Origin of the sequence: Novosphingobium rhizosphaerae (assembly GCF_050920675.1) — a bacterium.
Lineage (GTDB): Bacteria > Pseudomonadota > Alphaproteobacteria > Sphingomonadales > Sphingomonadaceae > Novosphingobium > Novosphingobium rhizosphaerae.
Map to the genome: position 1 here is coordinate 2,344,433 of NZ_CP137861.1, position 56,152 is coordinate 2,400,584.

Annotated in this window: 51 protein-coding genes (2 of these 51 cut by a window edge); 30 read left to right on the plus strand and 21 right to left on the minus strand. The window is 66.9% G+C overall.

Features of this window, described 5'->3' with window-relative positions:
* Together R9J51_RS10705 and R9J51_RS10710 are read right to left on the minus strand one after the other, a co-directional pair.
* Positions 1–444: the beginning of a cryptochrome/photolyase family protein gene (locus R9J51_RS10705; protein WP_179504455.1), read on the minus strand. 1,128 nt of this gene lie to the left of the window's left edge; the window shows 444 of its 1,572 coding nt (coding positions 1–444); it begins with the start codon at positions 442–444; its stop codon lies beyond the left edge, outside the window.
* A gap of 5 nt (positions 445–449) precedes the next feature.
* Entirely contained in the window at positions 450–2,642 is a 2,193-nt protein-coding gene (locus R9J51_RS10710) for a primosomal protein N' (RefSeq protein WP_179504456.1), read from the minus strand.
* A 196-nt stretch (positions 2,643–2,838) separates the two neighbouring features.
* On the opposite strand from R9J51_RS10710, the gene fsa reads away from it, so the two are divergent.
* From fsa to cysS, 3 genes are all read left to right on the plus strand, one after another.
* The gene (fsa, locus tag R9J51_RS10715; protein WP_168554462.1) at positions 2,839–3,492 is read left to right on the plus strand and encodes a fructose-6-phosphate aldolase; all 654 of its coding nucleotides are present in this window, start codon (positions 2,839–2,841) and stop codon (positions 3,490–3,492) included.
* A 61-nt stretch (positions 3,493–3,553) separates the two neighbouring features.
* Complete coding sequence (gene cobT / locus R9J51_RS10720; RefSeq protein WP_179504457.1) at positions 3,554–5,371, plus strand: cobaltochelatase subunit CobT; 1,818 nt, start codon at positions 3,554–3,556, stop codon at positions 5,369–5,371.
* A gap of 205 nt (positions 5,372–5,576) precedes the next feature.
* Entirely contained in the window at positions 5,577–7,049 is a 1,473-nt protein-coding gene (gene cysS, locus R9J51_RS10725) for a cysteine--tRNA ligase (protein WP_179504458.1), read from the plus strand.
* 119 nt (positions 7,050–7,168) lie between these two features.
* On the opposite strand, the gene R9J51_RS10730 is transcribed toward cysS, so the two are convergent.
* Together R9J51_RS10730 and R9J51_RS10735 are read right to left on the minus strand one after the other, a co-directional pair.
* Positions 7,169–7,885 carry a TonB-dependent receptor gene (locus tag R9J51_RS10730; protein WP_179504459.1) on the minus strand — a complete coding sequence of 239 codons (717 nt, stop codon included), beginning with the start codon at positions 7,883–7,885 and terminating at the stop codon, positions 7,169–7,171.
* Positions 7,886–7,962: 77 nt separating this feature from the next.
* Complete coding sequence (locus R9J51_RS10735) at positions 7,963–8,334, minus strand: hypothetical protein (protein WP_248290261.1); 372 nt, start codon at positions 8,332–8,334, stop codon at positions 7,963–7,965.
* Positions 8,335–8,601: 267 nt separating this feature from the next.
* Between R9J51_RS10735 and R9J51_RS10740 the strand changes: the two genes are divergently transcribed.
* Together R9J51_RS10740 and R9J51_RS10745 are read left to right on the plus strand one after the other, a co-directional pair.
* Positions 8,602–9,324: a S24 family peptidase gene (locus tag R9J51_RS10740; RefSeq protein WP_168555457.1), complete on the plus strand. Its 723-nt coding sequence runs from the start codon at positions 8,602–8,604 to the stop codon at positions 9,322–9,324.
* Positions 9,325–9,377: 53 nt separating this feature from the next.
* The gene (locus tag R9J51_RS10745; RefSeq protein ID WP_432787384.1) at positions 9,378–10,052 is read left to right on the plus strand and encodes an MBL fold metallo-hydrolase; all 675 of its coding nucleotides are present in this window, start codon (positions 9,378–9,380) and stop codon (positions 10,050–10,052) included.
* 28 nt (positions 10,053–10,080) lie between these two features.
* On the opposite strand, the gene R9J51_RS10750 is transcribed toward R9J51_RS10745, so the two are convergent.
* Complete coding sequence (locus R9J51_RS10750; protein ID WP_348981761.1) at positions 10,081–10,482, minus strand: MAPEG family protein; 402 nt, start codon at positions 10,480–10,482, stop codon at positions 10,081–10,083.
* 264 nt (positions 10,483–10,746) lie between these two features.
* Here R9J51_RS10750 and rpmF point away from each other — a divergent pair, with 264 nt between their 5' ends.
* The 6 genes from rpmF to R9J51_RS10780 all read left to right on the plus strand — a co-directional run bounded on the left by rpmF (position 10,747) and on the right by R9J51_RS10780 (position 14,835).
* Entirely contained in the window at positions 10,747–10,926 is a 180-nt protein-coding gene (gene rpmF / locus R9J51_RS10755) for a 50S ribosomal protein L32 (RefSeq protein WP_168554466.1), read from the plus strand.
* A 28-nt stretch (positions 10,927–10,954) separates the two neighbouring features.
* Positions 10,955–12,037: a phosphate acyltransferase PlsX gene (gene plsX, locus R9J51_RS10760; RefSeq protein WP_168554467.1), complete on the plus strand. Its 1,083-nt coding sequence runs from the start codon at positions 10,955–10,957 to the stop codon at positions 12,035–12,037.
* Positions 12,034–13,011, plus strand: a complete 978-nt coding sequence (locus R9J51_RS10765) for a beta-ketoacyl-ACP synthase 3 (protein ID WP_169474021.1) — start codon at positions 12,034–12,036, stop codon at positions 13,009–13,011. Before plsX ends, R9J51_RS10765 begins: the two co-directional genes overlap by 4 nt.
* Positions 13,012–13,215: 204 nt before the next feature.
* Positions 13,216–13,515 carry an integration host factor subunit alpha gene (locus tag R9J51_RS10770; RefSeq protein ID WP_168554469.1) on the plus strand — a complete coding sequence of 100 codons (300 nt, stop codon included), beginning with the start codon at positions 13,216–13,218 and terminating at the stop codon, positions 13,513–13,515.
* Positions 13,516–13,527: 12 nt separating this feature from the next.
* Positions 13,528–14,016 (plus strand): MerR family transcriptional regulator, encoded by a 489-nt coding sequence (locus R9J51_RS10775; RefSeq protein WP_168554470.1) that lies wholly within the window; start codon positions 13,528–13,530, stop codon positions 14,014–14,016.
* A 261-nt stretch (positions 14,017–14,277) separates the two neighbouring features.
* Positions 14,278–14,835, plus strand: coding sequence for a fasciclin domain-containing protein (locus R9J51_RS10780; protein ID WP_168554471.1), 558 nt, complete (start codon positions 14,278–14,280; stop codon positions 14,833–14,835).
* A 59-nt stretch (positions 14,836–14,894) separates the two neighbouring features.
* Here R9J51_RS10780 and R9J51_RS10785 read toward each other — a convergent pair whose 3' ends face one another.
* The 5 genes from R9J51_RS10785 to R9J51_RS10805 form a co-directional block, all read right to left on the minus strand.
* Positions 14,895–15,140: a hypothetical protein gene (locus R9J51_RS10785; protein WP_168554472.1), complete on the minus strand. Its 246-nt coding sequence runs from the start codon at positions 15,138–15,140 to the stop codon at positions 14,895–14,897.
* The gene (locus tag R9J51_RS10790) at positions 15,137–16,582 is read right to left on the minus strand and encodes a radical SAM protein (RefSeq protein ID WP_179504460.1); all 1,446 of its coding nucleotides are present in this window, start codon (positions 16,580–16,582) and stop codon (positions 15,137–15,139) included. The genes R9J51_RS10785 and R9J51_RS10790 overlap by 4 nt, the downstream gene beginning before the upstream one ends.
* Positions 16,482–17,267, minus strand: coding sequence for a prolipoprotein diacylglyceryl transferase family protein (locus tag R9J51_RS10795; RefSeq protein ID WP_168554474.1), 786 nt, complete (start codon positions 17,265–17,267; stop codon positions 16,482–16,484). Before R9J51_RS10795 ends, R9J51_RS10790 begins: the two co-directional genes overlap by 101 nt.
* A gap of 28 nt (positions 17,268–17,295) precedes the next feature.
* Positions 17,296–18,906: a lysine--tRNA ligase gene (locus tag R9J51_RS10800; RefSeq protein ID WP_179504461.1), complete on the minus strand. Its 1,611-nt coding sequence runs from the start codon at positions 18,904–18,906 to the stop codon at positions 17,296–17,298.
* Between the two features lie 149 nt (positions 18,907–19,055).
* Positions 19,056–19,934: a flagellin gene (locus tag R9J51_RS10805; RefSeq protein ID WP_168554476.1), complete on the minus strand. Its 879-nt coding sequence runs from the start codon at positions 19,932–19,934 to the stop codon at positions 19,056–19,058.
* A 151-nt stretch (positions 19,935–20,085) separates the two neighbouring features.
* Here R9J51_RS10805 and R9J51_RS10810 point away from each other — a divergent pair, with 151 nt between their 5' ends.
* Together R9J51_RS10810 and R9J51_RS10815 are read left to right on the plus strand one after the other, a co-directional pair.
* Positions 20,086–22,866 carry an ATP-dependent DNA helicase gene (locus tag R9J51_RS10810; RefSeq protein ID WP_179504462.1) on the plus strand — a complete coding sequence of 927 codons (2,781 nt, stop codon included), beginning with the start codon at positions 20,086–20,088 and terminating at the stop codon, positions 22,864–22,866.
* Positions 22,863–23,408, plus strand: a complete 546-nt coding sequence (locus R9J51_RS10815; protein ID WP_179504463.1) for a histidine phosphatase family protein — start codon at positions 22,863–22,865, stop codon at positions 23,406–23,408. The genes R9J51_RS10810 and R9J51_RS10815 overlap by 4 nt, the downstream gene beginning before the upstream one ends.
* A gap of 648 nt (positions 23,409–24,056) precedes the next feature.
* On the opposite strand, the gene R9J51_RS10820 is transcribed toward R9J51_RS10815, so the two are convergent.
* Both R9J51_RS10820 and R9J51_RS10825 read right to left on the minus strand, forming a co-directional pair.
* The gene (locus tag R9J51_RS10820; RefSeq protein WP_179504464.1) at positions 24,057–25,919 is read right to left on the minus strand and encodes a DUF885 domain-containing protein; all 1,863 of its coding nucleotides are present in this window, start codon (positions 25,917–25,919) and stop codon (positions 24,057–24,059) included.
* Complete coding sequence (locus R9J51_RS10825) at positions 25,919–26,584, minus strand: prolyl hydroxylase family protein (protein ID WP_179504465.1); 666 nt, start codon at positions 26,582–26,584, stop codon at positions 25,919–25,921. Before R9J51_RS10825 ends, R9J51_RS10820 begins: the two co-directional genes overlap by 1 nt.
* A gap of 314 nt (positions 26,585–26,898) precedes the next feature.
* On the opposite strand from R9J51_RS10825, the gene R9J51_RS10830 reads away from it, so the two are divergent.
* Complete coding sequence (locus tag R9J51_RS10830; RefSeq protein ID WP_168554483.1) at positions 26,899–27,258, plus strand: winged helix DNA-binding protein; 360 nt, start codon at positions 26,899–26,901, stop codon at positions 27,256–27,258.
* Positions 27,259–27,352: 94 nt separating this feature from the next.
* Here the strand turns inward: R9J51_RS10830 and R9J51_RS10835 are convergent, their stop codons facing one another.
* Positions 27,353–28,294 (minus strand): RcnB family protein, encoded by a 942-nt coding sequence (locus R9J51_RS10835; protein WP_169474030.1) that lies wholly within the window; start codon positions 28,292–28,294, stop codon positions 27,353–27,355.
* Between the two features lie 164 nt (positions 28,295–28,458).
* On the opposite strand from R9J51_RS10835, the gene R9J51_RS10840 reads away from it, so the two are divergent.
* Positions 28,459–29,040, plus strand: coding sequence for a flavin-binding protein (locus R9J51_RS10840; protein WP_179504466.1), 582 nt, complete (start codon positions 28,459–28,461; stop codon positions 29,038–29,040).
* Between the two features lie 86 nt (positions 29,041–29,126).
* On the opposite strand, the gene ettA is transcribed toward R9J51_RS10840, so the two are convergent.
* From ettA to R9J51_RS10855, 3 genes are all read right to left on the minus strand, one after another.
* Positions 29,127–30,806 carry an energy-dependent translational throttle protein EttA gene (gene ettA / locus R9J51_RS10845; RefSeq protein WP_168554486.1) on the minus strand — a complete coding sequence of 560 codons (1,680 nt, stop codon included), beginning with the start codon at positions 30,804–30,806 and terminating at the stop codon, positions 29,127–29,129.
* A 111-nt stretch (positions 30,807–30,917) separates the two neighbouring features.
* Entirely contained in the window at positions 30,918–32,540 is a 1,623-nt protein-coding gene (locus R9J51_RS10850) for a chemotaxis protein CheW (RefSeq protein ID WP_179504467.1), read from the minus strand.
* A complete protein-coding gene (locus tag R9J51_RS10855; RefSeq protein WP_179504468.1) occupies positions 32,527–34,257 on the minus strand; it encodes a PAS domain-containing methyl-accepting chemotaxis protein in 1,731 nt (576 codons plus the stop codon). The genes R9J51_RS10850 and R9J51_RS10855 overlap by 14 nt, the downstream gene beginning before the upstream one ends.
* A 209-nt stretch (positions 34,258–34,466) precedes the next feature.
* Here R9J51_RS10855 and R9J51_RS10860 point away from each other — a divergent pair, with 209 nt between their 5' ends.
* Both R9J51_RS10860 and R9J51_RS10865 read left to right on the plus strand, forming a co-directional pair.
* Positions 34,467–35,768, plus strand: a complete 1,302-nt coding sequence (locus R9J51_RS10860) for a PLP-dependent transferase (protein WP_179504469.1) — start codon at positions 34,467–34,469, stop codon at positions 35,766–35,768.
* Positions 35,769–35,851: 83 nt separating this feature from the next.
* Complete coding sequence (locus R9J51_RS10865; RefSeq protein WP_179504470.1) at positions 35,852–37,207, plus strand: M28 family peptidase; 1,356 nt, start codon at positions 35,852–35,854, stop codon at positions 37,205–37,207.
* A gap of 32 nt (positions 37,208–37,239) precedes the next feature.
* Here the strand turns inward: R9J51_RS10865 and R9J51_RS10870 are convergent, their stop codons facing one another.
* Complete coding sequence (locus R9J51_RS10870) at positions 37,240–38,322, minus strand: sensor histidine kinase (protein WP_168554491.1); 1,083 nt, start codon at positions 38,320–38,322, stop codon at positions 37,240–37,242.
* Positions 38,323–38,533: 211 nt separating this feature from the next.
* On the opposite strand from R9J51_RS10870, the gene R9J51_RS10875 reads away from it, so the two are divergent.
* From R9J51_RS10875 to trxB, 3 genes are all read left to right on the plus strand, one after another.
* Positions 38,534–39,730: a PAS domain-containing protein gene (locus tag R9J51_RS10875; RefSeq protein ID WP_168554492.1), complete on the plus strand. Its 1,197-nt coding sequence runs from the start codon at positions 38,534–38,536 to the stop codon at positions 39,728–39,730.
* Entirely contained in the window at positions 39,730–40,119 is a 390-nt protein-coding gene (locus tag R9J51_RS10880; protein ID WP_168554493.1) for a response regulator, read from the plus strand. Before R9J51_RS10875 ends, R9J51_RS10880 begins: the two co-directional genes overlap by 1 nt.
* A 121-nt stretch (positions 40,120–40,240) precedes the next feature.
* A complete protein-coding gene (gene trxB, locus R9J51_RS10885) occupies positions 40,241–41,212 on the plus strand; it encodes a thioredoxin-disulfide reductase (protein ID WP_169474034.1) in 972 nt (323 codons plus the stop codon).
* Here trxB and R9J51_RS10890 read toward each other — a convergent pair.
* Genes R9J51_RS10890 through R9J51_RS10905 form a run of 4 tightly spaced genes read right to left on the minus strand, consistent with a single transcriptional unit; the run spans position 41,209 to position 43,990 of the window.
* The gene (locus R9J51_RS10890; RefSeq protein ID WP_179504471.1) at positions 41,209–41,988 is read right to left on the minus strand and encodes a hydrolase 1, exosortase A system-associated; all 780 of its coding nucleotides are present in this window, start codon (positions 41,986–41,988) and stop codon (positions 41,209–41,211) included. The genes trxB and R9J51_RS10890 overlap by 4 nt on opposite strands.
* Positions 41,985–42,674, minus strand: a complete 690-nt coding sequence (locus tag R9J51_RS10895; RefSeq protein WP_179504472.1) for a hypothetical protein — start codon at positions 42,672–42,674, stop codon at positions 41,985–41,987. The genes R9J51_RS10890 and R9J51_RS10895 overlap by 4 nt, the downstream gene beginning before the upstream one ends.
* A complete protein-coding gene (locus tag R9J51_RS10900; protein ID WP_179504473.1) occupies positions 42,667–42,942 on the minus strand; it encodes an acyl carrier protein in 276 nt (91 codons plus the stop codon). Before R9J51_RS10900 ends, R9J51_RS10895 begins: the two co-directional genes overlap by 8 nt.
* 10 nt (positions 42,943–42,952) lie before the next feature.
* Positions 42,953–43,990 carry a GNAT family N-acetyltransferase gene (locus R9J51_RS10905; RefSeq protein WP_179504474.1) on the minus strand — a complete coding sequence of 346 codons (1,038 nt, stop codon included), beginning with the start codon at positions 43,988–43,990 and terminating at the stop codon, positions 42,953–42,955.
* A gap of 41 nt (positions 43,991–44,031) precedes the next feature.
* On the opposite strand from R9J51_RS10905, the gene R9J51_RS10910 reads away from it, so the two are divergent.
* From R9J51_RS10910 to R9J51_RS10955, 10 genes are all read left to right on the plus strand, one after another.
* On the plus strand, positions 44,032–45,576 hold the full coding sequence (locus R9J51_RS10910; protein WP_179504475.1) for an acyl-CoA ligase (AMP-forming), exosortase A system-associated: 1,545 nt from the start codon (positions 44,032–44,034) through the stop codon (positions 45,574–45,576).
* 10 nt (positions 45,577–45,586) lie between these two features.
* Positions 45,587–46,834, plus strand: a complete 1,248-nt coding sequence (locus R9J51_RS10915) for a pyridoxal-dependent decarboxylase, exosortase A system-associated (protein ID WP_179504476.1) — start codon at positions 45,587–45,589, stop codon at positions 46,832–46,834.
* A gap of 295 nt (positions 46,835–47,129) precedes the next feature.
* The gene (locus R9J51_RS10920) at positions 47,130–47,744 is read left to right on the plus strand and encodes an XrtA/PEP-CTERM system exopolysaccharide export protein (protein WP_179506429.1); all 615 of its coding nucleotides are present in this window, start codon (positions 47,130–47,132) and stop codon (positions 47,742–47,744) included.
* 58 nt (positions 47,745–47,802) lie between these two features.
* Positions 47,803–49,320, plus strand: a complete 1,518-nt coding sequence (locus R9J51_RS10925) for an XrtA system polysaccharide chain length determinant (RefSeq protein ID WP_179504477.1) — start codon at positions 47,803–47,805, stop codon at positions 49,318–49,320.
* 11 nt (positions 49,321–49,331) lie between these two features.
* On the plus strand, positions 49,332–50,465 hold the full coding sequence (locus R9J51_RS10930; protein WP_179504478.1) for an AAA family ATPase: 1,134 nt from the start codon (positions 49,332–49,334) through the stop codon (positions 50,463–50,465).
* Positions 50,462–52,159, plus strand: coding sequence for a preprotein translocase subunit YajC (locus R9J51_RS10935; protein ID WP_179504479.1), 1,698 nt, complete (start codon positions 50,462–50,464; stop codon positions 52,157–52,159). The genes R9J51_RS10930 and R9J51_RS10935 overlap by 4 nt, the downstream gene beginning before the upstream one ends.
* Before the next feature lie 22 nt (positions 52,160–52,181).
* Positions 52,182–53,450 (plus strand): XrtA/PEP-CTERM system-associated ATPase, encoded by a 1,269-nt coding sequence (locus R9J51_RS10940; protein WP_179504480.1) that lies wholly within the window; start codon positions 52,182–52,184, stop codon positions 53,448–53,450.
* Between the two features lie 14 nt (positions 53,451–53,464).
* A complete protein-coding gene (locus R9J51_RS10945) occupies positions 53,465–54,349 on the plus strand; it encodes an XrtA system polysaccharide deacetylase (protein WP_179504481.1) in 885 nt (294 codons plus the stop codon).
* A complete protein-coding gene (locus R9J51_RS10950) occupies positions 54,346–55,407 on the plus strand; it encodes a FemAB family XrtA/PEP-CTERM system-associated protein (RefSeq protein ID WP_179504482.1) in 1,062 nt (353 codons plus the stop codon). Before R9J51_RS10945 ends, R9J51_RS10950 begins: the two co-directional genes overlap by 4 nt.
* Position 55,408: 1 nt before the next feature.
* Positions 55,409–56,152 carry the 5' portion of a TIGR03087 family PEP-CTERM/XrtA system glycosyltransferase gene (locus R9J51_RS10955; protein ID WP_179504483.1) on the plus strand. It continues 483 nt past the right edge of the window, so only the first 744 of its 1,227 coding nucleotides appear in the window; its start codon is at positions 55,409–55,411; its stop codon lies beyond the right edge, outside the window.

Here is a 56,152-nt window from a genome sequence, read left to right on the forward strand (position 1 = left end):
CCCGGCGGCCCACTGATAGAAATCGGGCAGGGGGCAGACGAAGCGTGTGTCGGGCAAGATGCGCACGCGCACGCCCAGGCTTTCGCGCCAGGCATCGATCATCGCGCGCACCCGCCATTCGCCCGGCTCGGTCACCTGCACGCCGCGCGCGCCGTGGCGCTCAACCGCGCGGGCCACTTCGCCGCTGAAATTGCCGGTGTTGGCGGGATCGTCCAGCGTCACGTAATCGACCGTGAAGCCCTTTTCGCGCAGCTCTTGCGCAAAATGCCGCATGGCCGAAAAGATCATGGCGATCTTGGCCTTGTGGTGGCGGACGTATTGCGTTTCGTCCCACACTTCCATCATCAGCACCACGGTATCGCCGGGCGCGCGGTCGGCCAGGCTGGACAGGCCGTGCGAAAGCTGGTCGCCCAGCACGGGGACGAGAACGGGACCCTTTGTCATCCCGCTTAAACGAAGCTGTAGGGGTCGATATCCACGGCCACGCGTACCCCTTGGGGAAAGCGGAACGGCTCGAGCCACTGGCGGATCACTTTCTGCACCTCGCTCGATCGGCGGGCATTGACCAGCAGGCGATAGCGATAGCGCCCACGCAACAGCGAGAGCGGGGCAGGGGCAGGGCCGAGGATCATTACGTCATCGAGGCGCGGCGCGGTGCCGCCGATGGCGCGGGCGGCGTCGCGCGCTTCGGCTTCGTCCTCGCTCGACACGATGATCGCGGCCCAGCGGCCAAAGGGCGGGGCATGGGCCTCGCGCCGGGCTTCGGTTTCGGCGGCATAGAACGCGTCGCGCTCTCCGCTGGCCAGGGCGGCGATCACCGGGGCATCGGGGTGGCGGGTCTGGATCAGGACTTCGCCCGGCTTCTCGCCGCGCCCGGCGCGCCCGGCGACCTGCGCCACCTGTTGATAGGTGCGCTCCGCCGCGCGCAAGTCGCCGCCTTCCAGGCCCATGTCCGCATCGACCACGCCCACCAGCGTGAGATCGGGGAAGTGATAGCCCTTTGTCACCAATTGCGTTCCCACGATCACGTCGATGGCCTTGTTTTCCGCTTGAGCCACGAATTCGGCCGCTTTGGCGGCGCTGGTCAACGTGTCCGAAGTGACAAGCGCCACGCGGGCCTCGGGCAGGATCGTGGCCACTTCGTCGGCAATCCGCTCCACGCCGGGGCCGCAGGCGACCAGGCAATCGGGTTCTCCGCATTCGGGGCAGGCGCGCGGCGTGGGCACTTCATGGCCGCAATGGTGGCAGGCCAGGCGCTGCGACAGGCGATGCTCCACCAGCCAGGCCGAGCAATTGGGGCACTGGAAGCGATAGCCGCAGGTGCGGCACAAAGTGAGTGGGGCATAGCCGCGCCGGTTGAGGAACAGCAGGCTCTGCTCGCCCTTGGCCAGCCGGTCACGCAATCCTTCCACCAGCGGCGGGGCCAGCCAATGGCCGCGCTCGGGCGGCTGTTCGCGCAAGTCCAGGATCTTGATGTCGGGCAGGCCGGCCCCGCCAAAGCGGCTGGGCAGCACCAGCCGTTCATAGCGGCCGGTGCTGGCCATGTGCAGGCTTTCCAGCGCAGGCGTGGCACTGGCCAGCACCACCGGCACACTTTCGAAATGGCCGCGCATCACCGCCACGTCGCGCGCGTTGTAGCGCACGCCATCGTCCTGCTTGAACGAGATCTCGTGCGCTTCGTCCACCACGATCAGGCCGAGCGCGGCGAATGGCAGGAACAGCGCCGAGCGCGCGCCCACCACCACTTGCGCGCGGCCTTGCGACACCGCCCGCCACGCGCGCCGCCGTTCCGAGGACTTGAGCGAGGAGTGCCAGGTGACCGGCGCCACCCCGAAGCGCGCCTCGAACCGTGACAGGAAGCTTTGCGTCAGGGCGATTTCGGGCAGCAGCACCAGGACCTGGCGGCCCTGTTCCATCGCGGCGGCGATGGCTTCGGCATAAGTTTCGGTCTTGCCAGAGCCGGTCACGCCATCGAGCAGGAAGGTGGCAAAGCGCCGCGCGCCCACGGCGGCCACCAGCCGCCCGGCCACTTCGGCCTGGGCCGGCGTCAATTCCGGCACGGCGTGGCGCGGATCGGCGGCGGGATAGGGCCGGTCGGCATCGACGGTGACCGGTTCGAGCAGCCCGGCATTGACCATGCCGCGCAGCACGCCATCGGAAACCTCGGCAATTTCGGCCAGTTCGCGGATCGTCGCCTGCTGGTCGATCAGCAAGTCCATCGCCTGCGCGCGTTGTGGCGTCAGCCGGCCGGGCTCCTTGCCTGACAGACGGTATTCGGTGACGGTGCTGCCGCCCTGCAGCGCGGCCGTGCTCGACAGCGCCATGCGCGCCACGGCGGCGAGCGGCGCCATGTAGTAATCGGCGCACCATTCGATCAGGCGGCGCAAGGGGGCGCCCAGCGGCGGCACCGGCAGCACGCCCAGGATCGGGCGCAGCTTGTGTTCGGGCACGTCGGCGCTGGGCAGACGATCGGCTTCCCACACCACGCCCAGGATCTGGCGCGGCCCAAGCGGGCAGACCACCACCTGGCCGGGCACCACGTCGAGATGGGCGGGCACTTTGTAATCGAGCGGACCCAGCGCGGCGTTGAAGACCACGCAGCGAATGCGGCGGGCCGTGCGTTGTGGAGGCGGCTGGGTCATGCCAGGTGCATATAGGGTGCCAGGCGCAGGGGGCAAATGGGGAACGGCGTTTGCCCGGCCACGGGGAACAGGGCCAAGGGCGCATCGTTGATCAAATGGCGCACACAACCGCACCTGACAGCGCGGCATAGCTGCCCTATAGCCCGCGCCAGATTCGCCGTTATCAAATCATAACCCACCGCGCAGGAAGCATCCCATGAAGTTCTTTGTCGACACGGCCGATACCGCCGAAATCGCCGATCTGGCCGCCACCGGCCTGCTCGATGGCGTGACCACCAACCCCAGCCTGATTGCCAAGTCGGGCCGTGACTTCATCGAAGTCACCAAGGAAATCTGCCACCTCACGCACGGGCCGGTTTCGGCCGAAGTGGTGGCGCTCGATCACCCGACGATGATGCGCGAGGCCGAGATTCTGCGCAAGATCGCCGACAACGTGTGCATCAAGGTGCCGCTGACGATCGACGGCCTCAAGACCTGCAAGAAGCTGACCGCCGATGGCACCATGGTCAACGTCACGCTGTGCTTCTCGGCCAACCAGGCGTTGCTGGCGGCCAAGGCTGGCGCCACGTTCGTTTCGCCGTTCGTGGGCCGCCATGACGACAACGGCTTCGATGGCATGGATCTGATCCGCGACATCCGCCTGATCTACGACAACTACAACTTCGAGACCGAAATCCTGGTCGCTTCCGTCCGCCACGGCATCCACGTGCTGGAAAGCGCCCGCATCGGCGCCGACGTGATCACCGCGCCGCCGGCCGTGATCAAGGGCCTGTTCAAGCACGTGCTGACCGAAAAGGGCATCGAAGGGTTCCTTGCGGATTGGGCCAAGACCGGCCAATCTATCGGGTAAGGATGAACCCGCGCCCCGGTTTTCGCAGCCGGGGCGCTATTTTGCAAAACTGGATTGATTCTTGGCTGCCGAATCCCCGCTCGATACCTTCCGCTCGGTTCTCACCGGCACGTCCCGCGCCCTGGCGGAACAGCCCGAAGTGGAAGTGGCCTGGACATCGGACCAGGCGAGCCAGACCGGCAAGCTGATGCGCGTGCCCATGCCCGGCCGCGCGCTGCCGGCCGACCAGGTGGCCCAGGCGCGCGGCGCGGCCGATTCGATGGCGCTGCGCCTGCGTTTTCATAACGAAGCCCTGCACAATGCCGGCGCGCCGGGCGAAATGCTCGCCCGCGCCTGTTACGATGCGGTGGAGCGGGTACGCTACGAAGTGCTCGGCTCCGATGGCTATAGCGGGATGCGCGGCAATCTGGACGCCGTAACCGCGCAGCGCGTGGCCGCCGATCCGATCAGCCGCGCAACCAAGCCCGAGGAAGTGCCGCTGCCGACCGCGCTTTCGCTGCTGCTGCGCGAAAAGCTGACCGGCGCGCCGATCCCGGCGCTGGCCAAGCTGGGCACCGACATGGTGCGCAGCTGGATCGAGGCCAAGGCGGGCGACGACATGGCCGGCCTGGCGGGCAGCCTGGAAGACCAGATGGCGTTCCAGAAGCTCGCCCTCTCGATGCTTGGCCATCTCGATCTCACTCAAGTCTCTGCGCCCGAGCAGAACGAGAGCGAGGATGAAGAGAGCGAAGACGAGGACGACGGCACCGAAAAGCCCGAGGACGCCGAATCCAGCGCCGACGACCAGCAGCCGATCGAACAGGCTGGCGACACGTCGGACGGGGAAGGCGATGGCGAGGACCAGGAAGAAGTCGAGCGTCCCGACGACGCCGCCGACGCCGACATGGCCGACGAGGGCGAGGAAGGCATGCTGCCGACCCGACCCAACCGACCGTGGACCGACTTGCCCGAAGACTTTGATTACAAGACCTATACCACGCGCTTCGACGAAGTGATCGCGGCGACGGACCTGTGCGACGAGGAAGAGCTGACGCGGCTGCGCGCCTATCTCGACAACCAGATGAAGGGCTTGCAAAGCGTGGTCACTCGGCTTGCCAACCGGTTGCAGCGCCGGCTGATGGCGGCGCAGAACCGCAGCTGGGATTTCGACCAGGAAGAAGGCCTGCTCGATGCCGCGCGGCTGGCGCGGGTCGTGATCGCGCCGGGCCACTCGCTGTCGTACAAGATCGAGCGCGAGGTGGAGTTCAAGGACACCGTCGTCACGCTGCTGATCGACAATTCCGGCTCGATGCGCGGGCGGCCGATCTCGATCGCGGCGATCAGTGCCGACATTCTCGCGCGCACGCTGGAGCGCTGCGGGGTCAAGACCGAAGTGCTGGGCTTCACCACCCGCGCCTGGAAGGGCGGCCAATCGCGCGAAGCATGGCTGGCCGGCGGCAAGCCAGCGCATCCCGGCCGCCTCAACGATTTGCGCCACATCGTTTACAAGAAGGCCGACGAACCCTGGCGCCGCGCGCGCAAGAACCTGGGCCTGATGATGCGCGAAGGCCTGCTGAAAGAGAACATCGACGGCGAGGCGCTGCTTTGGGCACACACCCGCATGCTCGCCCGCCCGGAAGACCGCCGCATCCTGATGGTGATTTCCGATGGCGCGCCGGTGGACGACAGCACGCTGTCGGTCAACCACGCCGGCTATCTGGAGCAGCACTTGCGCAAGGTGATCGACTGGATCGAGAAGCAAAGCCCGGTGCAGCTGGTGGCCATCGGCATCGGCCATGACGTGACCCGCTATTACCGCCGCGCCGTGACCATCATGGACGTGGAGCAACTGGGCGGCACGATCGTGGAGCAACTGGCCGACTTGTTCGAGGTGGATTGAGGGCAGCGCCGCCGGGGTTTGACAGGCTCAGCCCGAACGGGGTTTTGGGCCAGTTAAGCCCCATCCTCTTTAGAAGAGAGGGTTGGGGGTGGTGCGAACCCTTGCGCCAGGCATCCACCACCCCCCGACCCCCTCCTATGAAGAGGATGGCGAGATAAACCAGCAACCTTGACCTTGCGCCCGGATGCAAGGCAAAGCGCGCGCCATGACCGACCAATCCGCCACGCTCGTGCTGTTCAACAGTCTTACCCGCGCGCTCGAACCCTTCGTGCCGGTTCATCCCGGTGAAGCGCGGGTCTATTCCTGCGGGCCGACGGTCTACAACTATCCCCATATCGGCAACATGCGCGCCTATGTCTTTGCCGACGTGCTGGGCCGCACATTGTCGTGGAAGGGCTATGCGCTCACCCATGTGATCAACATCACCGATGTGGGCCACCTCACCGACGATGCCGACGCGGGCGAAGACAAGCTGGAAAAGGCGGCGAAGGCCAATGCCCAGTCGATCTGGGACATCGCGCGGCATTATACCCAGGCCTATTGGGCCGATATCGCCGCGCTCAACATCCGCCAGCCGGCGCACTGGTCGATCGCGACCGATTATGTGCCGGCGATGATCGAATTTGCCCAGAGCATCGCCGACAAGCACTGCTACGAATTGCCCGGCGGCCTCTATTTCGATGTTTCGACCGTGGCCGACTACGGCAAGCTGGCCCGTGCCGCGACCGACGAGGGCGAGGGCCGGATCGAGCAGGTGGAAGGCAAGCGCCACCAGGCCGACTTCGCGATCTGGCGCAAGACCCCGCCGGGCGAGACGCGGCAGATGGAATGGGACAGCCCCTGGGGCCGCGGCGCGCCGGGCTGGCACCTGGAATGCTCGGTCATGTCGGGCAAGCTCCTGGGCTTTCCGTTCGATATCCACACCGGTGGGATCGACCACCGCGAGATCCACCACCCCAACGAAATCGCGCAGAACCAGGCGTTCTGCTGCGCCGGCAGCCTCACCGATCCGGCCAATTCCGGCGCGCGGATGTGGATGCACAACAATTTCCTGGTCGAACGCTCAGGCAAGATGAGCAAGTCCTCGGGCGAGTTCCTGCGGCTGCAACTCCTGATCGACAAGGGCTACCACCCGCTGGCCTATCGCCTGCTGTGCCTTCAGGCGCATTATCGCAGCGAGCTGGAATTTTCCTGGGAAGGGCTGGGCGCCGCACTGACGCGGCTCAAGCGCTTGGTGATGGCCGTGGCGCAGCTCAAGGAACGGGCGGAGCCGGGCGTGGACGTGTCGGGCTGGCGCGGCCACGCCAAGCTGGCACCGTTGGTTGAGCGTTTCGACGCGGCGATTGCCGAAGACCTCAACACCGCCGTGGCGCTCACCGTGCTGGACGAAGCCGTGGCGCTCAAGAAGATTGATCCCGCGCTGAAACTGGCGGCAATCGGAGCGTTCGACAGCGTGCTGGGCCTCAACCTGCTCACCCTGTCCCGCACCGACCTGCGCCTGCGCCCCAAGGCGGCGGCGATCACCGAGGACGAAATCGCGCAAAAGATCGCCGCCCGCCACGAAGCCCGCGCCATCAAGGACTTTGCCCAAAGCGACGCCCTGCGCGATGAATTGGCGGCCCAAGGCGTGGACGCGATGGACGGCGATCCGCTGGGCTGGGACTGGCGGCTGGGCTGACCGCACGGTTGCGCCAGGTGCCCTTCGACAGGCTCAGGCCGAACGGAAGTTGCAGAAAAATCTGTGAAATCCGTTCGGGCAGAGCTTGTCGAAGCCCCAGGCGGTTTCGCGCCAAGCGCTCATCGCTTGGGAACGACCGTCAGCTTGTAGGGGATGTAGAGCAAGACGCCCGTCAACCCGTCGCGTGCCCATTCCACCGGGCGGCTGAGGCCTTCCACTTCCACGGCATAGTCCGCGCCAAAGGCTTCACTGGTGGCGTGGGCATCGGCCGCCACGGCGCGCGCGATGGCAGGGCGGTATTGGTCGGGCGCGACGACAGACAGCGTCAAGTCGCCATCTTCCTCCATAAGTGCGCGCCCAACCGGCTTCACCATCTTGATGAATGCGGTAATTCGCGCCTGTGCGCTCCGCGCGTCTACCTTGTCGGACAGCGGCACTTTGACCAACACGGTCAGCGCCTGGCTATCGGGACGGTTGGTGCGTTTGAGCGTCAGGCTGCGATAGTTGGCCGTGGTCACCGGTTCTACCACCGTTTCGCCATGGGCCAGGCTGACACCGGCCTTGTCCGCCGCCGCGATGGCGCTGGCGAGCATGGCGTAGATTTCATCGGCCCGCTGCGTGGCATCGCGGGTGTCGCCGGTGATACTGACTGGCATGACGGCGAAATCCGCCATGCGATGCAGCCCCACGGCGGGGCGATCGGCACTGTAATCGTCGGCGTCACGGCGCTGGGCCGTGACGATAACTTCCCCGCTGCCGGATTGGGCCTGCGCCGGGCTGGCTAGGCTTCCAAGCGCCAGGGCCAGCCCCAACGTGCTGCGATACGAACGTGTCATCCTCAGGCCCTCCCGTTTGACCAGAGGGTTGCGAGCGAATGACGCGACCGTCAACCCAGCTCGGCCTGCTTTGCCGATCACCCCTGGTCGAGCAGCAGCAGTTCCAGTTCCACTTCCAGCGTGCGTTGCGGCAGCACGGTTTCGTCGGTGCGCACCACGGTTACATCCGCGACCAGGGCGCCAGGGACAGTGAATTCGTGATCGGGAAGGGCGGCGATCAGGGCTTCGCCGTCGTCGCAGGCTTCCCAGCCGGTGTAGCGCAGCACCACGGTGTGGCGGGCGCCGGAAAACGTGACGCTGGCCCAAGGCTGCTCGCGGTGGTCGATCAGCTGCGCGCTGCGGCCGGCGAGGGCGAGCACGCTGCGCACCACGCGGGGGGCGAGTCCCGTGCCGACTCGGCGCTTGCGAGGGGCGGTGGCTTGGCCGAATGGATCGTGATCGCGCAGCATCGAAGGCAATCCTCTGTTTGAATTTCAAAGAAGTTCATGAAATGTTCCGCATGCCCTTTGCCGAAACGGCGGCAGCGGTGGCTGGTCTGGATGGTTAAGACCCTGGTTTGAATCGTGGCATGAAATTTCCTCGGTTTCCGGTGCAGTCCTGTGGACAAATCCCGATAAAAATCCTATAACCATGGCTCATGACCTAGTGTCTAGGAAAAATCCTTCGAGTTTGGACGCACCATGGCGAAGTCTCTGGAATCGGTTGAAAGCGCTGCGATGGCGGGCAAAATCGGCAATGCCGAACCGCTCGATCCGGCCCGCGCACGATTGGTGGAACTGGCCACTGCGCGGGGCGTGTCGCTCTCTGCGCTGTCGGGCCTGATCGGCCGCAACGCCAGCTACTTGCAGCAGTTCGTGCGCAAAGGATCGCCGCGCAAGCTGGAAGAGATCGACCGTGGCACCCTGGCGCGATTCTTTGGCGTGGACGAGGCCGAACTGGGCGCGCCCGATCCGGCCGTGCATGTGCCGGCTTCGCTGGCGCGGCGCAGTGGTGAGGGCGGGGTGCCGGCCAGCGCCTCTGCCCCGCGTAGCGCGGCCGAATGGGCCGACATTCCGCGTCTGGCGCTGGGGGCGTCGGCCGGGCCGGGGGCGCTGGCGGCCGATGAAGTGCCGGTGGGGCGGCTGCGTTTTTCCAGCCGCTGGCTCAAGGCGCAAGGCCTCGATCCGGCGATGCTCAGCGTGATCGAGGTGGAAGGCGATTCGATGGAACCGACGCTGCGCGACAGCGACGAGATCCTGGTCGACCGCACCCCGCGCCCGCTGCGCGCGGGCATTCACGTGATCCGCGTGGACGATGTGCTGCTGGTCAAGCGGCTGGAAGCGGGCGCGGCCGGCATGATCCGCGTGATCAGCGACAACCCCGCCTATCCGCGCATGGAGCGCCCCATGGCCGATGTGGACGTGGTGGGCCGCGTGGTGTGGAAAGGTGGCAAGATCTAACCACTGCGCGGCATGGCTTGCCATTTGGCCCGGCGCTGGCCATTTCAGGGGGCATGAGCCAAACCCCCGCCAGCAACCAGCCGCCGATGAAAGTGGCGATCCTGCCTGTCACGCCGTTGCAGCAGAACTGCACCCTGCTGTGGTGCACCGCCACGATGAAGGCCGCCGTGGTCGATCCAGGTGGTGACCTGGATCGCATCAAGGCGCTGATCGCCAAGGCCGGGGTCACCGTGGAAAAGCTGTTGATCACCCACGGGCACCTCGATCATTGCGGCGGTGCAGCGCAGCTTTCGCGCGACCTTGGCGTGCCGATCGAGGGCCCGCACGAGGCGGACCTGTTCTGGATCGCCAAGCTCGCCGAAGACAGCGGCCGCTGGGGCGTGCCAGCAGAAATCTTCACGCCCAGCCGCTGGCTGGACCATGGCGACACCGTCACGGTGGGCAACCTCACGCTCGACGTGGCGCATTGCCCCGGCCACACGCCGGGCCACGTGGTGTTCTTCCATGAACCATCGCGCTTTGCCATGGTGGGCGACGTGCTGTTCCAGGGCGGTATCGGCCGCTGGGATTTCCCGTTGGGCAATTTCGACGATCTGGTCGGCTCGATCACCGGGCGGCTGTGGCCACTGGGCGACGACGTGACGTTCATTCCCGGCCACGGGCCGCACAGCACGTTTGGCCAGGAGCGCGCGACCAACCCTTACGTGGGCGACGCGGCCCTGGCCTGATTCGCGGCCGAATCGGCGCCTGCGCGGTTCAGGCGTCGGCGGCGATGGAAATGGCCCAGATCGCCAGGCCCAGCAGCGTCAGCATGGTCGTCAACGCGCCGACCGAGCGCAGCTTTGCAAGAAGGCCGCCGTCCATGCCCACGCCATGGGCCACGCGGCCCAGCAGATAGATCGCCATCGCACCCAGCAGCCAGGGGCTGCCGGGGCGGGCCAGTTCGACCACGCCGGCCAGGATCAGCACGATCGGCGCACTTTCGATGAAATTGGCCTGGGCGCGCATCCGCGCAACCAGGGGGGGATGGCCGCCATCGCCCAGCGAAATCTTCGCCGCGCGCCGCACCATGCCGATGCGGATCATCAGCCAGATGTTGAGAATCGCCGCGGCCCCGGCAGAAGCCAGGGTGATGGGCAGGACCGTCGGCATTGTCATTATCCCCTCTCGTCAAGCCGGCGTGGGCGTTTCTTGTGCGAACGCCCCGGCAGATGCTGTGCAACCTAGCGAGGGCATGCTTGCAAAGCACCAGAAAATCCGTATAGGCGCGGCCTTCGCCCGTGATAGGCGATGCCGGTCCACCCGCTCTCATCCAGAACGGAAGCCGTATGAACCCTTCGTCGTGAGATGCGGGGTTGTGCGGTGGCACGGTTTTCCCTATCGCGCCCGCAACCGATGTAATTTTCAGGAACAGGTGCCGAAATGGCCGTCCCCAAGAGAAAGACTTCCCCGTCCCGCCGGGGCATGCGCCGCAGCCACGATGGCCTGAAGGCCGAAGCGTTCCACGAATGCTCGAACTGCGGTGAACTCAAGCGTCCGCACAACCTGTGCAACGCCTGCGGTCACTACAACGGTCGCGAAATCATCGCCGTCGGCGCCTGAGCCGATCTGACGGAGGGATGATCGGATCATGAGCTTGCCCAGAATCGCCGTCGATGCGATGGGCGGCGACGAAGGCGTGCGCGTGATGATCGAAGGCGCCGCGCTTGCGCGTCGGCGCCACGATCGCTTCAAGTTCCTGCTGGTCGGGGACGAGGCGAAGATCGTTCAGGCCCTTGACCATCATCCCAACCTTCGTGGCGCGTCGGAAATCCTCCACGCGCCCGAAGCCGTGGCCGGCGATGAACGGCCCACCCAGGCCCTGCGCCGCGCACGCACCACCTCGATGGGATTGGCCATCGACGCGGTGAAGCGGGGCGAGGCTGGCGCTGCCGTGAGCGGTGGCAACACCGGCGCGCTGATGGCCATGGCCAAGCTCGCCCTGCGCACGATGCCCGGCATCGACCGCCCGGCACTGGCCGCGCTGCTGCCCACGCTCGGCACGCACGATCTGGTGATGCTCGATCTGGGCGCGAACACCGATTGCGATGCACGCAACCTGTTTCAGTTCGCCCTGATGGGTGCGGCTTATGCGCGCATCGTCAACGGGCTCGACAGCCCGCGCGTGCGCCTGCTCAACATCGGCACCGAGGAAACCAAGGGCACCGACGACTTGCGCGATGCCGCCGCCCTGCTCAAGCAGGCTGCCGCCTCGCTCGCGCTGACGTTCGATGGCTTTACCGAATCCGACAAGCTGTCGCGCGGCGATTTCGACGTGGTGGTGACCGACGGATTTTCCGGCAACATCGCGCTCAAGGCGATGGAAGGGGCGGCGCGTTTCGTGGGCGACCTGCTGCGCCGCAGCTTTGCCTCGTCGCTGCGTTCCAAGATCGGCTTCCTGATCTCCAAGCCGGCGACCGAAACGCTCAAGCATCATCTTGATCCCAACAATCACAACGGGGCGGTTTTCCTAGGCCTCAACGGCGTGGTGGTGAAAAGCCACGGCAGTGCATCGGCCATGGGGGTGGCCAATGCCGTGGCCGTGACCGCGCGCCTGCTGGAAGAAAACCTGATCGAACGCATCGCCGCCGACGTGGCAGCGGTGGACCCGGACACGATTCGCCAGCCGGCCCGGCGCCGCGCGGCCAACACGGAAGGTGAAACCGCGCTGTGACTGTGCGCTCGGTTATTACCGGCAGCGGCTCTGCTCTGCCAAAACGCGTCGTTTCCAATGCCGAAATGGCGCAGATGGTGGATACCACCGACGAATGGATCGTCGAGCGCACCGGCATCCGCATGCGCCACATTGCCGGGGAGGGCGAAACCACGGCCACCCTCGCCACTCTGGCCGCCCGCCGCGCGATCGAAGCCGCCGGGATCGAGGCATCGAGCATCGACCTGATCGTGCTGGCCACGGCCACGCCCGACCAGACCTTTCCCGCCACCGCCACGATCGTGCAGGACAACCTGGGCTGCAACGGCGGCATGGCGTTCGACGTGGCGGCCGTGTGTTCGGGCTTCCTCTATGCGCTGGGCACGGCCGATTCGATGCTGCGCACCGGCATGGCCCGTCGCGCGCTGGTGATCGGCGCGGAAACGTTCAGCCGTATCCTCGATTGGGAAGATCGCACCACTTGCGTGCTGTTTGGCGATGGCGCGGGCGCCATGGTGCTGGAAGCGCGCGACGTGGACGATGCCGACCCGGCCGCGCCCGGCATCCTGGCCACGCGCCTGCATGCCGATGGCGCGCACAACCAGCTGCTTTACGTGGATGGCGGCGCATCGACCACCGGCACCGTAGGCAAGCTGCGGATGAAGGGGCGCGAAGTGTTCCGCCACGCGGTGACGAACCTGGCGTCGGTGCTGGAAGAAGTCTTGGTGGCCACCGGCCACGTTCCGGCCGATCTCGATTGGGTCGTGCCGCATCAGGCCAATTCCCGCATTCTCGATGCCACCGCGCGCAAGCTGGGGCTGCCGGCGGAAAAAGTGGTGGTGACGGTGGATCGCCATGCCAACACCAGCGCCGCTTCGGTGCCGCTGGCTTATGACACAGCGGTGCGCGATGGTCGCATCAAGCCGGGCAGCCTTGTCGTGTTCGAAGCGATGGGCGGCGGCTTTACCTGGGGTGCCTGTATCGCCCGCGTGTGATTCGCACACGAAAGCGATGCAGGAGGGATCGGTTCAGCGCGTGGGGATGCCTGAAACGATCCGAAACAGTCCGATTGGAACTGGATTTTTGCTGCGCGAAAAATCCATCAAGGTTTCAGCGGAATGGATGGCATTGCCTGTCCGGCAAAACGCGCTATTGTGTAGGACGGGAAGGGATTTTTTTACCGGGGGGTAAAATATACCATGCGTTCTGTAGGTACGCTGACACGGGCCGATCTGGCCGAAAGCATCAATCGTCGGGTTGGCCTCTCGCGGGCGGACTCCCTCGAAATGGTCGAGGCGATTTTGCAGCATATGAGTGGCGCGCTGGCCGATGGCCAGAACGTCAAGATTTCCGGTTTCGGCACGTTCCTGTTGCGGGACAAGGCCGAACGCATCGGGCGCAACCCCAAGACCGGGGTGGAAGTGCCGATCACGCCACGTCGCGTGCTCACCTTCCGGGCCAGCCAGATGCTGAAGGATCGCATCAGCGACGGTTCCTGATAGATTGGATGCATGACGGATAAGGGCCATCTCGTTTCTCCCGATGGTGTGATTGATGATGGCAAGGCACCCGATGCCTTGCGCACGATCGGAGAGGTGGCCCGGATCCTGGGCGTGAAACCGCACGTGCTGCGCTATTGGGAAGAACAGTTCCCGATGCTGCGTCCGCTGACGCGTGCCGGCAACCGGCGTTACTACCGGGCGCAGGATGTCGCCTTGGTGGCCACGATCGATCGCCTGCTCAACCGCGAAGGCTACACCATTCGCGGCGCCCGCCAGGCGCTGGAAAGTGGCTTGCGCCCCGATGCCGCGCCGCCGGGCCCCGTGCCCGCACCGTCCGCTGCGGTGACGCAAGCCGCGCCTGCGCCGCAGGCCGCGGCACATCCGGCTGTAGCGGGTGCACCCGCGCTGGAGACCGAACTGGTGGCCGCCATCGCGCGCCTGCGCGTTCATCTTGAGCGCATTCGCAGCGGCCTGGCCGTGGCGCTGGACGAAAGCTGATTTAGAGTGCGCTGACAAAAAAGCGGGAACCGGTTTTTGTCTACAAATCGCACGAGCTGGAGCACGATCACGTTTCCGTGAAACGCCATCGTGTTCCAGGCACGCCCCAAAGGGCAGGTTTTGTCTGCCTTATCGGCAAAAATCCTTTCTATGCAGTTTGTTGCCTTCCCGCTTGCCCTTGTGGGCACGGCGGCGCTGCGGAACCGCGCCGCACAGGCATGGTTTCACCCGCGGCAATTATGCCGCAGTGGAGAGTTTCCCATGCTGAAAGGCAAGTTCACCGCATCGATCGCCGCCCTCGGGCTGGCGCTGGTGATGACCCCGGCCGCGCAGGCCGCCGCGTCCAAGATGGTTGGCGGCGCCGCGATGGTCGGTACCAAGACCATCGTCGAAAATGCGTCCAAGTCTTCCGATCACACCACGCTGGTGGCTGCGGTCAAGGCCGCGGGCCTCGTCGACACGCTGAACGGCAAGGGTCCGTTCACGGTGTTCGCCCCCACCAACGAAGCCTTCGCCGCGCTGCCCGCCGGCACGGTGGACACCCTGCTCAAGCCCGAGAACAAGGCGCAGCTCACCCAGGTGCTGACCTATCACGTGGTGGCCGGCAAGGTTACCTCGGCCGATCTCGTCGCCAAGATCAAGGCCGGCGGCGGCAGCGCCAGCCTCACCACCGTGGAAGGCGAACCGCTGACCGCCAGCCTCGATGGCAGCAACGTGGTGCTGACCGATGCCAAGGGTGGCAAGGCCACCGTGACGATCGCCGACGTGCCGCAGTCGAACGGCGTGGTGCACGTGGTGAACGCAGTGCTGCTGCCGTAAGGCACGCCACCATGTGCTTGATCAGGCCCTCTTCCGCACAGCGCGGAAGGGGGCTTGCTTCATCGAAACGTGTCGCTTTCGTCGATCGGCGTTTTGCGCGCGATACGCTTGCCCAGAAAGAAGAAGCCGAGGCCGAACGCAAAGGGTATGCCGCCGAAGAGGGCGACCAGCAGCAAGAGGCCCGGCAGTGGTCCGAAATCGCCGCTGGTTCCCATCATGATCGTGAACCAGGCGGAGCAGAGCCCGCTCGCGCCGGCAATCAATAGCCCAACCGCCTGGAGGATGGCGCCGATCAACCGGGTCATGCCCGCTCTCCCGCCAGCGCGCGATGCCGTGCGACAACGCCGGCGCCCTCGGCCCCGCTGCGATAGAACGTGTTGTAGGTATCGAAGGGGATGATCTGCCCGGCTTCGGTCACGAAGTGAACGCAACTGCGCTTCACCGTTGCCAGATCGAAATTGTAGCGATCGAGGAATTGCAGGATCACGACGCGAAAGCTGTGCTCATAGCCCAGGTCTTGCGGCACCATCGCCTGGGGCAGGCAGCACAGCACGCCGGCCAGCTTGTCGCTGGTGTTGGCCTGCGTGGTGGCCAGCGAGAGCAGATCGAGCAGCCCGGCGCGCAATTGCGGATAGGCTTCATAGCTGATCGTGTTCGGCCCGGCGAGAATCACCTCGCGCGGGAGGAGGCGGGTGATCGGCGTGACATCCGCGCCCTGGCGCAGGCCATAGCCGATGGAAATCTGGTCCGGGTTGCAGGGCAGGGGAATCATGTCTTGCGTATCGAACACGCCAGACTTGCCCACTTCGCGCCGGATCTGCGTGAGCAGCACACGGTTTTCCGCCGGATCGAAACCTTGGTTGCGCCCGGCATCCTGCACCGGCTGGAACGTGACGCCGCGCACGCAGCGCCAGGTCAGCGCGTGCTGGATGATCGGCGCAACCTGATCGTCGTTCACCCCGCGCTTCACCACGCAGACCAGCGTGGTCGCAAGGTTCACCGCCTCCAGCGCAGCCAGCGCCTGCTGTCGGATGCGCGCCAGCCGGGCGCCGCGCAGGTTGACCAGGGCATCATCGTCCAGCGCGTCGAACTGAAGATAGACTTCCAGCGCGGGGGCATAGCTGGCCAGCCGCGCCACGAAGGCGGCATCCTGGGCAATGCGCAGGCCATTGGTGTTGATCATCACGTGGCGGATCGGGCGGGCTTTCACCGCATCGAGAATGGCGAAGAAATCGGGGTGGAGCGTCGGCTCCCCGCCGGAAATCTGCACCAGGTCCGGCTCGCCCTCGCTGGCCACCAGCGCGTCGAGCATGCGCTCGATCTCTGCCAGGGGGCGATGGCTGCCGTGGGCATCGGCCGCATCGGCAAAGCATACCGGGCAGGCGAGGTTGCAGGCGCTGTTGACCTCGATGATGGCCAGGCACGAATGTTGTTCGTGATCGGGGCACAGCCCGCAATCGAACGGGCAGCCGGCCTCGGTTCGGGTCTGCGCGGTGAGTGGGCGATCGCCCGGTTTCAGCCACAGCTTTTGTGCGCGCCAATAGTCCAGATCGTCGCTGATCAGGGTTTTCTGGACGCCGTGGTCGCGGCAGCGTTTGAGGTAGTAGACCCGCTCGCCTTCGATGATGACTTTGGCGGGAACGGGTTCAAGGCAGGTTTCGCACAGGCTCGTCGTCTGGCTGTGAAACACATAAGGCGCCACCTTGCGCACCGCGTCTTGCGTCGTTTCGCCAATACACGATGCCATAGACGACCAGTCCCCCGCAGATCAGGTGGAACAGGTTAAACGGGCCGACAAGATTTGGATAGGGCTTGAAAAATTCCCACACGAAGCGCTGCGCGCCATACCAGATGGCAAAGGCGTGGAACGCGTGGTGCCGCGCCCAGCCTGCGCCGCGCCGCCGCGCCACGACGAAAACGGCGATGAACAGCGCCATGGCCGCGCTTTCGTAAAGCTGCACCGGATGCCTGCCCGTGCCATCGCCCAGGTCCACCGCCCAGGGCAGCGCGGTGGGGGTGCCATAGGTGAGATCGGGCAGCCCGGCAAACAGGCAGCCCAGGCGGCCGACCATGATGCCCGTGGCCATCGGCAGCACGAACGATCCGCCGGTGGAGCCGCGCACGCCGTGTCGCCATTTCCACAGTTCCACCGCCGCGATGCCCCCGGCCAGCGCGCCGGCGACACTGTGCGAGGGTGCCCAATGCAGCGGCAAGGCGGTCAGGCGCAGGGTATTGAGCGTGCCGGCCAGCCAGGCGCCGATCAAGGCGCCCACGGCCAGCCAGCGATAATAGCCCGGCGCCGTCAACCGCAGCAGGGTTTGCGTGCCCTGGGGCCAGGCGCGGTGCTGGCGCCAGGCAACCAGGCTGGCGCTCGCCCAGGCGGCCAGATCGAACGCGATATGGGCAAAGGGCGCCGTGGGCAGGTGGATCATGCCGGGCGCCCCGTGCTTGCGCGGGGCCTCAGCCTTCCAGCGCCTCGGCAATCAGCTTGCGCGTGTTGCCAACGCCATAGAGCGCGATGAAGCTGCCCATGCGCGGGCCTTGGGGCGAACCCAGCAGGGTTTCATAGAGCGCCTTGAACCAGTCACGCAGGGTTTCGAACCCATAGTGCGGGTCCTTGCCGATTTCATAGACGATGTTCTGCAGCTCTTCTGCGGTGGCATCGTCGCTGGTGGCAGCCAGTTCCTCGTCCAGCGCGGCGAGCGCGGCGGCTTCGCCGGCCTCGGGCTTGCGCCGCACCAGCGTGGGGGCGATGAAATCGCGGTTGTAGGCCAGCGCGCGGGTGACCAGGGCATCGAGCGCGGGGTGCGCGGCAGGGTCTGCATTCTCGACATAGTTGGCCAGGTACGACCAGACCTGCTCGCGCGTGGCATGGGCGCCCAGCACGCCGACAAGGTTGAGCAGCAGGCCATACGTGACGGGCAGCTTGTCGCCCGCGCCGACTTGTTCGCCATTGGTGCGCAGCAGGTGCCACACCGGGTTGCCCAGCTGCTGCTCGATCGGCTGGGTCGCCAGCTTTTCGCGGAACTGCCAGTATTCGTCCACCGCGCGGGGGATCACGCCGACATGCAGCGACTTGGCGCTCTTGGGTTCGCGGAACAGATAAAAGCTGAGGCTTTCCTCGCTGCCATAGTCCAGCCACTGTTCGATGGTCAGGCCATTGCCCTTTGACTTGGAGATCTTCTCGCCCTTTTCGTCGAGGAAAAGCTCGTAGATCAGGCCTTCGGGACGGCGCCCGCCGAGCACCTGGGCGATGCGGCCCGACTGGGTCACGCTGTCGGTCAGGTCCTTGCCGCACATCTCGTAATCGACGCCCAGCGCCACCCAGCGCATCGCCCAGTCGACCTTCCATTGCAGCTTGGACTTGCCGCCCAGCACCGATTGTTCGACCACCGCGCCATCGGCGTCGGTAAAGCGGATCGTGCCGGCCTCGGCATCGACCACTTCGATCGGCACTTGCAGCACCTGGCCATTGCTGGGCGAGATCGGCAGGACCGGCGAATAGGTCTTGCGGCGTTCCTCGCGCAGGGTGGGCAGCATGATGCCCATGATCGCGTCGAAATGGCGCAGCACGTTCTTGAGCGCTTCATCGAACGCGCCGGAATTGTAGCGATCGGCGCCAGAGACGAATTCATAGTCGAAGCCGAAGCGATCGAGGAATTCGCGCAGCATGGCGTTGTTGTGGTGGGCAAAGCTTTCGAACTTGCCGAACGGATCGGGAATGCGGCTCAGCGGCTCCTGCAGGTGGGCGGTGAGCAGGTCCTTGTTGGGCACGTTGTCGGGCACCTTGCGCAGCCCGTCCATGTCGTCGGAAAAGGCGACGAGGCGCGTGGGGTGCCCGCCGGTCAGCGTTTCATAGGCGCGGCGCACCAGCGTGGTGCGCAAGACTTCCTGGAACGTGCCGATATGCGGCAGGCCCGAGGGGCCGTAGCCGGTTTCGAACAGCACCGGCACCAGATTGCCGTCTGCGTCCTTTTTGCCGCCGGGATAGCGCTTGACCAGCTTGCGCGCTTCCTCGAACGGCCAGGACTTCGACACTTGGGCGGCGGTGGTGAGTTCGGTTTGGGTCATGGTTCCCGCCCTTTCGCGCTTGGCGGGCGGGAAGGCAAGGCATTTGGGCGCGTGCTCTGTTTGGCCGACGCGAAAATGCGACACAGCCCGAGGGAGGACTGTGCCGCATTTCCGTGGAGGCTCCAGAAGCGAGGTGTGGATGGGGGTTCTTACTTCAGGAGCGTCAGGACATTCTGCTGGTTCTGGTTCGCCTGCGAGATCATCGCAGTCGACGCCTGGGCCAGGATCTGCGCCTTAGCCATGGCGGTGGTTTCAGCAGAATAATCGGTATCCAGAATGCGGCTGCGCGCATCGGAAAGGTTGGTGACATTGTCGGTCAGGTTGTTGACCACCGACTGCAAGCGGTTCTGGCCGGCGCCAAATTCGGCGCGGACGGCGTTGACCTGGATGAGCGCGGAATCCACGTTGTCCATGGTGGTCGCGGCAACGGTGGCGTCGGACACGTCCAGCGCCTGTGTTGCGGTGGCATCATAGGCAGACAAGCCCGAGCCGAACAGGACCTGCCCGTCGAACGCGACCGAGCGCAGGGTGACGACGTTGTTGGTGTCGGCACCGGCCTGGATGTCGAGCGTGAGGTCGTCGCTGCCGTCGGCGGCGGGCGTGCTGGTCATCACCTTGAACATGTTGTTGCCATTGAACAGCGAGTTGTTCAGCACGTCGGAAATCTGCGCGGTCAGGTTGCTCACTTCCGACTGCATCGCGGTGCGGTCGGAGTCCTGATAGGTGGCCGACTTGGCCTGCACGGCCAGTTCGCGAATGCGCTGAAGCATGTTGGTCACTTCGTTCAGCGCGCCGTCTGCGGTCTGCGCCATCGAGATGCCGTCGTTGGCGTTGCGCACCCCCTGCTGCATGCCCTGGATCTGCGAGGTCATGGTGGTGGTGATGGCGAGGCCCGCCGCGTCGTCCTTCGAGCTGTTGATGCGCTTGCCGGTCGACAGGCGCTGCATGGCGACGCCGGCTTGGGCCGACGCGGTGATCGAAGCATTGGCGGCACGGATCGCCGCAATATTGGTGTTGATGACTGCCATTTTCCCATTCTCCACTATGGGTTGAGTGACGATCCGGCGGTTCCCATCCGGCTCGGGAGCAAAGACGGCGCGGGGCGGGAATGTTTAAGTGCAACGTGGGTGACCTTGCGCGATCTTGCCCCGCGTTCCATTTTCGTTCACAGGGTGGAAGATGGCCGATCCTGCTGTTCCAGACCCGGGCAATCCTGCCCCGCCGGCGCTTGACCTGCCCGCCATTCACGCCAGCCACGGCGGTTGCTGGCTGCGCGGGGTGGACCTGTTCCCGTCCACCCGCACGGTCGGCAAGGGCGAGGCGATCGTGGCGGCAGCCGATACGCCGCTGCTCATGCTCAATGCGCCGCTGGTGGCCAACCGGCTGGGCTATCCCGATCTCTCCGGCCTCGATCTGCTCGAACTCTATGCCTTCATCCACCCGGCGCGGTTCGTGGTGCCCACCCCCAAGGGGCTGGCCAACGCGCTTGGCCTGCCGCAGCCGGCGGGCGACGCCGATGTGCCACTACTGCTGCAACAGGCGGCCGAGGCGCTGCTGGCCACCACCGCCGCGCCCGATTGGGCGGAGCGGGAAGGGGCATGGAGCGCGCTGCAATCCATGATCAAGCTGCGCTGGCCCTGGTCCACGCTGCTGAGCGGGCGCATTGCCCGGCCCGAACGCGCCGAACGCTGGCTGTTTTCGCGCCTGCCCGAATGGGACGAGGCGGGCGAGCGGCCGCAGCCGGCGCAAGTCACGCTTGATTCGCAGGCGGTGGAAGCGCGCCTGGCCAATCTGACCGGAGCGGGCGCGGAAGACCGGCCGGGCCAGCGCGCCTTTGCCACCCAGGCCGCGCAGATGTTTGCCCCGCGCCGCGGCGCGCGCCAGCCGCACGTGGTGCTGGCCCAGGCGGGCACGGGCACGGGCAAGACGCTGGGCTATCTGGCGCCGGCTTCGCTGTGGACAGAGCGTTCGGGCGGCACGGTCTGGGTTTCCACTTATACCAAGGCGCTGCAACGCCAGCTCCGCCGCGAAAGCCGGCGGGCCTTTGCCCAGCCTGCACCGGGCAGCAAGGCGGCCGCGCCGGTGGTGGTGCGCAAGGGGCGCGAGAATTACCTGTGCCTGCTCAACCTGGAAGACGCGTTGCAGGGCGGGTTTACCGGGCGCCCGGCGATCCTGGCACACCTGGTGGCGCGCTGGGCGGCCTATAGCCAGGATGGCGACATGATCGGCGGCGACCTGCCGGGCTGGCTGGGCACGCTGTTCCGCAAGCGCGGGATCGCGGCGCTGACCGACCAGCGCGGCGAATGCGTCTATGCCGGCTGCCCGCACTATCGCAAATGCTTCATCGAACGCGCGGCGCGCGCCAGCGCCGAGGCCGAACTGGTGATCGCCAACCATGCGCTGGTCATGGTCAATGCCGCGCGCGGGCGCGATGCGGCACAGCGGCCCACGCGCATCGTGTTCGACGAAGGGCACCATGTGTTCGATGCCGCCGACAGCACATTCGGCGCGGCGCTGACGGGCGCCGAAACGATCGAGTTGCGCCGCTGGGTGATCGGCCCCGAAGGCAAGTCACGCGGGCGGCGGCGCGGCCTGTCGGCGCGGCTGGCAGACGTGGCCAGCTATGACGAGGACGGCGCCATCGCGATCACCCAGGCGCGCGAGGCGGCCGAACTGCTGCCGGCCGATGGCTGGCTGGCGCGCATTGGCGATGGTGCGCCCGATGGGCCGGTGGAGCGGCTGCTCGCCGCGGTGCGGGCGACCGTGCTGGCGCGCGACGAAAGCGGCGGCACCGAGGCAGGCTATGGCCTTGAGACCGAGGCTGCGCAACTGGACGGCCCGCTGTTGGAAGCCGCCGCTGCCGCTCTCGAAGCGCTGGAAGACTTGCGCCAGCCGCTGTTGCGCCTGTCCTTGCGGCTGGAAGCGATCGTGGAAGAAGGGCCGGACTGGCTCGACGGGCAGGCCCGCGCGCGGATCGAAGGCGCCCGCAGTGCGATCCAGTGGCGCACCGATCTGCTGGCCGGATGGATTGCCCTGCTCGGGCGGCTGGGGGGCCCGACCGATCCCGATTATGTCGATTGGCTCGCGCTGGACCGGTCGGACGGGCGCGAATGGGACATGGGGCTGCACCGCCACCACCTCGACCCGATGAAGCCCTTTGCCGAAGTGGTGCTGGCGCCCGCGCACGGCGTGCTGATGACGTCGGCGACGCTGACCGATGGCGGGGATTGGAGTGGCGCGATTACCCGCAGCGGCGCGCCGCGCATCGACGTGCAGCCGCAACTCTTTGCCGCCAAGAGCCCGTTCGACTATCCCCGGCAGGCCGAAGTGCTGATCGTCACCGACGTGCCCAAGGGCGACATCGCCGCGCTCGCCGGCGCCTATGCCCGCCTGATCGAGGCGAGCGGGGGCGGCGTGCTCGGGCTGTTCACCGCGATCCGCCGGTTGCGCGCTGTGCATGGCCGCATTGCCGACCGCCTGGCGCGCGGCGGGCTGCCGCTCTATGCCCAGCATGTCGATCCGATCGACACCGGCACGCTGGTGGACATCTTCCGCGACGATCCGCGCGCCTCGCTGCTCGGCACCGATGCCCTGCGTGACGGGGTGGACGTGCCCGGCCAGTCGCTGCGCCTGGTGGTGATGGAGCAAGTGCCCTGGCCCAAGCCCTCGATCCTCCACCGCGCCCGGCGCCTGGCTGCCCCGCGCGAGGAAGGCGGCGCGCAAGGGCACGATGATCGCATTATCCGCGCGCGGCTGGCGCAGGCCTTTGGCCGGCTGATCCGCTCGGCCGACGATCGCGGCCATTTCGTCGTGCTGTCGTCTGCGTTCCCATCCCGCCTGCTGTCGGCCTTCCCCGAAGGCACGCCGGTCCGCCGGGTAAGTTTGGAGCAGGCTTTACAATCCATCGCCGGGCGTGTTGATGAACGCGTGTTGGCAGCCAAAGACGAGAACGTGCCGTGAAGACGCTTGCCCTGTTCCGCCATGCCAAATCGGATTGGAGCGATGCCCGCGCCCGCGATTTCGATCGGCCCTTGAACGAACGCGGCCAGCGCGGCGCAGTGGCGATGGGCGAGCACGTGCGCGACAGCGGCCGCCGCTTCGACCGCGTGATCGCCTCACCAGCCGTGCGCGTGGCCGAAACCATCGAATGGGCGAGCAAGGCCTGGAACCGCGTGTTCCCGGTGGAATGGGACCGGCGCATCTACCTCGCCAGTTCGGCCACGCTGATGGACTTGCTGCGCGAATTGCCCGGCGATCCCGGCAGCGTGCTGATGATCGGCCACAATCCGGGCCTGGAAGACCTGATCTTCGACCTCGTGCCCGACGACGGCACCAGCCCCTTGCGCGACGTGGTGGAAGCCAAGTTCCCCACCGCCACTTTCGCCGTGCTGGAACTGGACGTGGCGCGCTGGGCCGACGTGGACGCAGGCTGCGCCCGACTGGTGGCGCTGACAAGGCCGCGCGACCTCGATCCCGCGCTGGGGCCGCAGTTGTTGGGGTGAGGGTTGGGGGTGTCCTAGCGTCGAATTTCGGCCAGTTGCGGACATTGATACTGGTGGCCATTCTCAGCCGACTTCATCAGGGGCTATCCAAATGGGCACTGATCTAAAAAACTCCATATGTCTTTGGCTTAACGGTATCGGCCTAGCGACCCTCTTTTGGGCTGCGATCCATTTTGACCCTCTAGGCGGGTTATCAAAGACATGGATCAGATCGGCTGGCGGCATATTGGGCCTTTTCAACCTTGGCCGGTTGTTTTGGGGCCTGTGGCAACGGCGCGCAGCAAATCCTAATAATCCAAATAAACGGAATTCGCACAAAGGCAGCTAACCACCAATCGCGTTCATTCCAGCAGGCTCCGCGAAGGGGCGTTTTATGTGAACTTGGCGCGCTCCATTGAGACATCGGCTCTATTTCCGAAAATCCCGCACGAAGGCACGAAGAGAGGGGCCTTCTTCGTGGCTTCGTGGCTTCGTGTGAAATCATTCTGGAAACCACGCGCGTTCGGTTCGGGCATGGCGTTAAGGGATGAAGCTGGACCCCGGATCAAGTCCGGGGTGACGAAGAGTTTGATGTAGTTTAAATACTTAGCGTCTAATATTAAACGTCACCCCGGACTTGATCCGGGGTCCAGCTTTCTTTTGGCGCAACTACCGGGCCGCCTGTGCCGCGATCCAGTCTCGCACTTTGCTTTCCAGCACGGGCAGCGGAAGCGCGCCGCTGCCCAGGACTTGGGCGTGGAACGCGCGCAAGTCGAACCGCGACCCCAGCCGCGCCTCCGCCTCGGCGCGCAACCGCTGGATGGTCAGGGCGCCGATCTTGTAGGCCACGGCCTGGCCGGGATCGGCGATATAGCGATCCACTTCCGCCTGGGCGTCACTGCGGCCCATGCCGGAGTTGGTCAGCATGTAGTCCAGCGCCTGTTGCCGGCTCCAGCCTTGGCTGTGCAGCCCGGTATCGACGACCAGGCGCATGGCGCGCAGCATCTCGTCGTCCAGCGTGCCCCAGTGCTGCATCGGATCGTCGAAGAGCCCCATGGGATAGCCCAACGTTTCGGCATAGAGCGCCCAGCCTTCGACATAGGCGGTGTTGCCGCCATAGCGCTGGAAATCGGGCAGGTTCGGATTCTCCTGCGCCAGGCTGATCTGGAAATGGTGGCCCGGTGCGCCTTCGTGCAGATAGAGCGTGGCAATGCCGGTCAGGAACCGGCTCTTGAGATCGAACGTGTTGTAATAGAACACGCCCGGCCGGGTGCCGTCGGCGCTGCCGGGGCTATAGCTGCCGCCCGCCTCGAACCGCGCGCGATAGGCGGGGTGCGGCAGGATCAGCAGCGGCGTGCGTGGCATGGTCACGAAAAAGCGCGGCGCCTGTGCCGCCACCACCTGGGCTACACGCCGATAGCCTTGCGCCAGATCTTCGGCCTTGCGCGGATGATAGCGTGGGTCGACACGGATCGCATCGAAGAACGCACGCAGCGGCCCGGCAAAGCCCAACTGCCGTTTCACCGTATCCATCTCGGCCTGGATGCGCGCCACTTCGGCCAGGCCCAGGGCATGAACCTGCGCAGGATCGAGATCGAGCGTGGTGTGATGGTGCAGCAGGGCGCGATAGAGTGTCGCGCCGCCGGGCAGGGCGGCCAGGCCCACGCTCTCGCGCGTTGCGGGCAGATATTCGTCGGCCAGGAACGCGCGCAGGGTGCGATAGGCTGGATAGACTGCTTCGACCGTGGCGGCGCGATATTCGGCGCGCAGGCGCGTGCGGGCGAGCACGGCGGTCTTGCCCCCGCCTTTGCCGCTTTCGGCCAAGCCCAGCGGCTGTTGCGCCGGGCTCATGAACAGGGAGTGTTCGGGCGGGCGGGCCAGCAGTGCGTCGATCTGCCCGATCAGCGTTTCGACCACGGCACGGGGGCTGGTTACCCCGCGCGCCAGGCCTTCGCGATAGCGCGCGATCGCGGCGGCAAAGACCTGGGGCAGCGCGCGGTCGCGCGCCAGGTTGGCGGCGTGATCGGCTGCGGTTTCCAGCGAGGCCGGCCCGCCGGCAGAAGCCAGGCCGGGATATTCCACCTGCAACCCGCCCACCGGGTTGAGCGGCATCATCGCCAGCATATCGGCCACCTCGGGCGAGAGCATGGCCTGTTCATCGTCGAGCACCGCGGCATAGGCCCGGGCCGAGATGCGGTGCGGGGCATCGAGCGTGGCCAGGTCGATCCGCGCCAGGGCATCGCGCGCGGCCGCGTTGCGCGCGCGCTGCATCGTGGTGAGCGCCGGATCGAACACCATGCGAAAGCTGCTGGCGGCAAGCGGTTCGCCCCGTTCGAGCGTATCGAGCGGGTCAAGCGCACGGCGGGCTGCGTCGTCCTGCGCCAGCAGCGCATCGAGCGCGGCATTGGGCGAAACGGTGGTGGAAGCCGGCGCCGAAGCCGGAGCGGGCTGGGTGATCTGGGCCTTGGCCCCAACCGGAGCGCCGACCAGCGCAAGCAGCAACAGGGCATGAAGCGGCCGCGTCGCGGGCATCAATTCCACGGGCGCGACCGATACCACTTGGTCAGCACGTATTTCACGCCCCGGATAACCGGCGTGCCGGCATGGAGGCTCTTGGCATTGGGGCGGCCATCGGGTGACATGTTGTTCCAGATCAGCAGGGCACCCTGCTGGGGCGGGATCGACAGGTTCACTTTGGGAAAGTCGGTCGAGCCGCCTTCCTCCACCGCGTTGAGATAGGCCATTGCCGTCCAACTGCGCTGGCCGCCGTTGCGCATTTCCTCCGCCCACATCGGGTCAGACGGGCGGAAATGATCGAAGTGCGCCTTGAATTCCTGGCCCGGCGTATAGCGTTGGCCCTGGATGGTTTCGCCATAGGCGGGGTCGAGGCCGATCAGGTCGTCGATCCGGCGCTGCAACATGCGAATGAACGGATCGTGCGGATTGACGTCGCCGCTATAGCTCGTGCGGCCACCATCGTTGCTGTACGTATCCGACGGCCGCGCCACGGAATCGACAACCCCGATCAGGCGCTCGCATTCGGCGCGGGTGAAGAATTCGCCCACGGCATAGATCTCGAAATCTTCGACGGGAATGCGGTAGGCGGCCGGATCTCCATCGAGTCGCGCGCGGACCTGGCTACCGATGCGCTTGAGGTCGGCCATGTCGGGATGACGGTCGGAACGGAACAAAACCATGATCGGATCGTCATGACGCAAGGGCGCGATGGCGGCAAGCCGGCTTGGCCGAATGCCAGGAAAACCCGGTGGAATTCGAGTTCACCAAGTTTTGGTCCGATGTGGACCGAAATCGTTGATAATTCATGCGAAATATTGTCGATAGTGGGTTATTGCAAGATGTAGTTAACCTGAAGCTGTCCTGCGGTTGGGGCCTGGGGGGCCCAACAGAAGGCCTCGCGAAACCAACGGTGTCAACTGTGCCGCACATGTCATTCGCGCCTGCACTCCCCTTAGACAGTAAAGCCATTCCTGATCTGGGAGGTCGCGTTCCTTTGGATGCCCTAGTCGATGTCGAGGCGGAGGCCTTTCGCGTTGCCAAGGCGCTTTATGCGCTCCGCCGTCGCCGCGACGGGGCTACGCCGGTTAAAGGCCTGTTTGGAGAGCCGGCCTGGGACATTCTGCTCGACTTGTTCATCGCCTACAAAAGCGGGACGGAACTGCAGGTTTCGAGCGTGTGCGTGGAAGCGGGCGTGCCCTCGACCACGATCCTGCGCTGGATCGCCCGGCTTGAGCGCGAGGGCTTGCTCTATCGCCAGGCCGATACCGGCGACTTGCGCCGTCGCTATGTCAGGCTGACGAACGACGGGCTGACCATGATGCGCAATATCCTCACGGCCATCGGCACGATCTGACCAACACGAAAACGGCGCATGGCCTTTGCATGGCCACGCGCCGCTTGCCAGGTCAACAGGGCCAACCCACCGGGCTGGCCCCGCCTTAACCATCTTACCAGAAGAAATCGTAGATCACGTCCACGACCTGGCCGGTATAGGTATCGATCAGGACCACGTCGTCATAATAGCGCACCCAGCGATAGGGCGGGTAGGCGGGCGGCAGGCGATAGGCCCACGGATCGGTGATCCAGTACTGCTGCGAGAAGAACGGCGCACCCAGATAGATACCGATATTCAAGCGGTTGTAGCGATAGTTCGGCAGCGGGGCGAAATAGCGCGGGCCGCGGAACAAGTCGCGGTGGCCATTGCGCCAACCCTGCCAGTCATACCGGCGATCCTGGCGCCAGTCGCCCCGCCACGGGCTGCGATCGTTGTTCCAACCCGGACGACCCGGTCCGCGATCGTTGTTCCAGCCGGGACGGCCAGGGCCACGGTCGTTGTTCCAACCAGGGCGACCCGGCCCGCGATTGTCATTCCAGCCGGGGCGATCCGGGCCGCGATTGTCGTTCCAGCCGGGACGGCCGGGACCGCGATCGCCACCCTGCCAGCCGGGCTGCGGCACGGGGCGGGTTGACGGGTTGCCGCCGCCGGGACGATCGCCGCCGGGCCGGTCGCCACCTGGACGCCCGTTGCCGTTGTTCCACGAAGGCTGCGGCGCCTGGCCCGGTTGGGGCACGGCATGGCCGCCGCGCCAGCCGCCGGGCTGGTTCTGATAACCGCCGCCAAAGCCGCCCTGCGGACCGCGGGGAGGCTGCGCCTGGGGTGGCGCCTGGGGTGCGGGGCGTGCCTGTTCGCCGCGCGGGGCGCCGCCACCGCCGCCGGGGAAGCCCCCGCCGCGGTTGCCGCCGCCACGATTTTCACCACCACCGCGGTTTTCACCGCCGCGATGCTCGCCGCGTTCCTGGGCAAAGGCCGTGGCCGGAATGGCCGCGGCCAGAGTGGCGACGGCCAGGGCCGCGCCGATCTTCGATTTCCACTTGCTGCTGGCGGCCATGGCCGTCTCCCTTGGTTCACCTACTCGAAACGTCGGGCGGTGGCGGTTTGTTTCCCATCGCTTGCTGATGTTTCTAAACCTGCGCCGCTGTCGCATCGCTGAACCGGCTTGGTGCCCCCACGTTCATCTTGGCAGACCCCGGCCGTCCGCGCCACAGCGCTGCGATGGACAGCCTGGAACAGACGATCGCCGACGCGCAGGCCCGGTTGGAAGCGGCCGTTGCCGATCGCACTGCGGCGATGCATGCGCCGGTGGTGGGCACGCCCGATGGCGAAATGCGGATCATGGTTTTGCGTGCGGTGGGCCCGGCGCTGTCGGCGCTGCGCTTCCACACCGATGCGCGCAGCCCCAAGGTGATGACGGTTGCCACGCATGGCCGTGCCAGCGTGCTCGCCTATGACCCTGTCGCGCGCGTGCAATTGCGTTTGTCTGGTCCGGCGCGAATCGAGCAAGCGGGGCCGACGGCGGATGCGGCATGGGACAAGGCCGCTGCGTTCAGCCGGCGTTGCTACCTGGCCGAGGCCGGCCCCGGCGCACCGCTCGATGCACCGGGCAGCGCTTTGCCCGCCGATCTCCTTGCCCGCCGGCCCACCCTGGCGGAAACCGAGGCCGGCCGGGCCGCGTTTGCGGTTCTGCTGGTGGAGCCCGAGACCCTCGATTGGCTCAGGCTTGATGCCCATGGGGGCGTGCGGGCGCGGTTCGTGCGCGGGCCGCAGGGTTGGGAAGGGGGCTGGACGGCGCCTTAGGGGGCGTTGCGCCTGGTTTCCACCACGCCCGGCCCGCTCCTCTTTGCAAGGCGCGGGCCGGGGGTGGTGCGAACCCTAGCGCAACCTCAGCGCGTCAGCTTCTTGTAAGCCAGGCGCGTGGGCCGATCGGCCGCATCGCCCAGGCGGCGGCGCTTGTCTTCTTCGTACATGGCAAAGTTGCCTTCGAACCATTCGACGTGGCTGTTGCCTTCGAAGGCCAGGATGTGCGTGGCGAGACGATCGAGGAAGAAGCGGTCGTGGCTGATGACCACGGCGCAGCCGGCGAAGTTTTCGATGGCTTCTTCCAGCGCAGCCAGCGTTTCCACGTCGAGGTCGTTGGTCGGTTCGTCGAGCAGCAGCACGTTGCCGCCCTGCTTGAGCATCTTGGCCATGTGCACGCGATTGCGTTCACCGCCCGAAAGCTTGCCGACGTTCTTCTGCTGGTCCTGGCCCTTGAAGTTGAACGCGCCGACATAGGCACGGGTCGAGGTGTCGAACCCGTTGACCTTCATGTAGTCGAGCCCGTCGGAGATTTCCTCCCACACGTTCTTCTTGGGATCGAGGTGGTCGCGGCTCTGGTCGACATAGCCCAGGCGCACGGTCGAGCCGATGTCGATCTCGCCGCTGTCCGGGGTTTCCTGGCCGGTGATCAGCTTGAACAGCGTGGACTTGCCCGCGCCGTTTGGCCCGATCACGCCGACGATGCCGCCGGGCGGCAGCATGAACGAAAGGTTTTCGAACAGCAGCTTGTCGCCATAGGCCTTGGAGATGTTCTTGGCCTCGATCACCTTGCCGCCCAGGCGCTCGGGCACCTGGATGACGATCTGGGCCTTGCCGGGCGAACGGTTTTCCTGGGCAGAGACCAGTTCCTCGAACTTCTTGATACGCGACTTCGACTTGGTCTGACGGCCCTTGGTGCCGGCGCGGATCCATTCGAGTTCGTCGTTGATCGCCTTCTGGCGGCCGGTCGCCTCGCGGTCTTCCTGCTCCAGGCGCTTGGCCTTCTTTTCCAGGTAGGTCGAGTAGTTGCCTTCGTAGGGGAAGTACTTGCCCCGGTCGAGTTCGAGGATCCAGCCCACCACATTATCGAGGAAGTAGCGGTCGTGGGTGATCATCAGCACCGCGCCGGCATATTCCTTGAGGTGGTTTTCCAGCCATTCGACGCTTTCGGCGTCGAGGTGGTTGGTCGGTTCGTCGAGCAGCAGGATCGACGGCTTTTGAATAAGCAGACGGGTCAGCGCGATGCGGCGCTTTTCACCGCCCGAGAGGCTTTCCACCGACCAGTCACCCGGCGGGCAGCGCAGCGCTTCCATCGCGATTTCAAGCTGGTTGTCGAGCGTCCAGCCGTCAACCGCGTCGATCTTGCCCTGCAGGTCGCCCATCTCGTCCATCAGCGCGTCGAAATCGACGTCTTCGGGCGGATCGGCCATGATGTTGGAGATCTCGTTGAAGCGGTCGACCAGGTCGGCCACTTCGCGCGCGCCGTCCTTGACGTTTTCCAGCACGGTCTTGGTGGGATCGAGCTGCGGCTCCTGCGGCAGGTAGCCCACGGTGATGTTTTCGCCGGGCCACGCTTCGCCGGTGAATTCCTTGTCGATGCCGCCCATGATCTTCATGAGGGTGGACTTGCCGGCGCCGTTGGGGCCGACGATGCCGATCTTGGCACCCTGGTAGAACTGCAGGTTGATGTTGTTGAGCACCGGCTTTTGCGCGCCGGGGAAGGTTTTCGTCATGTTCTTCATGACGTAGGCATATTGGGCGGCCATCGAAGGGTCCTTGCGCGAGACGGAACGTTTGGCAAAACGTGCTAAATTGCCCCGCGCTCTACAGGGCGCGCGTGGGCCGCGCAAGCGTGTGCCGGGCAGGCCGGTGGCGTGTCAGGCTGCCTCGGCCGGGCCTGGCGCCAGGGCAAAGGCCTGGGGCCCGAGGACTTCCCATGTCTGGTTGGCGCGGCAACGGATCGTGGCCGCGGGCAATTGCCGGCTGGTCCCTTGGGCGCGCAGGGCCTGGAGCGGGACGCGCTCGACCGAACAGAGCATGTCGGCCAGGAACGCGCGGCGTTGGCCTTCCATGCCGACCACGACCATGATCGCGGCTGCCGTGCTCGCTTCGCACGGGCAACCCAGCCGGGCGCCCAGGTCGATCAGCGGGGTGGGCCTGTCGCGATGCAGGAACACGCCGGACAGCGGGAATTGCCCGGCGACCGAAAGCATCGGCTGTTCGCCCGGCAAGACCGCCTCGACCGCCGCCAGTGGTAGGGCGTAGCGGGCCTGGCCCAGGCGGAACGTCAACCACGCGTCGCCGGTGCCGGTCACCGCGCCGGTGATCGCATCGGCAGCGGCGGCCGATGCTGCCGCCGAAGCCGTCTTGCCCAGGCCAGCGGCACCCGCCACGGCATCGGCCGGGCTGGCCAGCGGCACCTGCATGGCCGATACTTCGACCAGCCGGGGATCGCCGGCAAGCGCGGTGGGTTCGAGATGCAGCACGGGTTGCCCGGCCACATCGACCAGGGCATGGGCGCCCCCCGCGCCCCCCACGCCGATCGTGCCCAGCGGCGCGGGGGCATGGCGCGGCAATTGGCGGATATCGTCGACCCCGTCGATCAGCAGCGCGACGCGCGCGCTGGCGCCGCTGCGGTCCTGCGGCTCGCCGGCCGACGTGCCGACGTGGATGACCACGGCGGCACTGCGCCCCACGGTGCGGCCGATGCTGCCGATGCCGATCAGGCGCAACGTGTCCACCGCGGGCACGGCCAGGCCGTTCCACCCCAGCGTTCCGAGCCACAGCTCGTTCTCCACGGGCGGCGTTGCCAGCGCGGATTCGGGCAGGGTTGCCACGATGGCGTGGGCATCAAGCGCCAGGCGCTGCCCGCCGGCGCGAAACACCAGGCACGTGGCACGATCGCCACTCCGGTCGCTCAGCCGGTGGCCCGGCTCGTCTTCCTGGGCGGCCGAAGCGCCCTGGTGTTGGGCCTGGCTCTGGCGCTGCCCTGCCAGACTGTCGGGCACCATTGGCAGGCCGGGCATCGCGGTCAGTTGCGCAATGTCGAGCACCACGCCGCGCGTTGCGCCGTGCAGGAAGCCGGCGGCCGACAGGCGGTGCAGCGGTGCATCATCGGGATAGTGCAGGGCCCCCAGGGCCGTTGCCGGCAAGCGGGCAATCCCATCGATCGCGTCGAGCAGGATGCCCGTGACGCGGCCTTCGTGGCGCAGGATCGTCACGATGCCGTCGGCCGCCTGCGCCGGTCCCAGGCCCAGCAGCAACCCCATGTCGATCACCGGAATGATCGCGCCGCGCACTTCGATGGCACCGGCCAGGTCTGGCCGGGTCACGGGAAAGGGCAGCAGGGTGGCCGGGCGCGGCACCACTTCGCGGATCGCGGCCGCCTGGATCGCCAGGGTGATGCCGGCCACCTGCAGCAAGCCGTGCAGCCCGCCCGCCGGGCCTGCCCCTTGTCCCTCGGTAGCGGGCGCTGGCGCCGCGCGATCAGGCAGGTTCATGGGCGGTGGCCGCCAGTTCCTGGATCAGGGTGACGATGTTGCGGGCCACTTCGTCCTGCGCCAGCGCCGAACGGGTGATCACTTCGATGGCGGTGCTGGTATCCCCCACGCTGGCGGCAATCGCGCTGAACGCGCTTTGCGCCGCCTGGGCGCGCTCGGTGCCCATGCCGATGCGCACCAGGCTTTCCTCGATCAGGCGGCTGATGTCGCGCGCGGCGGTACTGCTGCGCTCGGCCAGCTTGCGCACTTCGCCGGCCACCACGGAAAAGCCGATGCCGTGTTCGCCCGCGCGTGCCGCCTCGATTTCGGCGTTGAAGGCCAGCAGGTTGGTCTGCCCGGCAATTTCCGAAATCACGCGCACGATCTCGGCAATGCCGGTGGCCGATTTCTGGATCAGCTCGATCGATTCCAGCGCGGACTTGAGCGCCACGCCACCTTCATCGGCTTTCATCTCGGTCTGGTTGGCCAGCTTGTTGGCGGTTGCGGTGGAGCGGTTGATCTCCTCGATCGTGCGGCCCAGCCGATCGGCGACGCCGGCGGTTTCCTGCGATCGTGCGGCGATCTTCTGTTCCAGTTGCACCTGCTCGGTCACGTCGGTGGCGTATTTGACGATGCGGCGCGGCTTGCCGCGCAAGTCGAGCACCGGGTTGTAGGTGGCCTGGATCCACACGTCGCGGTTGTGCTTGCCCACGCGGTGAAAGCGGCCGGACTGGAACTGGCCCTGGTTCAACGAAATCCAGAAATCGGCATATTCTCGGGTGCGCACGTATTCGGGCAGGCAGAACATGGCGTGGTGCTGGCCGATGATCTCGCGCGGGGAATAGCCCATGACCGACAGGAAGTTGTCGTTGGCGGTGATCACGTTGCCATCCAGATCGAATTCCACCACCGCCATGGCGCGATCGATCGCTTCCAGCTTGGCTTCGTATTCGGCCGTGGCCAGCCGCTGGGCCGTGATGTCATAGGCGATCTTGAGAATGCGCTGCAGCCTGCCGTCGGCCCCGCGGATGGGGGTGTAGGAGGCATGCACCCAGATATCGGACTCGTTCTTTCCGAAACGCTTGTAGGCGCCGTGGCACGATTGGCCGCGGCGCAGCGTGTTCCACAGTTCGCGATAGGCATCCGACGACGCCGTCTCGGCATCGCAGAACAGCGTGTGCTGCTCGCCCAGCACTTCATCCAGGGTATAGCCGGTCAGCTTGAGGTAGTTTTCGTTGGCAGCCAGCACCTGGCCGTCCATGTTGAATTCCACCAGCGCCACGGCGTGGTCCAGTGCGTCCAGCTTGGCTTCAGCATCGAAGCGGGCCAGGCCGTCGCGGCTGATGTCGATCCCCACCGCCAAGATCCGGGCCGGGGTGCTGTCATCGGCGTCGAGCCGGGAAAACGCCAGGCGCACCCAGGCCGGTTCGCGGTCTCCCACCGCCAGGCGCACGGCCGTGACCTGGGCGTGCCCATCGGCCGCCCGCTGCCAGAATGCCGGCGCGGCGCTGTCTTCGACCGCGCCCTTGTGGCACAGGTTGACATAGCGCCGCCCGACGAGGTCTTCGGGCCGCTCGCCGAGCAGTTGCGCGAAATTCTCGTTGGCGCTCACCAACTGGCCGTCGGCGGTGAATTCGCACAGCAGCAGCGCGCGCTCCATCGCCGTGGTGCGGGCTTGGGCCGCGCCCTCTTGCGCGCGCTTGCGCTCGCTGGCGGAAATTGGTGTCTGGTCGGTCATTCCTGCAAACCCCCTCACGGCCGCCACTGCAGCCCGCGCCCGTGGCGCCATCCGCCTGCCGTCCTAGCCCAGGCGTGGTTGCCCGCGTTTAAGGGCCACACTGCGCATTTTTGCGCAGTATTGGCAGCATGGCTCGGACCATTCCGGGCTTGATTATGTCAATTAAATAAGTAGACAATCAGAAAAGCCGTCTAGCAACCGAGGATGTCATGACCGATAGCAAGCCTGCCGCTTCCCGCCCCGAAACCCTGGCCCTGCACGCGGGCTGGCGCGCCGATCCGGCCACGGGCGCAGTGGCCGTGCCGATCTACCAGACCACGTCCTTCCAGTTCGACAGCACCGAGCAGGCAGCCAACCGCTTTGGCCTCAAAGAGCTTGGCCCGATCTACACCCGCTTGGGCAATCCCACCACCGATGTGCTGGAACAGCGCGTGGCCGCGCTGGAAGGCGGGGCGGCGGCGGTGGCGGTGGCATCGGGCCAGGCCGCGTCGACTTATGCCGTGCTCAACCTGGCGCGCGCGGGCGACAATATCGTCAGTTCGACCGATCTCTATGGCGGCACCTGGAACCTGTTTGCCAACACGCTCAAGGATCTGGGCATCGAAGTGCGCTTCGTCGATCCTGCCGATCCCGAAGGCTTTGCCCGCGCCACCGACGATCGCACCCGCGCCTATTACGCCGAAAGCCTGCCCAATCCCAAGCTGGTGGCCTTTCCCATTGCCGAAGTGGCGGCGATTGGCCGCAAGCTGGGCGTGCCGCTGATTGTCGACAACACCGCCGCCCCGCTGCTGATCCGCCCGTTCGATCATGGCGCGGCGGTGGTGGTCTATTCCTCCACCAAGTATCTGGGCGGGCACGGCACATCGATCGGTGGGCTGATCGTGGACGGCGGCAATTTCGCGTGGGATGAATTTCCCGAACGCCAGCCTTTGTTCAACCTGCCCGATCCCAGCTATCACGGTGCGGTCTGGGCGCGGGATATCAAGCCGCTGGGCCCCATTGCCTATGCCATCCGTGCCCGCGTGATCCTGCTGCGCGATATTGGCGCCGCACTTTCCCCGTTCAATGCATTCCAGTTGATCCAGGGGATCGAGACGCTGCCCCTGCGGATCGAGCGCCACAGCCAGAACGCCGCCGCCGTGGCGCAATGGCTTTCAGGCCATGCCAAGGTAACGCGGGTGATCCACCCCAGTCTGGCGCAGGGCCGCGCGGCAGAGCTTGCCGCCAAATACCTGCCGCGCGGGGCAGGGGGGCTGGTCGGTTTCGAACTCGCCGGTGGCGCCGATGCAGGCCGTGCGTTCATCGATGCGCTCAAGCTGTTCTACCACGTCGCCAATATCGGTGACGCACGCAGCCTGGCGATCCACCCGGCTTCCACCACCCATTCGCAGCTTTCGGTGCAGGAACAGGCCGCCGCCGGGGTCAGCCCCGGCTATGTCCGCCTGTCGATCGGGATCGAGCATATCGACGATATCCTGGCCGATCTGGATCAGGCGCTGGCAACCGTCTGAATTGCCGGATTTTTGGGGTGGGCGGTTGACTTCGCGGGGGTGTGCGCAAATGTGGCGGCCCCAATGCCTTTCGGGATTTCGCCATGTCCTTGTTTACCGCCCGCCTGCCTGTTGCCGCCGCTGCCCTGGCGATCCTGCCTGCTTTTGCCGCGCATGCCACCGCCCCCACCACCGATGTGGCGTGGGACCTGGTGCGTGACCTGACCACGCAGATTGGCCCGCGCCCGGCCGGCAGCCCGGCAGAAGCGCGCGCGCGCGAATGGGCGGCGGCCCGGCTCAAGAGCCTGGGCTTCCAGAATGTCGCGATCGAACCGTTCACGATGCGGGCCTATCGCCGCGGCACGGACAAGGCCGAACTCGTCGGCTTTGCCGCGCAGCCGCTGGCGATCACGGCGCTCGGCTATTCCGGCGCCACGCCCGATGCCGGGATCACCGCGCCGCTGGTCTATTTCCCCACGCTTGCGGCACTCGAAGCCGTGCCCGATGGCTCGCTGGCGGGCAAGATCGCGTTCATCGACCATGCCATGGTCCCCACCCAAGATGGCAGCGGCTATGGCCCTTATGGCAATGTGCGGCGCAAGGGGCCGGGCGTGGCCGTGGCCAAGGGCGCGCTGGCGGTGGTGATCCGCTCGGTCGGCACCGACAAGCACCGCAACCCGCACACCGGTGCGATCATGTGGCCCAAGGGCATCAAGCCCATTCCCGCCGGCGCCGTGGCCAATCCCGATGCCGACCAGATCGCCCGGCTGGCTGCCACCGGTCAGCCGCTCCGCCTGCATCTCACCCTGACCGGCCAGATCATCGACAATGCGCCTTCGGGCAATGTCGTGGCCGATCTGCCCGGCCGCGATCCCACGCTGCCAGTCGTGCTGGTGGCCTGCCATCTCGATAGCTGGGATCTGGGCACCGGGGCCATCGATGATGGCGCGGGCTGCGCCATCGTGACCGCGGCGGCCTTGCGCGCCCAGAGCGGGGGAGCGCCTGGCGGGACGCTGCGCACCATCCGCGTGCTATTTGCCGGCAGCGAGGAACTGGGCGGCTTTGGCGGAGAGGCCTATGCCCAAAAGCACGGCAAGGAGCCCCATGCCTTGGCGATGGAAAGCGATTTCGGCGCCGACCGGGTGTGGCGGGTGACGACCAATTTCGCCCCTGCATCCGATGCGGTGAAGAACCGCATCATCGCCGCGCTCAATCCGCTGGGCGTGGTGCCGCACGATGGCCCGGCCGATGGCGGGGAAGACGTCGGTGCGATCATCGCTGCGCAGAAATTGCCGGTGGTGGATTTGAACCAGGACGGCACCCACTATTTCGATCTGCACCACACGCCCGATGACACGCTCGACAAGATCGATCCGGCGCTGCTGGCGCAGAATGTGCAGGCTTGGGAAAATACCCTGGCGATCGTCGCCAACGAAGCCGGGCCGATCGCCGCGCGCTGAACCGGTCCAGGGTTGGCGGGGCGCCCGCCGCGTCAACCCTGGATGTCGAGCTTTTCCGGAAAGATGACGGTGGTGGTCACGCCGGGGGATTGGCCTTCACCAGCGTGGGCATGGGTGTTGCGCGTGCGGTGGCTGCCACCCAACTGCGCCACCAGCCCGGCGATGATCGCAGTGCCCAGGCCCCGGCGCGGCCGCACGCCACCGCCAACGGCGCTGTCCTGGGGATCGGCGGCGGGCAGGCCGCGGCCGTTATCCGCCACCGTCAGGCACAGGGTGCCTGCCTCGGCCCGTTCCAGCCGCACTTCGATCTGCCCGGTCTCGCCCGGCGCAAAGGCGTGCTTGAAGCTGTTGGCCAGAAGTTCGGTGATCAGCAGCACCAGCGGCAGCAACCGGCCCACTTCCAGCCGCACGTCGTCCACCGTCAGGCGCACGTCCACGCCATCGGCATCGGCCATCTCGCGCGCCTGCGCCACGGCATGCGCCAGGATATCGGCCAGCGGCCGGGCCTGCGCGGCGGGATCGTAAAGCTGGCGGTGCACGCGGCCCATCATTTCGATCCGCTCGTCGGCGCGATCGATCAGCGGCAACGCCAGCGCCGGGTTGCGTTCGATCTGGCGGCGCTGCAACCGCAGCATCGAGGCGACCGAGGCCAGGTTGTTGGCCACGCGGTGCTGCAGTTCCTTGAACAGCAGCGCCTGGTGCGCGGCCATTTCCGCCAGGCGCGCCTCGCTGTCTTCCAATTGCCGCTGGCGCCGGGTCAGCCCGTCGATCAGGAAGATGTCAACCGCCACCACGCCGGTATAGAACAGCATCGCGGTGGCCACCTGGGTGTTGATCGCAAAGCTGAGCAGCGGCGGCACGAAGAAGTACCAGGCCGCCAGCCCGCTCAGGACGGCGCAGACGATGCCCGGCCCGCGCCCGGCAATGAAGGTCGCCACGATGACAGCGGGAAAGAACGTCAGGAACGGAAAACCCGGCGGAAACAGCGCATCGGCGATCCAGCGCAGGAACAGGGCCAGGGCGAACAGCGCCACGCCCAGCGTGTAGCGGGCGGCGCGGCCGCGAGATTGCAGGCCCCGGATCGACCAGGGATTATGGCGCGGCGCAAAGGTCATTCCCACCAACGTTGCCTGATAGCGTTCGCAAGTGCAACCGCTTCCGCTTTGGGAAGCCGCTGCGGATGCGAGCGCGGCGCGCTGCGGATGTCGTACCGTAGATGTACCGTAAAATTTTTTGGCCACATGGGGAACCGCCAGGGGGCAAGAAGCATTTTGGCGCCATTGGGTGGCATTGTGCTACGGGTCGCTAAAGGTCGGGAACAAACGTTTGTCGAGTGACAGGGCAGATCAGGCGCTAGGCCGCCCAGACGATGCCAGGAAGGCTGGTGAAGCCACGAGCGGCGCGAGCGAAGCGCGTCACGAGGCCGGTGGTGCCGGCCAGGCCGCCGGTCGCAGGCGCGCCAGCCAGGCCGGCGGGCAATACGATGACAGCGCAGAGCGCTTTCTTGCCAACCATCCGGATGACATTTTCCCCGGTGCCTCGGGTGTCTTGTTCGAACAGGCAATGGCGCAGACGCGCATGGCGGTGTGCCTGTGCGATCCCCATGCGCCCGATGCGCCTATCGTGTTCGTCAACCGCGCGTTCCGCTGGCTGACCGGCTATGACGAAGACGAGATCATCGGCCGCAATTGCCGCTTTCTGCAAGGGCCGGGCACCGATCCCGCTGCCGTTGCCCGCATTCGCCAGGCGCTGGTGGGCCAGGATGTCGTCGTGGTGGAAATCCTCAATTACCGCAAGGATGGCACGGCGTTCTGGAACGCCCTGCACCTGGGGCCGATCTATGATGCCGAGGGCCGGCTGATCTATTACTTCGGCAGCCAGTGGGACGTGTCCGACGTGCGCGCCGCGCGCGCCGACGAGCGCCACGCCCGCGAACTGGCCCGCGAACTGTCGCATCGAATGAAGAACATGTTCGCGGTGATCGGCGGCATCGTCAATTTCACCGGTCGCTCGCGCGGCATCGAAGCCGAAGCGCGCGAGATCAACGATCGCATCCAGGCCTTGGGCCGCGCCTATGAAACCACGCTGGACGAAGCTTCCAGTGGGTCGATCGAAGTGGGCCAGGCGATCCGTTCGGTGCTTTCGCCATATGATCCCGATGGCCGGCGCATCCTGTTCAAGGGCAATGGCCTGCGCAGCGATTTCTCGGCCGTGTCGGTGCTGGGCCTGTCGTTGCACGAACTGGCGGTCAACGCGGCCAAGCACGGTGCACTCAGCAGCGAGGATGGCCAGGTGACCGTCGCCTGGCAGAAGAACGGCAGCAGCGATGCGCCGACGATCGTGATCGACTGGATCGAACAGGGCGGACCGGCCGTTGTGCCGCCCGGCAACGATGCGGAGGCCCCCGCCGGGGGCATCGTCGACCGCATGCTGCACATGGCAAGGGGGAACATCATGCGCGACTGGCATCCGGATGGGCTGCGAGCGAGACTACGGGTGCCGCTGCGCGAGGACGCGGTCTGATGGCACAGGCCTGTTGCCAACCTTCCGGCTGTCGCGTGCTGGTGCTCGACGATGAACCGCTGATCCTGCTCGATCTGGAATTTGCGGTCGAAGACGCGGGCTGTGTGCCGCTCACCGCGCTGGAATTGGCAGAGGCGCTGGCCATTGCCGAGGGCGAGGAAATCGTTGCCGCGATCCTCGACGTGTCGCTGTCGCAGGGCCAGACTTGCGCGCCCGTGGCCAAGGCGCTGGCCGAACGGGGCGTGCCTTATGTGCTGCACACCGGCGACCTTGATCGCATGGATGAAGCGGTGCGCAAGCTTGGCGGGGTCCTCGTGCCCAAGCCCACGCCCGCGGCCGTGGTCGTCAGCCGCGCGCTGGAAGGGGTGACGCAGCGCCAGCAGGCGTGAGGCCGGCCGGGCAGTTGGCCAAGCGGTGGGCCGCTGGCCGATTTGCCGGGGGTGAAGTTTTACTTGGGCTGGCGTTTCGGCCCTCCAGCGCCTATCTCGCGCGCCATCGGAAGGAGTTTCCATGGCGACGACGCACAAGACCCGCATGCTTATCATCGGTTCCGGCCCGGCTGGCCTGACGGCCGCGATCTATGGCGCACGCGCCGGGATGGAGCCGATCGTGGTGCAGGGGCTTCAGCCCGGCGGGCAGCTGACCATTACCACCGATGTGGAAAACTATCCCGGCTTTCGTGACGTGATCCAGGGCCCCTGGCTGATGCAGGAAATGCAGGCCCAGGCCGAGCATGTCGGCACGCGGATGATCTGGGACACGATCACCGACATCGACCTGTCGGGTCCGCCGTTCCGCGCCACCGCCGACAGCGGCGACGTGTTCGAGGCCGACACCCTGGTCATCGCCACCGGAGCCCAGGCCAAGTGGCTGGGCGTTCCGGGCGAACAGCTGCTTTCGGGCAAGGGCGTTTCGGCCTGCGCCACTTGCGACGGGTTCTTCTATCGCGGCAAGAAGGTGGTGGTGATCGGCGGCGGCAACACCGCCGTGGAAGAAGCGCTCTACCTCACCAACCATGCCGAGCATGTGACGCTGATCCACCGCCGCGACAGCTTGCGCGCCGAACGCATCCTGCAACAGCGCCTGCACGCCCATCCCAAGATCAGCGTCTTGTGGAACAAGGCCGTGGCCGCGTTCGCCGGCGATCCGCTGGCAGGCGGCCTCAAGGCGGTGGAACTGGTCGATACCGTCACCGGTGAAGGCAGCCGCGTGGAAACCGACGGCGCATTCGTCGCCATCGGCCATGCCCCCGCCACCAGCCTGTTTGCCGGCAAGCTGGAACTGGACGAGAGCGGCTATATCGTGGTGCAGCCCGGCACGCCCAAGACCGCCATTCCCGGCGTGTTTGCCTGTGGCGACGTGATGGACCACACTTATCGCCAGGCGGTGACGGCGGCCGGCACCGGCTGCATGGCCGCGCTCGACGCGGAACGCTTCGTGGCCGAACTGGACTTCGCCACGGCGCAATTGACCCAAGCCTAACGCAGCGTTTCAAGCACCTGCTCCACCAGCCAGTCCTGCGCATCGGCAAAGGAATGGCTGGTGCTGGCATGGCCGATCACGCGGCTGTCGTCGCCCCAGTGGCTGGCAAAGAGCTGCGCGGTGCGATCGCCTTGCGCCAAGAGGATCGTGACCCGCCCGGCATAGCCGGCCAGCCCGTTGCGCATGTCCTCGGCCAGGGCAGAACGCGCCTGCGGCCCGGCGGCGGTGCGCAGGCCGCCGGCCAGCTTGCCCAGCGCGACCTTGCCCGCGAGCAGCCGCGCCCACTGACGCGGATCGGACAGCCGGCGCAAGTAGTGCCGGCGCAGCGCCGCGGCGGAATGGACCGGTGCCGTTTCGTTTTCCGCGTCGACCGTCCAGGGATTGCACCCGATCACCCCATCGAGCCCGGGCAGCGTGGCAGCATTGAGCATCAGCGCGCTGGCCGCGTCGCAATTGCCCATCGCGAACACCCGCTTCACATGCGGCGCAGCGGCCCGAAACGCGGCCAGGGCGGCGGCAATGTCGGGCGCGCTGGCGCGAAAGCCTTGGTTTTCACCCGCACTGTCGCCCACCCCGCGCCGGTCGAAGCGGAACGTGGGCACGCCTTCGCGCGCCAGGCGGGCCGAAAGAGTGGACTGGCCGCCCCACGCCCCGCTGCGGATTTCATTGCCGCCCGAGACGATCAGCACGCCCACCGCGCCGCTGGCCGTGCCCATGTCGAGCGTGCCGAACAGCTGGCTGCCCTGACAGGCAAAGGCGACGACGTGCCGGTTCATGCGGCAAGGTCTGCCACGATGCGCGCAACCAGCGCCTGGGCCAGGGCGGGCGCCGGGGCCGGTTCCTGGCGAACCCAGGGGGCAGGACCGGCCGCGCCCAGATCGGATAGCGCAATCGCCTGCTGCCCTTCGCCCGCCGGCAGCGCCCCGTGCAGGCCCGCGATCAGCGCTGCGCCGCACGGATAGCCGCCCAGCACCAGGCCCTGCGTGCGACCTTGCTCCAGCAGGGCGGCGGGGCTCGCGTCTTCGTTCCTGGCCCTTGCGGCCAGGCTCGCGGCGCGCAGCAGCGGGCGCAGCACGGCATCGCCGCTGACCGGCGCCAGCGCCCAACCGGGCAGCGTGGGCGGGGCCACCAGTGCGCCGCCGCGCAGCGCAAGCACATGGCTGGCGGCAAAATGGCGCGCGGCGGCGATCATCGCGGCCCGCCAGGCGTTGAGGCTTTGCGCGGCGAAATCCTGCACGCTTTCCCCGCAGCCGGGCAGATCGGGCAGCACCGCCGCCACGCCGGCTGTGGCCAGATGGCGCATCACCGCGGCCAGCATGGCACGGGCGCGGTTCATTTCATCGAACAGCGGCGGCACGATCAGCACGCGCGCCGCATCGCCACCCTGCGTCACCAGCGCCCATTCGCCGTCTGCCCCGGCACCGGGGCAGGGCCAGCGCATGGGGGTCAGCGCTTCAGCCATGGCCCTGCTTGCGCGCCACGAAAGCCAGCAGCGCGCCGTAGGTTTCCAGCAGGTCGCCGTCGATTTCGTCTTCTTCCAGAACGAAGCCGAAGCGATCTTCCAACGCGGTGAAAAGGCCCGCGACGGCCATCGAATCGAGTTCGGGCAGCGCGCCGAACAGCGGCGTCTGCACGGTGAAGCCAGCAGCGCGCGCCGGGGTGAGGCCCAGCACATCGGCCAGCAGGGCGCGCAAGTCGGCGTCGGGCGAAGCGGGGATCGTTTCAGACATTGTCGGCGCCTTAACCATCCGCCGGTGGTGGAGCAAGCCGGCTGCGCCCGGCCGCGCGCCGCACCAGGCCGCGCAGCAGGGCCGGCCAATGCCGCCAGGCGGCGGGATGGTGCGCGTGCAGGCGCCAGCGGGTGCGGGCCTGGTCCATCCAGTCCGCCTTGTAGGGATCGTCGCCCGTGCCGAAATCGATGGCGCGCACGCCATCGCGGTCGATCACATGGGCAAACATCGCAGCCGAAAGCAGCGTGCCGGGAGAGGCGCCACGCGCATCCTGGCGGTGGGCCAGCTTGTGGATGAAGGCGGTGCCGGCCTCCACGCTCCACATTTGCGCCGCCACCGGTTGTCCGTTCAACGTTGCCACGCCCAGTCGCAGCGCGCCGGCCGCGCTTTCGCCTTGGGCAACGGCGCGCAGGAAAGCCGGGTCGCCCTCGGCGGGTTTCCAGCTGGCGGCGTAGATCGCTTCATAGGCTGCCCAATCGCCGGCATCGAACGCGGTGCCCACGCGGCATTGCACCGCACCGCTTGCCCCCTTGCGCCGCACCGTGGCGCGCAGGGCACCCGGCCGCGTTGCCCACCAGGTGGCAAAATCCTGCCCGTCCAACGCCATATGCCGGTTCACATGGGCCGGTTCGACCGCCACCACCCAGCCGGCGGTGCGAAAGGCACGGGCCATCCAGCCAGCCTCCCGTGCGGGCAGCGGCGCAAAATCGAGCGCGCCGTGGCGGGCCAGATCGCGGGCAAGGGCCACGAGCATCGCTTCGGCCCGCTCGGGCGCATCGGTCAGCGGCCGCGCCCAGAAACTGTACCAGTTGGCCAGTGCGCCAAGGCCATGGCGTGTGGCCACCAGGGGCAGGGCCAGCACCGCGCCATCGCCGTCTTCCGCCACGGCCAGGAAGGCATGGGCACCGGAAAAGGCACGGGCTGCCAGCAAGGACAGCCAATCGGCGCGGTCGAACGGGCCATCGGCGTGGCCGCGCGCTAACAAGGCCGCCAGGCGCGGATGGTCTTGCACTTGGGCAAGTTCGGCATGATAGACCCGGCACGCCACGCTTGGCCCTGGTTCCCTTCGCTCGATCCGTCAGGAGTGCCGTGACCGTTCCGCCCGACCCCACCGTGCATCCGCTGGACCATCTCGCCTTGCGGGGCAAGGCCGATGCACCAGCCTTGGTGCTCAAGGACGGGGTGCTAAGCCACGAGGGGTTAAATCGGCGTGTAGGGCAATTGGCTGCCTGGCTGGCGGCGCAACCGGGCATCGTGCCCGGGGCACGCGTGGCGACGTGGCTGGGCAAGGGGCTGATCGCGTGCCTGATGCCGCTGGCCGCGGTGCGCGCGGGGCTGGTCCATGTGCCGATCAATCCGGTGCTGCGCCGCGCGCAGGCCGCGCATATCCTGGCAGACAGCGGCGCTGCCCTGCTGCTGGCCAATGCCGGGCGGCTGGAAACGCTCGATCCGGGCGATCTGGGCGGAGCGGCGGCGCACGATGAAGCCGTTGTGCTGGCCGCGCTCGATGCTCTGGCGCCGCTGCCGCCCAGCGCAGCCACGCCCGAAAGCCTGGCTGCGCTGCTCTATACCAGCGGCTCCACCGGCCGGCCCAAGGGCGTGATGCTCAGCCAGGCCAACCTGTGGCTCGGCGCGATCAGCGTGGCGCATTACCTGGGCCTGGCGGCAGACGATCGCGTGCTGGCGGTGCTGCCCCTGGCGTTCGATTATGGGCAGAACCAGTTGTTGTCCGCCTGGGCGGCGGGGGCTTGCGCCGTGCCGATGGATTACCTGATGCCGCGCGATGTGGCGCGCGCGGTGGCCCGCCACGGGATCACCACGCTGGCTGCCGTGCCGCCGCTGTGGCGCCAGTTGCTCGACGTGCCCTGGCCCGATGGCGCAGGGGCCAGCTTGCGCCGCTTGACCAACAGCGGCGGCGCGCTCACCCCCGATCTGGTGCACGGCTTGCGCGGGCAATTCCCCCAGGCGCGGCTGTTTGCGATGTACGGCCTGACCGAGGCGTTTCGCTCCACCTTCCTCGATCCCGCGCTGATCGACGACCATCCCACTTCCATCGGCACGGCGATTCCCTTTGCCGAAGTCATGGTGGTGAACGACGCGGGCGCGGAAGCCGCACCGGGCGAGGAAGGCGAACTGGTCCACGCCGGGCCGCTGGTGGCGCAAGGCTATTGGCAGGACGCCGTGCGTACCGCCGAACGCTTTCGCCCGGCACCCCCCTTTGCCAAGCTGGGCGGCATGGCGGTGTGGTCTGGCGACAGGGTGCGGCGCGATGCCTTGGGCCTGCTCCATTTTGTCGGGCGGCGCGATGCGATGATCAAGACGTCGGGCCATCGCGTCAGCCCGCAGGACGTGGAAGAGGCCGCGCTCGCGACCGGCCTGGTGGCCGAAGTGGTGGCGCTGGGCCTGCCCGATGCGGCGCTGGGCCAGGCGATCCATCTGGTGTGCCGCGCCATGCCGGGCGCGGCGCTGGACGAGGCAAGGCTGGACGAGGCCGGGCTCCGCGCGGCCATGGCGCAGGACCTGCCCGCCTTCATGCTGCCTGCGCGGGTGCATTGGCGCGATGCCTTGCCGCTTTCGCCCAATGGCAAGCACGATCGTGCCGCTCTTTACCGGGCTTTGACCGGTGAGCGATAAGGCGAAGTCCATGAAACCGCTTGGCCCGATCCCGCCCCATTTCCACAGCCAGGGCGCTGACCTGCTGATCGCCGGTCGCCCGGCGCGCGATTGGGCGCAGGCCCATGGCACGCCGCTGTTCGTCTATGACGCCGGCGCAGTTCGCGCCCGCGTGGCGCAGCTGCGCGCCGCGCTGCCGGCGCGGGTGCGGCTGCATTATGCGGTGAAGGCCAATCCATTTGGCCCGCTGCTGGCTTTGCTGGCGGAATTGGTGGACGGGTTCGACATCGCCTCGGCCGGGGAACTGGCGCTGCTCAAGGCGCAGGGCATCGATCCGGCGCGCGCCGGCTTTGCCGGCCCGGGCAAGCGTGACGCGGAAATCGCCGCTGCGCTCGCCGCCGGGGTGACGCTGCACTGCGAATCCGCACGCGAGGTGGAACGCGCGCTCGCCCTGGGGGCGGCGGCGGGGCACAGGCCCAAGCTGGCGATTCGCGTCAATCCCGATTTCGACTTGCGCGGATCGGGCATGAAAATGGGCGGCGGGGCACGGCCCTTTGGCGTGGACGCGGAGAACGTGCCGCCGTTGGCGCGGCATATCGTGGCATCCGGGGCCGATTGGTGCGGCCTGCACATCTATGCCGGCAGCCAGGCGCTCGATGCCGAGGCGGTGATCGCCACGCAGGCCGCCACGCTCGATCTGGCGGCGCGCCTGGCCGGTGAAGCCGGGGTGCCGCTGCCCGCGCTCAACCTGGGCGGGGGCTTTGGCATTCCCTATTTTCCCGGTGACACGCCGCTCGACCTGGCGGCCGTGGGCAGCGCCCTGGCGGCGCGTCTGGCCGATTTGTCCGCCGTTCTCCACGACACGCAGCTGACCGTGGAACTGGGCCGATACCTTGTGGGCGAGGCCGGCGTCTATCTGGCGCAAGTGGTGGAACGCAAGGAAAGCCGGGGCGAGGTGTTCCTGGTCACCGATGGGGGCTTGCATCACCAGTTGGCCGCCAGCGGCAATTTCGGTACCGTGGTGCGGCGCAACTATCCCCTGGCGATTGCCACGCGGATGGATGCCCCGGCCAACGAGATCGCCAGCGTGGTGGGCTGCCTGTGCACGCCGCTCGATCGGCTGGCGGACAAGGCGGCGCTGCCGCGCGGTCAGGAAGGCGATCTGGTCGCGGTGTTCTGCGCGGGGGCCTATGGCGCCACGGCCAGCCCGGCGGCGTTCCTGGGGCATGGCCCGGCCAGCGAAATCCTGGCCGAAACCCAGGTGGACAGGGCGGGTTAATCTTTGCCGGGGCACCCGTCCCGAATTGGGACCAGGGCCGCGAAGCGCCTTGCCGCCCAAGGCGCTTGGCAACAAGACTAACCGTATCTTCACCCTTTTTGTCGATAGCCGAAGGTGAAGGTCGCAGGCCCCGATGGTCCCGATAGGGGACACTACATAGGGTCGGCGCAAGAGTCAGACAAAGGAACTGTCCGCGATGCCGTCCCATTCCGGCCCAATCCCGAACGCCGCCCGGAGCGCTGCGCAGAGCGTCGCCCGGATTGCCGCTGGGCGCGGACGTCTCGCCCGTACGAGCCTGGGGGTGGCGTGCATTTCGCTGTTGCTCACCGGCTGTGCCGGCGGCGCGCACGGTCCGCAGTTGCCGCCCGCCTCGTTCGTGGCCCTGCAAGAGGGGCCGGGCGAGGAATACGTGATCGGCCCGCTGGACGAGCTGACCATTTTCGTATGGCGCAATCCCGAGCTTGGCGCGCAAGTGCAGGTGCGGCCCGACGGGCGCATCACCACGCCGTTGATCACCGACATGCCCGCCGTGGGCAAGACCCCCTCGATGCTGGCCGAGGATATCAAGCTGCAGCTTTCGCAGTATATCCAGGAGCCGATCGTTTCGGTTATCGTCAACAAGTTTGCCGGCACGTTCAGCCAGCAGGTGCGCATCGTGGGGGCCACCGAAAAGCCCGCTTCGATTCCCTATCGCGCCAACATGACGCTGCTCGATGCCATGATCGCGGTGGGCGGGCTGTCGGAATATGCCGCCGGCAACCGCGCGCGGCTGATCCGGTTCGACAAGACCACCGGCAAGCAGACCGAATATGCCGTGCGCATCGGTGATCTTTTGCGCAAGGGCGATACCAAGGCCAATGTCATGCTGATGCCCGGTGACGTGATCATCATTCCGGAAAGCACGTTCTGACGATGGCTGCGACGGATCCCATCCGGGCGGGCCACCAGCCATTGGAGCGCGCGCCGCGATGACCAATCTTATCGATGAAGTGCGCATTGCGCTCTATGGCATCTGGCATCGCCGCTGGATGGCGCTGGGCGTGGCCTGGCTGGTCTGCCTGCTCGGCTGGCTGGTTGTGGCCATGGTGCCCAATTCCTATGAGTCCAAGGCGCGCATCTTCATCCAGATCGACGATGTGTTGTCCGACCAGATCGGCATCAACGGCAATGCCAAGCAGGATATCGAGCGGGTGCGCCAGACGCTGACCAGCACGGTCAACCTGGAAAAGGTGGTGCGTGCCACGCGGCTGGGCGACAAGGTCACCAACGACAAGCAGATGGAATCGGCCGTGGCGGGCCTGGCCACCCAGATCAAGGTGGTGAGCCAGCAGGACAACCTGTTCGAGATCAGCGCCACATCTGGCCGCAGTTCCTATACCGACGCGCAGAATGCCAAGCTGGCGCAGGACGTGGTGCAGAAGATGATCGACATCTTCCGCGAGGAAAACCTGGCCGGCGGGCGTGGCGAAATGACCGACAGCCTGGCCTTCATGGACCAGCAACTGGCCGATCGGCAAAAGGACCTGGAAGCCGCCGAGGCCAAGCGCCAGGAGTTCGAAGCCAAGAACGCCGCGCTGATGCCGGGCACCGGTTCGGTTTCCGCCAAGCTGGAAGGCGCGCGCAGCGAGCTGCGCGGGGTGGAATCCGATCTGCTGGCGGCGCAAAGCGCGCTGGCCTCGATCAACGGGCAGCTTTCGGGCACGGCACCCACCATCACCATTCCCGGCGCGCAGGGCGGCGCGCGCGGCGCGCTGGCGCAGGCGCTGGCAGACATGGCCTCGATGAAGGCGCGCGGGCTGACCGACAGCCATCCTGATGTGCTGGCGGCCAAGGCCCAGATTGCCAGCCTGCAACGCCAGGCTGCGGCCGAAGGCGGCCATGCCGGCACGCCCAACCCGGCCTATGCCTCGCTCCAGTCGATCAAGGCCGATCGCGAGGCCAGCCTGGTTTCGCTGCAATCGCGGAAAGCGTCGCTCCAGCAGGAAATCGGCCAGCTGACCGGCCAGCAATACAGCGAGCCTGCCGTCGCCGCCGAAGCATCGCGCATCAACCGCGACTATGACGTGCTCAAGGACCAGTACGACAAGCTGCTGCGCGATCGCGAGCAGTTGCGCCTGCGCGGCCAGGTGGAAAGCGAGCACAACTCGGTCAAGTTCGACGTGATCGACCCACCCAGCACGCCGCGTGGGCCTTCGGCACCCGATCGCCCGCTGCTGTTGATGCTGGTGCTGATCGTCGGGCTGGCGGCGGGCTGCGGCGTGGCCTTTGCCATGGCGCAACTGCGCTCCAGCTATGCCACGACGGGCCAGCTCGAACGCGCCACGGGCATGATCGTGCTGGGATCGGTCTCGCTGACCCAAACCGCCGCCGCCCGCGCGCGGCAGTGGAAGCAATTGAAGCTGTTCGGCGGTGCCACGGCTGGCCTGGTGCTGGTATTGATGGTGCTGTTGGCGGTGGAATTCATGAAACGGCGGATGGTGGCGTGAAGGGGCAGGACATGACCGACCAGAGCGATACGCCCCAGCCGCCCCGGGAAACCCCGCGCCGCGCGGCCCCCTCGCTGATCGAGCGGGCGGCGGGCACGTTTGATTTCCGCCAGCACATGCGTGCACCGGCGGTGCCGCCGCTGCCCGCCAAGGCAGCGCCACCGCCCGCCGCGACGCCGGCGCCCATACCCACTGCCGAGCCCACGCCTGCGCCGGCCAGCGAACCTGCGCCTGCGCCTGCTGCGCCGGATCCTGTCGCCGCGCAACCGGTTGAGCCAGACCCGATCGTGCCCGAACCGCCGGCGTTTGCGCCGGAAGGGGCACAAGTGTTCATTCCGGCCCCCGCCGAGGCCGCGCCGCCGGAAAGCGACGCGACGCTCGATGGCATTCCCTCGCGCCAGCGGTTCAAGAAGGCGGCCCAGCCGATCGACCGCCGCCTGTTGCGCGAACAATGCCTGATCGAACCCGAAGGGCCGGTCAGCGCGCTGCTGGAAGAGTTCCGCATCGTCAAGCGCCAGCTTTTGCTGACGGCGGCGGATTCGCGCGCCGGGCGCACCGGCCGCCATGGCGAGCGCATCCTGGTCTGCTCGGCCCATCCGGGCGAGGGCAAGACATTCTGCGCGGTAAACCTGGCGCTGTCGATCGCGGCGGAAAAGGACAACGAAGTCCTGCTGGTCGATGCCGACTTTGCCAAGCCTTCGGTGCTGTCCACGCTGGGCCTGCCCGGCGGGCCGGGGCTGATGGATGCGCTGGCTGATCCCGAAGTCATGGTCGAGGAATGCATCATTCCCACCGATATTCCGGGCCTGTCCGTGCTGCCCGCCGGCAACCAGACGGGGTCCGATACCGAATACCTCGCCTCGGTGCGCACGCGCGCCATTCTTGACCGGCTGACCGCGCAATCGCCCAGCCGCATCGTGATTTTCGACAGCCCGCCCGCGCTGGCCGCCTCGCCCGCATCGGAACTCGCGATGCACGTGGGCCAGGCGCTGATGGTGGTGCGCGCCGACGTGACCGGAGAAGCCGCGCTGCGCGATGCAGTGGGCATGCTTTCGGGCTGCGCGGATATCAAGCTTCTGCTCAACGGCACGCGCTTCTCGCCCACTGGGCGGCGCTTTGGCACTTACTATGGATACAAGGAATGAAACGCACTCGTTCCATTATCCTCACCGGCTTGCTGGCCGGGTCCGGTCTGGCGGTTGCGCCGGGGGCCCTGGCGCAATCGCTGCCCTATCAGGTGGGCAGCGACGATGGCGCCGCAGCGTCTGACGCAGAGGGCGCCGCGCCGCGCAGCGGGCACAGCGCGCGCGGGGCAGGATCGGGCGTGCGCACCACGATCCGGCCCTATCTGGAAGTGACGCAGAACCTGCTGGCGCAGATCACCCCCGGCAACGACGTGGTGACTTATACCACGTTGGCGGCCGGGGTGGATGCCACGCTGGCCGGGCGGCGCACGCAGGGCCAGATTTCGGTGCGCTATGAACGCCGCTTCGTGGAAAAAGGGCGGGTTGGCGACTCCGACACCATTTCGGGCATGGCGCGCGTGTCGCACCAGCTCGTGCCCCGCACGCTGAGCATCGAGGCCGGCGGCCTTGCCGCGCGCACGCGGGTGGAGGCGAATGGTTCCGCCACGCTCAATCCGCTGTCGGTCAACGATGCGGTCAGCCAGGTCTATTCGGTCTATGCCGGGCCGGCACTGACCACGCACGCGGGCGAAGTGGCGATCAATGCCAATTACCTGGCCGGCTATACCAAGCTGACCCAGAAGAATGCCTACCAGCCCGCCGCCGGGCAGCCGCGCGTGGACCTGTTCAACCATTCGGTGGTGCAATCGGCGCAAGTCTCCGCCGGGACCAAGGCCGGCACGGTGCTGCCGGTGGGCCTGACGGCCAGCGCAGGGTGGGACCGCGAGGATATCTCCAACCTGGACCAGCGCATCGACGACAAGCGCGTCGGCCTTCAGGCCACGCTGCCGGTCAGCCGCACGGTGCAGCTGGTGGGCGACGTGGGTTGGGAACATATCCGCGTCTCTTCGCGCGATGCGCTGCGCGATGCCAATGGCAATGCGGTGGTGGGCAGCGATGGCCGCTATGTGACCGACACCAGCAAGCCGCGCCAGATCGCCTATGACAGCAATGGCCTGACCTGGGACGTGGGCGTGATGTGGCGGCCCAGCCGGCGCACCTCGCTGTCGGCCTTCGTCGGCCGGCGCTATGACAGCACGACCTATTTCGGCAGCTTTTCCTATGCGCCCAACACGCGCAGCTCGCTCAACATATCGGTCTACGATGGCATTTCGGGCTTCGGATCGAGCTTGTCGAACGCGCTGAAGCAAGTGCCGACCGACTTTGCCACTGGCGGCGCTTCGGGCTGCGGCATTGGCGCCACGGGTGGATCTTGCGTCAATGGCGCACTGTCTTCGGTGTCTTCGTCCGTCTTCCGCCAACGCGGGGTAAGCGCGACCTATGGCTTTGCCATGGGCCGGCTGCGGCTGGGCGTGGGCGCAGGCTATGTCCGCCGCCGCTTCATCGCCGCGCCGGGCACCGTACTCGCCCAGGCCAATGGCACCGTGGACCAGAGCTGGTACGTGACCGGCGGGGTTTCGGGCCAGCTGGGCCGTGACGCGAGTTTCAGCGTGGCGGTCTACGATGCCTGGTACGACAGCGGCACGGCGTTGCTGGGCAATACCAATTCTTATGGCATCTATGCCTCATACTATCGGCGCCTGGCCGATCGTCTCACCGCAACGGCTTCGGTTGGGCTTGACGGGGTGAGCCGCGATCTGGCTGCGGACCAATTGGAAGCGACAGGCCTCATTGGCTTGCGCTACACGCTCTGACGGTTCAGGAGGCGATACGCCCATGTACGATGATTTCTACCGCCTTTCGGCCCGTCCGTTCCAGCTGACGCCCGATCCGGATTTCTATTTCGAAAGCGCTACGCACAAGAAGGCGCTGTCCTACCTGGGCTATGGCCTGGCGCAGAGCGAAGGCTTCATCGTCATCACCGGCGAAGTGGGCGCGGGCAAATCCACCCTGGCGGCGCATCTTCTGGCCAGCATCGACCCGGCGCAGCTGACGGCCGCGCAGATCGTGACCAGCAAGCTTGATGGCCAGGAACTGGTGCACATGGCCGCGCGCGCGTTCGGCCTGGATGTGGCCGGCCATGACAAGGCCGCCGCGCTCGCCCGGATCGAAGCATTCCTGCATGACGAGGCCCGCGCGGGGCGCCGCTGCCTGCTGGTGGTGGACGAAGCGCAGAACCTGAGCGTGGAAGCGCTGGAAGAACTGCGCATGCTGTCCAACTTCCAGCTGGGCGCGCATCCGCTGTTGCAGATCCTGCTGCTGGGCCAGCCCGAATTCCGCACCCTGGTGCAGCATTCGCCCCGGCTGGAGCAATTGCGCCAGCGCGTGATCGCCACGCACCACCTGGCGCCGATGGAGCCGGATGAAGTGGGCCCCTATGTGGAGCACCGCCTGGCCCGCGCCGGGTGGAACGGCAACCCGGCGTTCGAGCCGCGCGTCTATGCCGATCTCGCCCGCGCCAGCGGCGGCATTCCCCGCCGGATCAACCAGATTTTGAGCCGCGTGCTGCTGGCCGGCGCGCTGGAGCAGACCAACCGGATCGAGGCCGGGCTGCTCCACGCCGTGCTCGACGACATGGCTGCCGACAGCGCCGCACCGGCGCCGGAAGCCGCTGCCGAACCAGCACAGGCCCCTCATGCCGCGCCTGCCATGCCGCAGGCCGCATCGGCGCAGGCGCTGGGCCTGACCACCGACACGTTCCACGGCGAGGGCGAGGCGCAGCAGCCCGCGTCCCAGACGCAGACCCACGCCTTTGACCTGGCTGCGATCGAGGCCGCCATGGCCAGCCGCGACGAGCAGATTGCCGAATTGCAGCAGGCAGTGATCGAAGTGGCGGAAATGCGCGCCGCGATGGGCGACCAGGCCGCTGCGGCCCAGGCCGATGGCGAAGCCCGCACGGCGGCGCTGGAAGCCGCGCTGAGCGATGCCGCCGCGCGCATCGGGGTGCTCGAGCATCGCCTGGCCGAGCAGGAACAAGCGATCCGCCACGTGCTGACCATGCTGATCGAATGGTTCGAAACCGACCGCCCCAAGCGCGCGGCCTGAACGAAAGAGCGGCCATGCCATCGCCTGTCATCAACGGCCTTTCCGTCGACGTGGAGGAATGGTTCCAGGTCGGCGCGTTCGAAAAGGTCATCGCCCGCGCGCAATGGGACGGCCTGGATTCGCGGGTGGAGCGCAATGTTCGCGCGATCCTGGCGATGTTTGCCGCGGCCGATGTGAAAGCCACGTTCTTCACGCTGGGCTGGGTGGCGCAGCGCCATCCCGCGCTGGTGCGCGCCATTGCCGATGCCGGGCATGAGGTGGCGAGCCACGGCTGGGATCACCAGCGGGTCTTCACCATGGACCCGGCGGCCTTTGCCGCTGACCTTGCCCGCGCGCGCGATGCGCTGGAACAGGCAAGCGGCCAGGCGGTGACCGGCTATCGCGCGCCCAGCTTCTCCATCGATGCGCGCAATCCCTGGGCGCACGATGTCCTGGCGCAGACCGGCCACGCCTATTCCTCGTCGGTCGCGCCGATCGTGCACGATCACTATGGCTGGCGCGAGGCGCCGCGCTTTGCCTTTCGCCCGCTGGCGAATTGCGCGCTGTTGGAAATTCCGGTGACCACCGCGGAAATCGCCGGGCGGCGCATGGCAGCTGGCGGCGGCGGGTTCTTCCGCTTGCTGCCCTATGGCGTTTCGAGCTGGGCGATCCGCCAGGTCAATGCCGCAGGGCGCCCGGCGGCGTTCTATTTCCACCCCTGGGAAATCGATCCCGATCAGCCGCGCCGCAACGACGCACCGTGGCGCTCGCGCTTTCGCCATTACACCAATCTTGCGGTAATGGCGCCCAAGCTGGAGCGGTTGGTGCGTGCTTTCGCCTGGGGGCGGATGGACGAACTGGCCGCGCGCGAAGCCGCCTGGGTGGATAGCGCGCCCGCGCCGCTTCCGGCTGCGGCATGAACGCGCCGTTCCGCCTGGGCGCGCCGACCGTGCGCGAGGCCGGGCCGGATGACCGCGCCGCCTATGACCGGTTCCTGGCCGGGCAACCCGATGCCAGCGTGTTTCACGATCCCCGCTGGCTCGATGCCGTGGCGCAGGGCAGCGGCCATGCCAGCCGGCTCCTGCTGGCCGAACAGGCCGGCGTGATCGTGGCGGCGCTGCCTTTGCATGCGGTTTCGTCGCTGCTGTTCGGGCGGGCGCTGGTGTCCGCCGGCTTTGCCGTGGGCGGCGGGATCGTGGGCGATGCGGCCGCGGCGCCCGCGCTGGTGGCGGCTGCGCAAGACCTGGCCCAGCGCCTGAAAAGCCCGACGATCGAACTGCGCGGTGGCGTGGTGCCTCAGGCGCAGGGGTGGCACGTCAAGCAGGACAGCCACGCCGGCTTCGTGATGCCCCTAGCGGCCGACGATGCGGCACAGTTGCAGGCCGTGCCGCGCAAGCAGCGGGCCGAACTGCGCAAGGGGCTGGCCCAACCGCTGGAAATCCGCACCGGGAATGGCGCGCAGGACCGCGCCTGGCACTATCGCGTTTACAGCGAATCCGTGCGCAACCTGGGCACGCCGGTGTTTCCGCGCCGGCTGTTTGCCCGCATGCTCGATGCCTTTGGCCAGGATGCCGATATCCTGACCGTGCTGCACGAGGGGCAACCGGTGGCCAGCGTGCTCAGCCTATATCACGGCGGCGCGGTCATGCCCTATTGGGGCGGGGGCGTGCTGGCGGCACGCGCCCTGCGCGCCAACGACGTGATGTATTATGCGCTGATGAACCATGCGCGCGGGCGCGGCATGGATCGCTTCGATTTCGGGCGGTCCAAGGTGGATTCGGGGGCCTATCACTTCAAGCGCAACTGGGGTTTCGTGCCCCAGCCGCTGTCTTATGCGCACTGGACCGCCGACGGCCAGGCGCCGCGCGACGTCAATCCATTGAGCCCGCGTTACCAGGCCAAGATCCGTCTGTGGCAGAAACTGCCGCTGCCGCTGGCCAACCTGATCGGGCCGATCATCGCGCGCGGGCTGGCCTGACATGGGCGAAATCCTGTTCATCGCGCATCGCATCCCGTTTCCGCCCGATCGCGGCGACAAGATCCGCTCGCACCACATCCTCAAGGCCTTGGCCGCGCTGGCGCCGGTGCATGTGGCATGCCTGGCCGACGACGCGCAGGATATGGCGCATGAAAGCGAACTGGCGGCGGTGGCGGCCAGCCATTGCCTGGTGCGGCGGCGCGGATCGCTGGCGAGCGCGGGGCTGGCGGCGCTGCTGGGCGGCCGGCCAATCAGCCTGGCCGCCTTTTCCAACGGCAAGCTGGCACGCTACGTGAAGCGGACCCTGGCCAGCCGGCCGATCACCACGATCTTCGTGTTTTCCGGGCAGATGGCGCAATATGTGCCCGCCGGTTTCACTGGCCGCGTGGTGATGGATTTCGTCGACGTGGATTCGGCCAAGTTCGGCCAATATGCCCGGCGTCCCGGCCTGGCTGCGCCCGTCTATGCGCGCGAAGCCTGGCTGCTGCGCCGCTATGAAGCGCGCATTGCGCGCCGGGCCACGACCAGCCTTTTGGTGAGCGAGGCGGAGGCCGCGCTGTTTCGCAGCCGCCTGGGGCGCGGGGTCATGCCCGATGTGCGCAGCCTGGGCAATGGCATCGACACCGCCTATTTCGATCCGGCCGGCATTGCCATTGCGCCGCAGATGGTCATGGCGGGGCCGCAGATCGTGTTTACCGGGCAGATGGACTATCCGCCCAATGTGGACGCGGTGGTTTCCTTCGCC

What these genes read in the sequence shown, in the direction of transcription:
- R9J51_RS10820 (WP_179504464.1), bottom strand. Translation starts at nt 25,919, where the DNA reads ATGCCCGCGACGCGGCCGCTTCATGCCCTGTTGCTGCTTGCGCTGGTC.
- cysS (WP_179504458.1), top strand. Translation starts at nt 5,577, where the DNA reads ATGACCGACCAATCCGCCACGCTCGTGCTGTTCAACAGTCTTACCCGC.
- R9J51_RS10945 (WP_179504481.1), top strand. Translation starts at nt 53,465, where the DNA reads ATGCCATCGCCTGTCATCAACGGCCTTTCCGTCGACGTGGAGGAATGG.
- R9J51_RS10940 (WP_179504480.1), top strand. Translation starts at nt 52,182, where the DNA reads ATGTACGATGATTTCTACCGCCTTTCGGCCCGTCCGTTCCAGCTGACG.
- R9J51_RS10785 (WP_168554472.1), bottom strand. Translation starts at nt 15,140, where the DNA reads ATGACCCGGTTGATCGGCGCCATCCTCCAGGCGGTTGGGCTATTGATT.
- R9J51_RS10915 (WP_179504476.1), top strand. Translation starts at nt 45,587, where the DNA reads ATGAAACCGCTTGGCCCGATCCCGCCCCATTTCCACAGCCAGGGCGCT.
- fsa (WP_168554462.1), top strand. Translation starts at nt 2,839, where the DNA reads ATGAAGTTCTTTGTCGACACGGCCGATACCGCCGAAATCGCCGATCTG.
- R9J51_RS10930 (WP_179504478.1), top strand. Translation starts at nt 49,332, where the DNA reads ATGACCGACCAGAGCGATACGCCCCAGCCGCCCCGGGAAACCCCGCGC.
- R9J51_RS10935 (WP_179504479.1), top strand. Translation starts at nt 50,462, where the DNA reads ATGAAACGCACTCGTTCCATTATCCTCACCGGCTTGCTGGCCGGGTCC.
- R9J51_RS10840 (WP_179504466.1), top strand. Translation starts at nt 28,459, where the DNA reads ATGGACAGCCTGGAACAGACGATCGCCGACGCGCAGGCCCGGTTGGAA.
- R9J51_RS10850 (WP_179504467.1), bottom strand. Translation starts at nt 32,540, where the DNA reads ATGAACCTGCCTGATCGCGCGGCGCCAGCGCCCGCTACCGAGGGACAA.
- R9J51_RS10950 (WP_179504482.1), top strand. Translation starts at nt 54,346, where the DNA reads ATGAACGCGCCGTTCCGCCTGGGCGCGCCGACCGTGCGCGAGGCCGGG.
- R9J51_RS10790 (WP_179504460.1), bottom strand. Translation starts at nt 16,582, where the DNA reads ATGGCATCGTGTATTGGCGAAACGACGCAAGACGCGGTGCGCAAGGTG.
- R9J51_RS10745 (WP_432787384.1), top strand. Translation starts at nt 9,378, where the DNA reads ATGAGCCAAACCCCCGCCAGCAACCAGCCGCCGATGAAAGTGGCGATC.
- R9J51_RS10835 (WP_169474030.1), bottom strand. Translation starts at nt 28,294, where the DNA reads ATGGCCGCCAGCAGCAAGTGGAAATCGAAGATCGGCGCGGCCCTGGCC.
- R9J51_RS10730 (WP_179504459.1), bottom strand. Translation starts at nt 7,885, where the DNA reads ATGACACGTTCGTATCGCAGCACGTTGGGGCTGGCCCTGGCGCTTGGA.
- R9J51_RS10825 (WP_179504465.1), bottom strand. Translation starts at nt 26,584, where the DNA reads ATGGTTTTGTTCCGTTCCGACCGTCATCCCGACATGGCCGACCTCAAG.
- R9J51_RS10800 (WP_179504461.1), bottom strand. Translation starts at nt 18,906, where the DNA reads ATGACCCAAACCGAACTCACCACCGCCGCCCAAGTGTCGAAGTCCTGG.
- R9J51_RS10860 (WP_179504469.1), top strand. Translation starts at nt 34,467, where the DNA reads ATGACCGATAGCAAGCCTGCCGCTTCCCGCCCCGAAACCCTGGCCCTG.
- R9J51_RS10795 (WP_168554474.1), bottom strand. Translation starts at nt 17,267, where the DNA reads ATGATCCACCTGCCCACGGCGCCCTTTGCCCATATCGCGTTCGATCTG.
- R9J51_RS10900 (WP_179504473.1), bottom strand. Translation starts at nt 42,942, where the DNA reads ATGTCTGAAACGATCCCCGCTTCGCCCGACGCCGACTTGCGCGCCCTG.
- R9J51_RS10890 (WP_179504471.1), bottom strand. Translation starts at nt 41,988, where the DNA reads ATGAACCGGCACGTCGTCGCCTTTGCCTGTCAGGGCAGCCAGCTGTTC.
- plsX (WP_168554467.1), top strand. Translation starts at nt 10,955, where the DNA reads ATGAGCTTGCCCAGAATCGCCGTCGATGCGATGGGCGGCGACGAAGGC.
- R9J51_RS10710 (WP_179504456.1), bottom strand. Translation starts at nt 2,642, where the DNA reads ATGACCCAGCCGCCTCCACAACGCACGGCCCGCCGCATTCGCTGCGTG.
- ettA (WP_168554486.1), bottom strand. Translation starts at nt 30,806, where the DNA reads ATGGCCGCCCAATATGCCTACGTCATGAAGAACATGACGAAAACCTTC.
- trxB (WP_169474034.1), top strand. Translation starts at nt 40,241, where the DNA reads ATGGCGACGACGCACAAGACCCGCATGCTTATCATCGGTTCCGGCCCG.
- R9J51_RS10735 (WP_248290261.1), bottom strand. Translation starts at nt 8,334, where the DNA reads ATGCTGCGCGATCACGATCCATTCGGCCAAGCCACCGCCCCTCGCAAG.
- R9J51_RS10925 (WP_179504477.1), top strand. Translation starts at nt 47,803, where the DNA reads ATGACCAATCTTATCGATGAAGTGCGCATTGCGCTCTATGGCATCTGG.
- R9J51_RS10810 (WP_179504462.1), top strand. Translation starts at nt 20,086, where the DNA reads ATGGCCGATCCTGCTGTTCCAGACCCGGGCAATCCTGCCCCGCCGGCG.
- R9J51_RS10855 (WP_179504468.1), bottom strand. Translation starts at nt 34,257, where the DNA reads ATGACCGACCAGACACCAATTTCCGCCAGCGAGCGCAAGCGCGCGCAA.
- R9J51_RS10870 (WP_168554491.1), bottom strand. Translation starts at nt 38,322, where the DNA reads ATGACCTTTGCGCCGCGCCATAATCCCTGGTCGATCCGGGGCCTGCAA.
- R9J51_RS10770 (WP_168554469.1), top strand. Translation starts at nt 13,216, where the DNA reads ATGCGTTCTGTAGGTACGCTGACACGGGCCGATCTGGCCGAAAGCATC.
- R9J51_RS10865 (WP_179504470.1), top strand. Translation starts at nt 35,852, where the DNA reads ATGTCCTTGTTTACCGCCCGCCTGCCTGTTGCCGCCGCTGCCCTGGCG.
- R9J51_RS10805 (WP_168554476.1), bottom strand. Translation starts at nt 19,934, where the DNA reads ATGGCAGTCATCAACACCAATATTGCGGCGATCCGTGCCGCCAATGCT.
- R9J51_RS10775 (WP_168554470.1), top strand. Translation starts at nt 13,528, where the DNA reads ATGACGGATAAGGGCCATCTCGTTTCTCCCGATGGTGTGATTGATGAT.
- R9J51_RS10895 (WP_179504472.1), bottom strand. Translation starts at nt 42,674, where the DNA reads ATGGCTGAAGCGCTGACCCCCATGCGCTGGCCCTGCCCCGGTGCCGGG.
- R9J51_RS10750 (WP_348981761.1), bottom strand. Translation starts at nt 10,482, where the DNA reads ATGACAATGCCGACGGTCCTGCCCATCACCCTGGCTTCTGCCGGGGCC.
- rpmF (WP_168554466.1), top strand. Translation starts at nt 10,747, where the DNA reads ATGGCCGTCCCCAAGAGAAAGACTTCCCCGTCCCGCCGGGGCATGCGC.
- R9J51_RS10780 (WP_168554471.1), top strand. Translation starts at nt 14,278, where the DNA reads ATGCTGAAAGGCAAGTTCACCGCATCGATCGCCGCCCTCGGGCTGGCG.
- R9J51_RS10880 (WP_168554493.1), top strand. Translation starts at nt 39,730, where the DNA reads ATGGCACAGGCCTGTTGCCAACCTTCCGGCTGTCGCGTGCTGGTGCTC.
- R9J51_RS10740 (WP_168555457.1), top strand. Translation starts at nt 8,602, where the DNA reads ATGGCGGGCAAAATCGGCAATGCCGAACCGCTCGATCCGGCCCGCGCA.